58 protein-coding genes, 3 tRNA genes and 1 riboswitch (2 of these 62 cut by a window edge) are annotated in these 54,621 nt (G+C 59.7%); of the genes, 28 read left to right on the forward strand and 33 right to left on the reverse strand.

Annotated elements, in window-relative coordinates; all coding sequences use genetic code 11:
• Positions 1-217 carry the 3' end of a calcium-binding protein gene (locus INR99_RS17725; RefSeq protein ID WP_194116314.1) on the forward strand. Its footprint begins 557 nt before the window's first position, so only the last 217 of its 774 coding nucleotides appear in the window; its start codon lies off the left edge, out of view; its stop codon occupies positions 215-217.
• 54 nt (positions 218-271) lie between these two features.
• Here INR99_RS17725 and thiE read toward each other — a convergent pair whose 3' ends face one another.
• Positions 272-934 (reverse strand): thiamine phosphate synthase, encoded by a 663-nt coding sequence (thiE, locus tag INR99_RS10595; protein ID WP_194116315.1) that lies wholly within the window; start codon positions 932-934, stop codon positions 272-274.
• The gene (gene thiM, locus INR99_RS10600) at positions 934-1,746 is read right to left on the reverse strand and encodes a hydroxyethylthiazole kinase (RefSeq protein WP_194116316.1); all 813 of its coding nucleotides are present in this window, start codon (positions 1,744-1,746) and stop codon (positions 934-936) included. The genes thiE and thiM overlap by 1 nt, the downstream gene beginning before the upstream one ends.
• A 31-nt stretch (positions 1,747-1,777) precedes the next feature.
• Positions 1,778-1,882: riboswitch (TPP riboswitch) on the reverse strand.
• 185 nt (positions 1,883-2,067) lie between these two features.
• On the opposite strand from thiM, the gene INR99_RS10605 reads away from it, so the two are divergent.
• Positions 2,068-2,280, forward strand: coding sequence for a hypothetical protein (locus tag INR99_RS10605; RefSeq protein ID WP_194116317.1), 213 nt, complete (start codon positions 2,068-2,070; stop codon positions 2,278-2,280).
• 115 nt (positions 2,281-2,395) lie between these two features.
• Positions 2,396-2,599, forward strand: a complete 204-nt coding sequence (locus INR99_RS10610; RefSeq protein ID WP_194116318.1) for a hypothetical protein — start codon at positions 2,396-2,398, stop codon at positions 2,597-2,599.
• A 123-nt stretch (positions 2,600-2,722) separates the two neighbouring features.
• Here the strand turns inward: INR99_RS10610 and INR99_RS10615 are convergent, their stop codons facing one another.
• On the reverse strand, positions 2,723-3,880 hold the full coding sequence (locus INR99_RS10615; RefSeq protein ID WP_194116319.1) for an aminotransferase-like domain-containing protein: 1,158 nt from the start codon (positions 3,878-3,880) through the stop codon (positions 2,723-2,725).
• Positions 3,881-3,950: 70 nt separating this feature from the next.
• Here INR99_RS10615 and INR99_RS10620 point away from each other — a divergent pair, with 70 nt between their 5' ends.
• From INR99_RS10620 to INR99_RS10630, 3 genes are all read left to right on the forward strand, one after another.
• Complete coding sequence (locus INR99_RS10620; protein WP_194116320.1) at positions 3,951-4,418, forward strand: MarR family winged helix-turn-helix transcriptional regulator; 468 nt, start codon at positions 3,951-3,953, stop codon at positions 4,416-4,418.
• Between the two features lie 90 nt (positions 4,419-4,508).
• Positions 4,509-5,441: a dihydroorotate oxidase gene (locus INR99_RS10625; RefSeq protein ID WP_194116321.1), complete on the forward strand. Its 933-nt coding sequence runs from the start codon at positions 4,509-4,511 to the stop codon at positions 5,439-5,441.
• A 106-nt stretch (positions 5,442-5,547) separates the two neighbouring features.
• Complete coding sequence (locus tag INR99_RS10630; protein ID WP_194116322.1) at positions 5,548-6,285, forward strand: substrate-binding periplasmic protein; 738 nt, start codon at positions 5,548-5,550, stop codon at positions 6,283-6,285.
• A gap of 5 nt (positions 6,286-6,290) precedes the next feature.
• Here INR99_RS10630 and INR99_RS10635 read toward each other — a convergent pair whose 3' ends face one another.
• Both INR99_RS10635 and pmbA read right to left on the reverse strand, forming a co-directional pair.
• Positions 6,291-6,920: a DNA-3-methyladenine glycosylase family protein gene (locus INR99_RS10635; protein ID WP_194116323.1), complete on the reverse strand. Its 630-nt coding sequence runs from the start codon at positions 6,918-6,920 to the stop codon at positions 6,291-6,293.
• Between the two features lie 58 nt (positions 6,921-6,978).
• On the reverse strand, positions 6,979-8,310 hold the full coding sequence (gene pmbA, locus INR99_RS10640) for a metalloprotease PmbA (RefSeq protein WP_194116324.1): 1,332 nt from the start codon (positions 8,308-8,310) through the stop codon (positions 6,979-6,981).
• An 84-nt stretch (positions 8,311-8,394) separates the two neighbouring features.
• On the opposite strand from pmbA, the gene yjgA reads away from it, so the two are divergent.
• The 3 genes from yjgA to INR99_RS10655 are packed head-to-tail and all read left to right on the forward strand — an operon-like array spanning position 8,395 to position 10,296.
• Entirely contained in the window at positions 8,395-8,970 is a 576-nt protein-coding gene (gene yjgA, locus INR99_RS10645) for a ribosome biogenesis factor YjgA (protein WP_194116325.1), read from the forward strand.
• Positions 8,957-9,619, forward strand: a complete 663-nt coding sequence (locus INR99_RS10650) for an HAD-IA family hydrolase (protein WP_194116326.1) — start codon at positions 8,957-8,959, stop codon at positions 9,617-9,619. The genes yjgA and INR99_RS10650 overlap by 14 nt, the downstream gene beginning before the upstream one ends.
• Complete coding sequence (locus INR99_RS10655) at positions 9,616-10,296, forward strand: alpha/beta hydrolase (RefSeq protein WP_194116327.1); 681 nt, start codon at positions 9,616-9,618, stop codon at positions 10,294-10,296. The genes INR99_RS10650 and INR99_RS10655 overlap by 4 nt, the downstream gene beginning before the upstream one ends.
• A gap of 57 nt (positions 10,297-10,353) precedes the next feature.
• Here INR99_RS10655 and INR99_RS10660 read toward each other — a convergent pair whose 3' ends face one another.
• The 14 genes from INR99_RS10660 to rpoE all read right to left on the reverse strand — a co-directional run bounded on the left by INR99_RS10660 (position 10,354) and on the right by rpoE (position 22,471).
• Positions 10,354-12,081 (reverse strand): cyclic-di-GMP receptor FimW-related protein, encoded by a 1,728-nt coding sequence (locus INR99_RS10660; RefSeq protein WP_194116328.1) that lies wholly within the window; start codon positions 12,079-12,081, stop codon positions 10,354-10,356.
• 35 nt (positions 12,082-12,116) lie between these two features.
• Complete coding sequence (locus INR99_RS10665; RefSeq protein ID WP_194116329.1) at positions 12,117-12,461, reverse strand: SpoIIAA family protein; 345 nt, start codon at positions 12,459-12,461, stop codon at positions 12,117-12,119.
• Between the two features lie 51 nt (positions 12,462-12,512).
• Positions 12,513-13,292, reverse strand: coding sequence for a DNA repair protein RecO (recO, locus tag INR99_RS10670; RefSeq protein ID WP_194116330.1), 780 nt, complete (start codon positions 13,290-13,292; stop codon positions 12,513-12,515).
• Positions 13,293-13,298: 6 nt separating this feature from the next.
• On the reverse strand, positions 13,299-14,219 hold the full coding sequence (era, locus tag INR99_RS10675) for a GTPase Era (protein ID WP_194116331.1): 921 nt from the start codon (positions 14,217-14,219) through the stop codon (positions 13,299-13,301).
• Complete coding sequence (gene rnc / locus INR99_RS10680) at positions 14,216-14,926, reverse strand: ribonuclease III (RefSeq protein ID WP_194116332.1); 711 nt, start codon at positions 14,924-14,926, stop codon at positions 14,216-14,218. Before rnc ends, era begins: the two co-directional genes overlap by 4 nt.
• 24 nt (positions 14,927-14,950) lie before the next feature.
• Complete coding sequence (locus INR99_RS10685) at positions 14,951-15,313, reverse strand: DUF4845 domain-containing protein (protein ID WP_194116333.1); 363 nt, start codon at positions 15,311-15,313, stop codon at positions 14,951-14,953.
• Positions 15,314-15,323: 10 nt separating this feature from the next.
• Positions 15,324-16,283 carry a signal peptidase I gene (gene lepB / locus INR99_RS10690; RefSeq protein ID WP_194116334.1) on the reverse strand — a complete coding sequence of 320 codons (960 nt, stop codon included), beginning with the start codon at positions 16,281-16,283 and terminating at the stop codon, positions 15,324-15,326.
• A gap of 17 nt (positions 16,284-16,300) precedes the next feature.
• Positions 16,301-18,094 carry a translation elongation factor 4 gene (gene lepA, locus INR99_RS10695; RefSeq protein ID WP_194116335.1) on the reverse strand — a complete coding sequence of 598 codons (1,794 nt, stop codon included), beginning with the start codon at positions 18,092-18,094 and terminating at the stop codon, positions 16,301-16,303.
• 69 nt (positions 18,095-18,163) lie between these two features.
• Positions 18,164-18,412, reverse strand: coding sequence for a glutaredoxin family protein (locus tag INR99_RS10700; protein WP_228098201.1), 249 nt, complete (start codon positions 18,410-18,412; stop codon positions 18,164-18,166).
• Complete coding sequence (locus INR99_RS10705) at positions 18,412-19,812, reverse strand: DegQ family serine endoprotease (RefSeq protein ID WP_228098206.1); 1,401 nt, start codon at positions 19,810-19,812, stop codon at positions 18,412-18,414. The genes INR99_RS10700 and INR99_RS10705 overlap by 1 nt, the downstream gene beginning before the upstream one ends.
• 10 nt (positions 19,813-19,822) lie before the next feature.
• Positions 19,823-20,308, reverse strand: coding sequence for a SoxR reducing system RseC family protein (locus INR99_RS10710; RefSeq protein WP_194116338.1), 486 nt, complete (start codon positions 20,306-20,308; stop codon positions 19,823-19,825).
• A gap of 43 nt (positions 20,309-20,351) precedes the next feature.
• The gene (locus INR99_RS10715) at positions 20,352-21,317 is read right to left on the reverse strand and encodes a MucB/RseB C-terminal domain-containing protein (RefSeq protein ID WP_228098207.1); all 966 of its coding nucleotides are present in this window, start codon (positions 21,315-21,317) and stop codon (positions 20,352-20,354) included.
• A gap of 12 nt (positions 21,318-21,329) precedes the next feature.
• Positions 21,330-21,851 (reverse strand): sigma-E factor negative regulatory protein, encoded by a 522-nt coding sequence (locus INR99_RS10720; protein ID WP_194116340.1) that lies wholly within the window; start codon positions 21,849-21,851, stop codon positions 21,330-21,332.
• 5 nt (positions 21,852-21,856) lie between these two features.
• Positions 21,857-22,471, reverse strand: a complete 615-nt coding sequence (gene rpoE / locus INR99_RS10725) for an RNA polymerase sigma factor RpoE (protein WP_194116341.1) — start codon at positions 22,469-22,471, stop codon at positions 21,857-21,859.
• Between the two features lie 153 nt (positions 22,472-22,624).
• Between rpoE and nadB the strand changes: the two genes are divergently transcribed.
• Complete coding sequence (nadB, locus tag INR99_RS10730) at positions 22,625-24,217, forward strand: L-aspartate oxidase (RefSeq protein ID WP_194116342.1); 1,593 nt, start codon at positions 22,625-22,627, stop codon at positions 24,215-24,217.
• A 29-nt stretch (positions 24,218-24,246) separates the two neighbouring features.
• Here the strand turns inward: nadB and INR99_RS10735 are convergent, their stop codons facing one another.
• From INR99_RS10735 to INR99_RS10745, 3 genes are read right to left on the reverse strand one after another with little or no spacing between them, the layout of a single operon-like run.
• Positions 24,247-24,678 carry a protein YgfX gene (locus INR99_RS10735; RefSeq protein ID WP_194116343.1) on the reverse strand — a complete coding sequence of 144 codons (432 nt, stop codon included), beginning with the start codon at positions 24,676-24,678 and terminating at the stop codon, positions 24,247-24,249.
• A gap of 14 nt (positions 24,679-24,692) precedes the next feature.
• Entirely contained in the window at positions 24,693-25,409 is a 717-nt protein-coding gene (locus INR99_RS10740; protein WP_194116344.1) for an SIMPL domain-containing protein, read from the reverse strand.
• A gap of 12 nt (positions 25,410-25,421) precedes the next feature.
• Positions 25,422-25,781: a hypothetical protein gene (locus INR99_RS10745; RefSeq protein ID WP_194116345.1), complete on the reverse strand. Its 360-nt coding sequence runs from the start codon at positions 25,779-25,781 to the stop codon at positions 25,422-25,424.
• An 87-nt stretch (positions 25,782-25,868) separates the two neighbouring features.
• On the opposite strand from INR99_RS10745, the gene INR99_RS10750 reads away from it, so the two are divergent.
• Positions 25,869-26,201: a hypothetical protein gene (locus tag INR99_RS10750; protein ID WP_194116346.1), complete on the forward strand. Its 333-nt coding sequence runs from the start codon at positions 25,869-25,871 to the stop codon at positions 26,199-26,201.
• 64 nt (positions 26,202-26,265) lie between these two features.
• Here the strand turns inward: INR99_RS10750 and rnr are convergent, their stop codons facing one another.
• The gene (gene rnr / locus INR99_RS10755; protein ID WP_194116347.1) at positions 26,266-28,632 is read right to left on the reverse strand and encodes a ribonuclease R; all 2,367 of its coding nucleotides are present in this window, start codon (positions 28,630-28,632) and stop codon (positions 26,266-26,268) included.
• A gap of 92 nt (positions 28,633-28,724) precedes the next feature.
• On the opposite strand from rnr, the gene INR99_RS10760 reads away from it, so the two are divergent.
• The 4 genes from INR99_RS10760 (at position 28,725) to INR99_RS10775 (ending at position 31,029) form a co-directional block, all read left to right on the forward strand.
• Positions 28,725-28,811 (forward strand) — tRNA-Leu (locus INR99_RS10760).
• 33 nt (positions 28,812-28,844) lie between these two features.
• Positions 28,845-28,931: transfer RNA gene (locus INR99_RS10765), tRNA-Leu, on the forward strand.
• A gap of 206 nt (positions 28,932-29,137) precedes the next feature.
• A tRNA-Leu gene (locus INR99_RS10770) sits at positions 29,138-29,224 on the forward strand.
• 137 nt (positions 29,225-29,361) lie between these two features.
• On the forward strand, positions 29,362-31,029 hold the full coding sequence (locus tag INR99_RS10775) for a response regulator (protein WP_194116348.1): 1,668 nt from the start codon (positions 29,362-29,364) through the stop codon (positions 31,027-31,029).
• A 51-nt stretch (positions 31,030-31,080) separates the two neighbouring features.
• Here INR99_RS10775 and INR99_RS10780 read toward each other — a convergent pair whose 3' ends face one another.
• Positions 31,081-31,569, reverse strand: coding sequence for an aminoacyl-tRNA deacylase (locus tag INR99_RS10780; protein WP_194116349.1), 489 nt, complete (start codon positions 31,567-31,569; stop codon positions 31,081-31,083).
• A gap of 89 nt (positions 31,570-31,658) precedes the next feature.
• Between INR99_RS10780 and INR99_RS10785 the strand changes: the two genes are divergently transcribed.
• Positions 31,659-33,134, forward strand: a complete 1,476-nt coding sequence (locus tag INR99_RS10785; protein ID WP_194116350.1) for a protein adenylyltransferase SelO — start codon at positions 31,659-31,661, stop codon at positions 33,132-33,134.
• 92 nt (positions 33,135-33,226) lie between these two features.
• Complete coding sequence (locus INR99_RS10790) at positions 33,227-34,702, forward strand: inorganic phosphate transporter (RefSeq protein WP_194116351.1); 1,476 nt, start codon at positions 33,227-33,229, stop codon at positions 34,700-34,702.
• A 173-nt stretch (positions 34,703-34,875) separates the two neighbouring features.
• Here INR99_RS10790 and INR99_RS10795 read toward each other — a convergent pair whose 3' ends face one another.
• The 4 genes from INR99_RS10795 to INR99_RS10810 form a co-directional block, all read right to left on the reverse strand.
• Positions 34,876-36,201, reverse strand: a complete 1,326-nt coding sequence (locus INR99_RS10795) for an ATP-binding protein (protein WP_194116352.1) — start codon at positions 36,199-36,201, stop codon at positions 34,876-34,878.
• Complete coding sequence (locus INR99_RS10800; protein ID WP_194116353.1) at positions 36,201-36,878, reverse strand: response regulator transcription factor; 678 nt, start codon at positions 36,876-36,878, stop codon at positions 36,201-36,203. The genes INR99_RS10795 and INR99_RS10800 overlap by 1 nt, the downstream gene beginning before the upstream one ends.
• A 6-nt stretch (positions 36,879-36,884) precedes the next feature.
• On the reverse strand, positions 36,885-37,124 hold the full coding sequence (locus tag INR99_RS10805) for a PepSY domain-containing protein (protein ID WP_194116354.1): 240 nt from the start codon (positions 37,122-37,124) through the stop codon (positions 36,885-36,887).
• 202 nt (positions 37,125-37,326) lie between these two features.
• Positions 37,327-38,100: a ferritin-like domain-containing protein gene (locus INR99_RS10810; RefSeq protein WP_194116355.1), complete on the reverse strand. Its 774-nt coding sequence runs from the start codon at positions 38,098-38,100 to the stop codon at positions 37,327-37,329.
• A 236-nt stretch (positions 38,101-38,336) separates the two neighbouring features.
• On the opposite strand from INR99_RS10810, the gene INR99_RS10815 reads away from it, so the two are divergent.
• Entirely contained in the window at positions 38,337-38,621 is a 285-nt protein-coding gene (locus tag INR99_RS10815) for a helix-turn-helix domain-containing protein (RefSeq protein WP_194116356.1), read from the forward strand.
• 63 nt (positions 38,622-38,684) lie between these two features.
• Here INR99_RS10815 and INR99_RS10820 read toward each other — a convergent pair whose 3' ends face one another.
• Positions 38,685-39,551: a radical SAM protein gene (locus tag INR99_RS10820; protein ID WP_194116357.1), complete on the reverse strand. Its 867-nt coding sequence runs from the start codon at positions 39,549-39,551 to the stop codon at positions 38,685-38,687.
• Positions 39,548-39,994: a universal stress protein gene (locus INR99_RS10825; protein WP_194116358.1), complete on the reverse strand. Its 447-nt coding sequence runs from the start codon at positions 39,992-39,994 to the stop codon at positions 39,548-39,550. The genes INR99_RS10820 and INR99_RS10825 overlap by 4 nt, the downstream gene beginning before the upstream one ends.
• Positions 39,995-40,085: 91 nt before the next feature.
• Between INR99_RS10825 and INR99_RS10830 the strand changes: the two genes are divergently transcribed.
• The 6 genes from INR99_RS10830 to mltA all read left to right on the forward strand — a co-directional run bounded on the left by INR99_RS10830 (position 40,086) and on the right by mltA (position 46,689).
• Positions 40,086-40,532, forward strand: coding sequence for an acyl-CoA thioesterase (locus tag INR99_RS10830; protein ID WP_194116359.1), 447 nt, complete (start codon positions 40,086-40,088; stop codon positions 40,530-40,532).
• A complete protein-coding gene (locus INR99_RS10835) occupies positions 40,529-40,939 on the forward strand; it encodes a tellurite resistance TerB family protein (protein ID WP_194116360.1) in 411 nt (136 codons plus the stop codon). The genes INR99_RS10830 and INR99_RS10835 overlap by 4 nt, the downstream gene beginning before the upstream one ends.
• 101 nt (positions 40,940-41,040) lie before the next feature.
• A complete protein-coding gene (locus INR99_RS10840) occupies positions 41,041-42,834 on the forward strand; it encodes a methyl-accepting chemotaxis protein (RefSeq protein ID WP_194116361.1) in 1,794 nt (597 codons plus the stop codon).
• 116 nt (positions 42,835-42,950) lie between these two features.
• Positions 42,951-45,227, forward strand: a complete 2,277-nt coding sequence (locus INR99_RS10845) for an NADP-dependent malic enzyme (RefSeq protein WP_194116362.1) — start codon at positions 42,951-42,953, stop codon at positions 45,225-45,227.
• Entirely contained in the window at positions 45,224-45,490 is a 267-nt protein-coding gene (locus tag INR99_RS10850) for a PhaM family polyhydroxyalkanoate granule multifunctional regulatory protein (RefSeq protein WP_194116363.1), read from the forward strand. Before INR99_RS10845 ends, INR99_RS10850 begins: the two co-directional genes overlap by 4 nt.
• A gap of 8 nt (positions 45,491-45,498) precedes the next feature.
• Positions 45,499-46,689, forward strand: coding sequence for a murein transglycosylase A (gene mltA, locus INR99_RS10855; protein ID WP_228098208.1), 1,191 nt, complete (start codon positions 45,499-45,501; stop codon positions 46,687-46,689).
• Positions 46,690-46,702: 13 nt separating this feature from the next.
• Here mltA and INR99_RS10860 read toward each other — a convergent pair whose 3' ends face one another.
• Both INR99_RS10860 and INR99_RS10865 read right to left on the reverse strand, forming a co-directional pair.
• Positions 46,703-47,005, reverse strand: coding sequence for a hypothetical protein (locus tag INR99_RS10860; RefSeq protein ID WP_194116364.1), 303 nt, complete (start codon positions 47,003-47,005; stop codon positions 46,703-46,705).
• 78 nt (positions 47,006-47,083) lie between these two features.
• Positions 47,084-48,769 carry an ABC1 kinase family protein gene (locus tag INR99_RS10865; protein WP_194116365.1) on the reverse strand — a complete coding sequence of 562 codons (1,686 nt, stop codon included), beginning with the start codon at positions 48,767-48,769 and terminating at the stop codon, positions 47,084-47,086.
• Between the two features lie 201 nt (positions 48,770-48,970).
• Between INR99_RS10865 and INR99_RS10870 the strand changes: the two genes are divergently transcribed.
• The 3 genes from INR99_RS10870 (at position 48,971) to INR99_RS10880 (ending at position 52,759) form a co-directional block, all read left to right on the forward strand.
• Positions 48,971-49,909, forward strand: a complete 939-nt coding sequence (locus tag INR99_RS10870; RefSeq protein WP_194116366.1) for a C40 family peptidase — start codon at positions 48,971-48,973, stop codon at positions 49,907-49,909.
• A complete protein-coding gene (locus INR99_RS10875) occupies positions 49,906-50,949 on the forward strand; it encodes a CapA family protein (protein WP_194116367.1) in 1,044 nt (347 codons plus the stop codon). Before INR99_RS10870 ends, INR99_RS10875 begins: the two co-directional genes overlap by 4 nt.
• Positions 50,950-51,106: 157 nt before the next feature.
• A complete protein-coding gene (locus INR99_RS10880; protein WP_194116368.1) occupies positions 51,107-52,759 on the forward strand; it encodes a phosphoethanolamine transferase in 1,653 nt (550 codons plus the stop codon).
• 64 nt (positions 52,760-52,823) lie between these two features.
• Here INR99_RS10880 and INR99_RS10885 read toward each other — a convergent pair whose 3' ends face one another.
• Complete coding sequence (locus INR99_RS10885; protein WP_194116369.1) at positions 52,824-54,164, reverse strand: YdgA family protein; 1,341 nt, start codon at positions 54,162-54,164, stop codon at positions 52,824-52,826.
• A gap of 197 nt (positions 54,165-54,361) precedes the next feature.
• Between INR99_RS10885 and INR99_RS10890 the strand changes: the two genes are divergently transcribed.
• A protein-coding gene (locus tag INR99_RS10890; RefSeq protein ID WP_194116370.1) for an ArsR/SmtB family transcription factor crosses the window boundary here: on the forward strand, positions 54,362-54,621 show its 5' portion. It continues 55 nt past the right edge of the window; only the first 260 of its 315 coding nucleotides appear in the window; its start codon is at positions 54,362-54,364; its stop codon lies off the right edge, out of view.

Below are 54,621 nucleotides of genomic sequence, written 5' to 3' on the forward strand. Positions count from 1 at the left end.
GATCGATCTCCGCACAATTGATGCCAATACCGCAACAACCTCGGTAAACGATACATTTACCGGTCTTATCAGCAGTTCAGCGGCCTTTTCCAAGGCAGGTCAGTTAAAAATAACTGCGGGGGTACTCTATCTCAACACCGACAGCGATAGCGCAGCTGAAATGTCGATTCAACTGACCGGCATCAGCAGCCTTGCCAACAGTGATTTCTATCTGTAACCAAGGCAAGGAAATGGACGTGGTTGCAAGACATCCACGTCCAGCAACAAACGATCAAGCAACACAACTGCCCGCCACAATCTCCGCCAGCAATCCCGTTGCCGCGCCCCGCACATCACCCTGCCCGCAAATTGCCGACACCACCGCCACACCATCGGCGCCAGCCGCGATCACTGGTGCGCACAGGCCGGCCTTAATGCCGCCAATCGCCACCGCCGGCAGTGGCTTGCTCTGCATCAGGCGCGCGAACTCATCCAGCCCCAGCGAAGGCGCTGCGTCTTTCTTGGTGCCCGTCGGGTATACCGGCCCGACGCCGATATAGTCTACGATAGCAGCCGATACCCCCTGCTGGTGTGCCAGATTATTGGTCGAGAGCCCCAGAATCTTGTCCGGGCCGATCAAAGCGCGCACCACGTCGGCGGGAATATCGCTCTGGCCGACGTGCACGCCGTCGGCATCCACCGCCAGCGCGATGTCGACGTGATCGTTGATGATCAGCGGCACGCCGCTGCCCGCCAAGACCGCTTTCAGTTCGCGCGCGCACAGCAGCCAGTCGCGCTTTTTCCACTGCGGCGCACGCAGCTGCACCACCGTCACGCCGCCGGCGACGGCTTGCTCGGTGGTGCTGACCATGCCGGCCAGACCGCCGCACAGCTCGGGGTCGAGCACCAGATACAACGACAGATCAATCGGATTCAGTTCACGTTGTGAAGGCATCAGGCATTGTCCTCGGCGGTGCGCAACTGTGCCGGCGCAATCACCGTCAGCGCATCGAGGAAGGACATCTTGAACGAGCCAGTGCCTTCCGAACAATCGAAGGCCCGCTCGCCACATACGCCCAAGATGCCGCAGGCGGCAGCCACCGCCAGCAGGCGATCCGGCGCGTCGGCCAGGAAGGCGGCCACCACTGCCGACAGCGCACAACCAGTGCCGACCACCCGGGTCATCCGCACATGCCCCCAGAGGGTGGCCAGCACGCGCTCACCATCCGTGATGTAATCGGTTTCGCCGGTTACCGCGACAATCGCACCGGTATCCCGCGCCAGCTGTTTGGCGGCCTTCACGGCGCTTTGCGATGACGCCGTGCTGTCGACGCCACGTCCACCGGCAGCCAGCCCGGCCAGCGCCAGAATTTCCGAGGCATTGCCGCGAATGGCGGCTGGCTTGAATGCCAGCAGCTCGCGCGCGGCATCCGAGCGGTAGGAGAGCACGCCAACCGCCACCGGGTCGAGCACCCAGGGCGTGCCAGCCTTCTGCGCAGCAGCAGCCGCAATCTTCATCGCGGCCAAGCGCGCCGGATAGAGGGTGCCGACGTTGATCAGGAGGGCGGAGGCGATGGCGGCGAATTCGCCGGCTTCTTCCTCGGCGACGATCATGGCGGGGGCCGCGCCGATGGCGAGCAGCACATTGGCAGTGAATTCCTGTACCACCTCGTTGGTCATCACATGCACGAGGGGGGTATTGTCACGCAAGCGCTGCAATTCGCCTGCCAGCTGCTGATAGGTAACGGGAGTATGTGTAATTGTCATGGCGCGCCTCTGCGTGGCCGGCAGCAAAGTCCGGCTAGCGCCATGACTTCCCTCCGCCGGTATGATCCGGATCAGGTATGCGGGTGTCATCTCAGCCACCAGTGATTTCCGACCGGCGGCACCCCGAGTCTTGCCGCAGATTGTCCGGCGCGGCAGCAGGCGGGGTCAAGGGTGGTCGCAGGCAAACTGCAGCGGGCTTGATCCAGATCGGGAGAAACAGACGGATGGCAATTTCGCACCGTGGCAGGACGGAAAGGGCCGGTCTAGGCTCAAACCTGCTGCACCTACCCGCAGCGCCATCCCGATGCAAGGAGCCCGAAGATGAGCGGTTTGAATATCGATGTGAATATCGATAAGCACCTCAATGCCACACTGGTGGTCGAATGCCCGGAATGCGGGCATGAAATCACCCACCACCTGAAAACGCTGACGCCGGACAGCATCCTGCCCTGCACCTGCGGCACGCGCATCGGGCTGAGTGACCAGCACCTCAGGCGGGCCCAGTCGCTGCACACGCAAAGCATTGCGCGTTAAGCCCTTATATCCATGGGGTTTTACCTTTTGTCTGTCTTACGGCCAGCCTTCTTTAGGATGCAGTATCGTGCAGTAACGCAGGCACCCAACCTGGCTTCAGACCAAGGAGAACCCCATGCACGCCCCACTGTTCGGCAGTACCCCGCACGACTGGCTTCATGAGATGTCCACCCCGGACCTGATGCGGCTGGCACACGGGCTTTCGCGGCTACAGATCAGCCAGCCCAGCGCCTTTATCGTCTTCAAGGCCAAAAGCATGCAGGATGCCATCCAGTGCATCCTGATGGAGCGGGCTGCGCAGGAGAGCACCGCCGCCTGAATATGCGCTGGCGCAGCCGCTCCTCCCCGGTGTGTGCAAGGCCTGCTGGCACAGCTAGCCTTGCACGCGCCTAGGGTCGCCTTCACCGACTGACCACAACAGCACCGGGCGACCTGCCGGCAATCAGCCGGCCTGGTGCAACCGCTTTGCGAGCAGAGCCAAGCCGGTATCGATGCGGCCGGCATCCGCGTGACTGAAATTCAGCCGCAGATAGCTGCTTCCTGCCGGCGCGGCAAAGAAGGCAGAGCCGGGCATGACGGCCACGCGATCGCATTCGAGCAAATCGCGCATCAGCGCCAGCGTGTCACACGGACGCTGCAATTCCAGCCAGAAAAACAGGCCACCTTGCGGTAGCATCCAGCTGGCGAGCCCCGCTAGATGCCGCGACAGGCTTGCCGCCATGGCATCCCGGCGTGCACGGTACAACGGCAGGATGCGTGCCAGATGCCGCTGCAGCCTGCCCTGCTGCAGCGCCTCAAGCACCAGCAATTGCGACAGGCGGTTGCTATGCAGATCGGCAGCCTGCTTCAGGCGCAGCAGATGCGGAAACAGCTCCCGGTGCGCCACCAGATAGCCCAGCCGCAAACCGGGTGCCAGTATCTTGGAAAACGAGCCCTGATATACCCAAGGCGTCTGCTTCAGATGCGCAACCAGCGGAGCGGGCGCGGGGGCGTCGTACGCCAGATCGCGATAGGGATCATCTTCGAACACCACCGTCCCGCTGCGGTCCAGCTTTGCGGCCCAACGCTGCCGTTCTGCGGCAGACAGGCAGTGTCCGGTTGGATTCTGAAAGGTCGGATTCAGATATACCATGCAGGGATTATGGCCCAAGGCCTTATCCATTGCCGAATCAGCATCAATACCCATCCCCTGCTCCAAGCCATGCAGCTCGGCACCAAACAAGCGAAAGGCCTGCAGCGCCGCCAGATAGGTCGGGGACTCGAGCAGCACGGAACGGCCAGGTTCGATCAGCAGCTTGGCCAGCAGGTCGATGCCTTGCTGCGAGCCATTCAGAATCAGGACCTGCTCAGCGCTGCAGGGCAGTCCTTGCGCACGCAGCTGGCCGGCAACCTGCTCGCGCAGCGCCGGCTCGCCTTCCGATGGCCCGTATTGCAAGGCCTGCGCCACCATCGCCGGATCCAGTGCCGCAAGCTCCGGCTGATACAGTGCCTCCGTGGCCGGCAGGCCACCGGCAAAGGAGATCACGTCGGGGCTCGCAGCAGCGGCGAGAATGTCGCGCACCAGCGAAGAGGTCAATCGGTCGATGCGGGTTGCCAGCATACTTGCTACCTCGGATTAATTGGTCAACAATATTGACCAATATAACACCACAACGCCCAATTAAGTCAACATGATTGACCAAAACCCATCACAGACCGAGCTTGACCAGGCATTGGAGCTGATTTTCTATGCCCAGCGCGCCATCACCGCCGAGCCGGATGCCATGCTCGCGCAGTACGAATGGGGGCGCGTGCATCATCGTATCCTCTATTTCGTGGCCCGCTATCCCGGCATCACCCAGCAGGCACTGCTCGGTATCCTCGGCGTGAGCAAGCAGGCGCTGCACGGTCCAATGAAACAACTGAGCCAGGCGGGCCTGATCGTCAGCAAACCAGCCGGGCATGACCGGCGCGCCCGCTGCCTGACCCTCACCCCAACCGGAATTGATCTTGAACAAAGCCTGAGCAATCCGCAGCGGCAACTGCTTGCGCGGGTCTTTCAAAGCCTGGGCAATTCAGTTACGGTGAATTGGGTAACCACCATGCAGGCGCTGAGTGCCCATCTGCGTCAACCACCCCGGACCGAAGCAGGCGATTAAGGCGGGGTTTCTTGACGGGGCTCACGGCAGCTGTGACACCAATTTCATAAGATGGCCAACACACCAATCACGGCCGAGAGGGAGCTTGCCATGCCCGATTTACGCACCGAATTTCTAGACCTGCCGCTTGCCAATCCGCTGATGAATGCGTCCGGAGTCTGGTGTAGCGTTGCTTCGCAGCTGGAAGCACTGGCGGAATGCGCAGCCGGTGCCATGGTGACCAAAAGCTGCACGCTTGCACAGCGTGACGGGAATCCCGAGCCGCGCTACCGTGCCACGCCTTGGGGCAGCATCAACTCGATGGGTTTGCCCAACGAAGGCTTTCCGTACTATCTGAATTACGCCCGCTGCCACGACTATGAGCGCAAGCCGCTGTTCATGTCCCTGGCCGGCCTCACACTCGATGACAATCTCACCATGGTTGCCGAGCTGCGCGAGGCGGTCACACCGGTCATCATGGAGCTGAATCTCTCCTGCCCGAATGTTCCCGGCAAGGCGCAGGTGGGTTACGACTTCGAAGCGATGGATACCTTCATCCACGAAATTGCCGATGCCTATGATCGTCCGTTTGGCGTAAAGCTCCCGCCCTACTTCGATATCGCGCATTTCGACGAAGCCGCCGCGATTCTGAATGCCTATCCGCAGATTGCCTTTGTCACCTGCATCAATTCGATCGGCAACGGGCTGGTAATCGATCCCGTCAGCGAAACCGTGGTCATCCGCCCCAAGGATGGGTTTGGCGGTATTGGCGGGGATTTTGTACTTCCGACAGCGCTGGCCAATGTGAATGCCTTCTTCCGGCGCTGCCCGGACAAAAAGATCATCGGCTGCGGCGGCGTGCGCAGCGGCGAACAGGTCTTCCTGCACCTGCTGGCCGGCGCGGCACTGGTACAAGTCGGCACGCAACTGTTCGAAGAAGGTCCGCTGATCTTCCCGCGCCTGCTGGAGGAACTGCAAGCCATCATGACGGCCAAGGGCTATGACCGCATCACAGACTTCCAGGGCAAACTGAAGACCCTGTAACGGCTTTGTGAGTCAAGGCCCGTACAGCAGGCTCCCCACAAGGAGCCTGCTTGCTTTTCCGGTCCAAAGTAGCGAAGCTGCAAGCAATCGTTTACGGAAAAACGGCATGCGCCACTGGCTTGCACCTCTCGTCCTCTGCTCGGCGCTGGCTGCGGCTGCGGATCTGCAGGGCTATACGGAAGAATTCCCGCCCTTCAATTATCTCGACAAGGGGGCGCCGGCAGGGCTGGCCAATGACATTCTGGATCGCGTCATGGCACGCAGCGGGCTGAGCATCGAACGCAGCAGCCTGCCCTGGCCCCGCGCGGTGCAAATGACAGCCAGCAGCCCCAACAGCCTGCTGTATACCACCGTTCGCACACCGGCACGCGAGGCGCAATATCGCTGGGTTGGCCCCTACGACGATTGCGACGTGGTACTGATCAAGCTGCGCAGCCGCAAAGACCTGCAAATCGGCAAACTTGAGGATGCGCGCAATTATCTGGTCGGTGCCGTTCGAGGTGCCGCCGCCAGCCAGCTACTGCAGGAAAAGCAGTTTCCAGCACGCAATCTCACCTTGGTCAGTGATGAGGAAGCGGTGCTGCGCATGCTGTTTGCCGGGCGCACTGATCTGAACGCCGGCATGTTTCTGCCGCATGGTCATCTCGCTCGCCAGCTGGGCCTGCCGGCACAGGAGATGGAAGTGGCGCACATACTCCAGAAAGGCGGTGGGTGCTATTTCGCCTTTAACAGCAAAGTCGATCCCGCATTATTTGCGCGCTTTGAAAAAGCTTTCGAGGCACTTCGCAGCAGCGGTGAGCTCCAGCAATTGCAACTGCGTCACGGCGGGCGCAAAGGCTCCTGATCCGCTCAGTACTCGACCGGTACGGGATCAAGGCTGCGCCACAGATACCAGGTGGCTACCGTGCGCCATGGCGCCCAGCGCATGGCCAGTTCTCGCACGGTTTTGCGCGCCAGGCGTTCACCGTCGTGATAATGCAGTGCGACAGCACGCAACAGGCCGATGTCATCCAGCGGCAGTACATCCGGGCGGAGCAGGTAGAAGATCAGGAACATCTCTGCACTCCAGCGCCCGATGCCGCGGATGCTGGTCAGCTCAACGATGACCGCCTCGTCATCCCAGTCAGCCCAGTCGTCCGGATTCAGCCGCCCAGCCTGATGATGGCTGGCCAGATCGCGCAGGTATTCAACCTTGCGGGCGGACAACCCGCAGCCACGCAATGCTTCGGGGCTTTGCGCCAGAATCCGCCCGCTATCGATGCCCCCAAGCAGGCCGTAGAAACGCCCCCAGACGGCATCGGCAGCCTTCACCGATATCTGCTGGCCAACAATCGAGCGCGCCAGTGTCTGCAGTGCATCGTCCCGACTTTGCAGGGTAAAGCCCGGATAGGCTGCGATCAGCGTCGCCAGCACCGGATCGGCAGCAGCCAGCTCGTCACAGGCGCGCTCCCAATAGTGCGGCTGCGTCAGCAAATTCATACCCACCACCCTAGCAAGCCAGAAAACCGAACAAACATAGCCTGCAGGGCTATACCCATCAAGCGCCTGCCACCGTCATGCTCTCGATCAAGACCGAACCCACCCGGCGCGAACTGCCGGGCAGTACATCATCACCAATGGCGACGATCTGGCGGAACATGTCGCGCAAATTGCCGGCAATGGTGATCTCCTCGACCGGATACTGGATCTGGCCATTCTCCACCCAGAACCCGGCCGCACCTCGCGAATAATCGCCGGTAACCAGATTGATGCCATGCCCCAGCAGTTCGGTCACATACAGGCCTGTGCCAAGCTCGCGCAGCAGCGCATCGGCCTTGTGCGTGGCCGGAACAATCAGGTTGTGGGCACCACCGGCGTTGCCCGTGGTCTGCATTCCGAGCTTGCGGGCAGAATAGCTACCCAGGAAATACCCTTTCAGGATACCTGCTTCGACCACATTGCGCCGGCGCGTGGCCACCCCTTCGCTGTCAAAGGCGCCGCTTGCCATGCCGCGCGGCAGGAACGGGTCTTCGATGATGGAAACACAGGGTGCAAAAACCTGTGTTTCCAGACTGTCGAGCAGGAAGCTTGCCTTGCGGTACAGACTGCTGCCACTGACCGCGCTGACCCACTGGCCAATCAGCGAGCCGGCCAGGGGCGCCTCGAACAATACCGGATACTGGCCGGTTTTCACCCGTCGTGCGCCCAGTCGGCGCACCGTGCGTTCACCGGCACGCCGGCCCACCCACTCGGGCGAGCCGAGATCGGCCCGGGCGCGAGCCACGTCATACCAGTAATCCCGCTGCATCCCGACGCCATCCCCGGCGATCACGGCGGCGGACAGGCTGTAGCGCGTATTCATGCCGCCGCCGGCAAAGCCCAGCGAATTGGCGTAGACCCAGTTGGCGGCATTGGCACTGACGCTGCCGCCTTCCGAATTGCAGATGCGCGGATCAACCGCCCGTGCGGCGGCTTCACACGCCTGCGCGGCGGCAATGGCGGCCTCAACCGGCAGTGTTTCCGGATGGTACAGGTCATAGTCGGCAAAATTGCGGGCAAACAGTGCGGGATCCGCCAGCCCGGCAAACGGGTCAGCCGCCGTATGACGGGCAATCGCCAGTGCTGCTGCCACTGTATCGCGCAAGGCTATCGCGGAAAAATCCGAGGTACTGGCGTGGCCGCGCTGCTGCCCCAGATAAACCGATACGCCAACCCCCTTGTCACGGTTGTATTCCAGCGTTTCCACTTCACCCATGCGCACGGACACGTTGAGCCCGCAACCTTCGGAGATTTCGACATCACAGGCACTGGCGCCCTGCTGGTGCGCTTCGGCCAGCACGAGTTGGGCGAGATCATGCAATTGCTGCTGGGTATAACTGAATTCGGACACGCTGCGGATTTCCCTTGTGAGGCGATGGGCAAAGTAGCCCGGAGCAAATTTGCTATCATAACTCTTTTGTCAGCCCATTCCGCCATGAATCAGCAATTTGAACACGACGACGACATCGAACCGGCGAGCAAGAGCCAGCTCAAACGCGAGAGCGAGGAGCTGCAGGCGCTGGGCGAAAAACTGATCCCGCTGGATCGCAAACAGCTGGAATCACTCAACCTGCCCGACAAACTGTTCGAAGCACTGCTGGAAGCCAAACGCCTCAAGGCGCATGGCGCCATCGCGCGTCACAAGCAATTCATCGGCAAACTGATGCGTCAGGTGGACCCGGCCCCCATCCATGCACTGCTGGACAAGCTCGCGGGCGTGTCCGACACCCACAACGCGTGGTTGCACGGGCTGGAGCGCCAGCGTGATCGCTTGCTGAACGATCCGAAGGCGCTGGAAGCCCTGATCGGCGAACATCCGGATCTGGATGTCCAGCAATTGCGCCAGCTGATCCGCAATGCCCAGAAAGAAAAAGCCAGCCTTGGCACACCCAAGCCCCTGCCGATGAAGGCGTATCGCGAGCTGTTCAAGCTGCTCAAGCAGTTCAACCCCGAGCCGCCAATCCCCGGGGTTCTGCGCAGCGATGATGATGACTTCGATGCTGACGAATAAGCACAGCTGGCAGATCCGTGCGCTGCTGTTCGATATGGATGGCACGCTGGTCGACTCCACGCCCTGCATCGAAGGACTCTGGACGCACTGGGCCTTGCGGCATCAGCTTGACCCGGCGGCAGTACTGCGTGAAGTCCACGGCCGGCGGGGTGTCGAGACCATCCGCATCGTCGCGCCGCATCTGGATGCCGAACAGGAAGTCCGGCAACTGCTCGCCGAGGAGGCCAGAACACTCGATGGCACCATGGCTATGCCCGGCGCAGCCGACTTTCTGGCGCAACTTGCCGGACTGAACTGGGCCGTAGTCACCTCGGCTCCAGCAGACCTTGCCCGGGCCAAGCTGCAATACGCCGGCCTGCCACTGCCTGCACGTCTGATCGGTGCGGATGAAGTGAGCGCCGGCAAGCCCGATCCTGCCCCCTATCTGGCCGGCGCAGCTAGCTGCGGCGTTGCCGCTTCCGAGTGTCTGGCCTTCGAGGATGCCGCCAGCGGCATTGCTTCTGCTTGCGCAGCCGGCATGCCGGTGATTGTAATGCAGCACCACCATACACCAGCCGGCCTCCCTCACCCCTGTATTGCTTCCTTCGCGCAGCTTGCGCTGACGCACCAGGATGGCTGGTTCACCATTAATCTGAAGGACGCTCCATGAGTACCCCCGAATTATTGCCCTGCGTGGAAATCGAGACCGGTAGCAATCCCCGGCATACGGTGATCTGGTTGCACGGACTGGGCGCCGACGGCAACGATTTCGCGCCGGTCGTTCCCGAACTGGGTTTGCCGGAGAATCTGCCTGTCCGCTTTCTCTTCCCCCATGCCCCCTACCAGCCAGTGAGCTGCAATAACGGCTATGTGATGCGCGCTTGGTATGACATCCTGTATTTCGAGGACATCAAGCGTCACGCCGATGTCACGGGGGTCAAGGCCACACTGGATGCCATTGCGGCACTGATTGCCGCAGAAAATGCCCGCGGCATTCCCAGCAGCCAGATCGTGCTGGCAGGTTTCTCACAAGGGGGGGCCATTGCCTATACCGCCGGCCTGCTACATAGCGAAAAGCTGGCCGGGATCGTGGCACTGTCGACCTATCTGCCTGCGCCAGAACTGCTGGACAATGCCGGTACTCGCGAGGCCAACGCCACTACCCCCGTCATGGCCTGCCATGGCAGCCACGATCCGGTCGTCCCGGTGCAACTGGGTCTGCAGGCCTACGAAACGGTAAAAGGCTTCGGCAATCCGGCGAGCTGGCACACCTGGCCGATCCAGCATTCGGTATGCCTGCCGGAAATCCAGCTAATCGGACAATTCCTGACCAGGGTATTGGCATAAAGACCAGCAAAATCAAAAAGCCGGGGCAGATACCCCGGCTTTTTTGTCAAATCCTGCTCAACTTTCCTGGCGCAGAACGTTGACGGAGACCCAGATCCAGTCGGTGCCCTTTTCCAGCAGGGATCCCAAACTGACCGAAAAGACCTTGTCACGCGCCTGCACCTTGTAGATACGCTCGGCGGCGTAATCTGCCGAATGCATCAACAGGGTATTCACATTGGCACCATCGATCTGGTGCGGGATATACATCGCGGTACGGACATTCTTCAGATCGATGTGGCCGGTGTAGCCGATCTCATCAACGGTAATGTGTTCAAGCCGATCCAGGGTATCGGAATACAGGCTGACCGCTACCGGGGTACTGCTCAAGCGCTGAACCCCTGCATAGACTTCATCATCGCTGGTGCGTTGCAGGCGCCGCACAATGCCGATCTGCCAGTTGGCATCGGTATCGAAGCGGACCCCCAGCAGCAGACCCGGCCGGATCCACTCGCATTCCGACAAGCGCAGATGGGCGCCAAACCCGCCATCGCTTTCATTTTCGACCAGCCACGTCGACCACTCCGGCAGCTTGCTCTGCAAGGTCTGCGGCGCAGCGGCAGCCGCCATGCCGCTGGCAGGGCGGTTGCGGGTTCGCGTCGACACAAAGCCATAAAGACGCATGTCCATGATCTCGTCGTAATCGACCTGGCTCTTGGTCTCTGCCGGCTGGCGACTGTATTTCTCATTGTCAGCGCGGACATGCCGGCAAACCTTGTCAAGTCCGTATAGCACATCCGCCGATTTGGACACCTTGACCCGCTCACTGCGCTGGATCTGGCTATTGCGCATATGCATGGTCCAGAATACTTCCAGGTGCTTGAGCAATTCCAGAGTGCCGGGCCCGCGGGCATCAGGACCAAGCCCCAGCGAAGCCGGCGAGGTGCCCGCCTCCAGCTTCTGGATAATTTCCGCCACACCATGTGTCAGTTCATGCAGGCTGAGATAGCGCAGGGTTTCCACGCCCTCGGTCGCGGATATCTTCTGCAGGCCACTTGGATCTTGCAGATTGACACACAGATGATGCACATCAGCCTGGTACTTACGGGCCAGCTGCAACAACTTCGACCATTGCTCCAGCCACAGATCCACGGTGTGCAGTTGCCGGACCGTCAGATTGTTATTGGCAACGGAATTGAGCAGCAGAAGTTGCAGATATTCGTCAGCACACGATGTGACATGCACACTGGTCGTCTGGTACAGCTTGAACGGATTGCTATCAGCACCTGAAATTTCCGATAGCCGATACAGCTGATGCGCCAGGGTCCAGAGCTTGGTCGGCGCCTTTTCAAAGCGGAAGTAATGCCATTTGGCTTCAATGCCCAGATAGTGAAGACTGCGAGCCCAGATCACCGGCATTACCGGTTCAAGCTGTGCACTGAGTGCCTCGCCGAAATCTGCCTGGATGAAGCGCTGATAAATCTCCGCCATGTCCCGTGCGTAATGAACAATCTCTTTCCAGAGTTTCTGTTCGAGCTCCTTGGGCATGCGGGGATTGCTGATGTACTGATAACAAAGCGCCTCGTAGGCTTCCTGCGCAAAATCATCCAGCTCCATCAGGGCATCAAGGGCATCCTTGCTGGTAGCCCCCGATGTAACCAGAAAGTCGCTGACCACATCGTGGACTTTGCCACACCGGGAGGACGGATCCAGCAGTTCGATTTTCTTTAACCATGGATGCAGCGCTTTCAAGGAAGCAAGCGGTGTTTTCTCCTTGGCAAACAGGGAGGACAGTCGATCAAGCATGGTTCAGAACCTTAATGCAGCAATGTTGGATCATTCTATTCGGCCAGCCAGTCCATCGCGGGCTGCAATTCCTCGAAGACTTCGATCTCTGATTCCGCAATCATCCGGTTTAGCCATACCGACCAGGTCACCCACTGGTCGGACGATACAATCGCGACCTTCTCGAATTGCTGGCGGTGGGCCTGCAGGAATCGCACTTCTTCCAGAGCCATATCGATCGTGTATGTAACCATATCCGAGAGATCAAGCAGCAGCTTTGCTCGCCCCTGCTGTCGAATGTCATACAGAACTTCCTCTTCAAACTGACGAAAATCCTGTACCGTAAATTCACCCAGCACGGTCGCAAGCACAGAGCCTTGTTCATGCGTAACAGTAATCATGCGACACCTCCTCTGGCTGAGACAAGTCCTTCAACTTGATTCAGGATAGCGTCAAGGAGTCCCTTTTACCAGCCTGCCGGCTCCGAAACCCGAGGCATCATCGGCGATGGCAAGCAGATCTCGCATCATCAGTCGTGTTTGCAAGGGCGAGTCATCCAGCAAAACCGCAGCCAGCACGTCGCGCATAAAGCCCTTCAGTTCATGCATCTGCCTTTCGTCCAGCGCCTGCTCCCGAGAAAAGCCCAGCAAAACTGCCCCGCCCGCGCCGTCAGCGAGTGTCTCATGAACACCACGCTCAAGACTGAAGGCATAGCGCTTGTGAACAAGCACCGGCTCGCCCGCCGAAGTCTGCCCCCACTCGATACCGAAACCGCAGGACTCGAGCAACGCGCGCTCGAAACGACGCAGGGCTGCTTCCAGCATCAGCGGTTTGTCATGCGGAATTCTGGACAGCTCCAGCAGCAAACGATAATAGGCAGCAAAAACCTCGGGGTGTGCCACCTCCCGGGTCATGCTCCGCTGGATCAATTCGGTCGCATACAGGCCGCATAGCAGTCCACGTCCCGCCAGTTGCGCCATACCCGGCTGCCACGCCGCGGCATGCAGGGTCTTGACCTCGCCCGCGCCAAACCAATCGAGTAGCAAAGGCTGTTGTGCGAGCAGCACGCTGCGCAATTGGGACCCTGGTCGCTGTACGCCACGCGCAACCAGCATGACACGACCATGGTCGCGGGAAAATACATCGAGCAGCCGGCTGGTTTCGCGATAGGGGTATTGATGAAGGATAAAGGCCGGCTGCTGGTTGATCCGGGGCGCGCCGCGGGCTTTCATTTCAGATCATTCAAATCCGAACTGACGCAATAACCGGGTATCGTCAGCCCAGCCAGTCTTCACCTTGACCCATACCTCAAGGTAGACCTTGGCATCGAACAACTGCTCCATGTCCTTGCGCGCCTCAGTGGCAATACGCTTGAGCTTTTCGCCATTTTTGCCGATCAGGATGGCCTTCTGGCTATCGCGGTCAACCCACACTGCAGCAAAGATCCGCCGCAATTCCTGGCCCCTGGCGGTTTGCTCTTCGTCGAATTTTTCAATTTCGACCGTCATGGCATAGGGCAATTCATCACCCAGAGTACGGAAAATTTTCTCCCGTACGATTTCTGCGGCAAGGAAGCGCTCGTTGCGATCAGTCACCTGATCTTCGGCATAGAATGGCTCTGACTGAGGCAGCAAAGGCTCGACCGCCTGCTGCAAAATATCCAGCTTCAACCCACGCAGTGCCGATAGAGGCACGATTGCGGAAAAATCACGCAGCGCGGCAAGCCGCTCGATAAATGGCAACAATGCGGCTTTGTCGGCCAGGGTATCGATCTTGTTGATCACCAGAACAACCGGAATGCCCTGGGGCAACAATTGCAGTACCGCTTCATCCTCGGCACTGAAACGCCCTGCCTCCACGACAAAGAGAATTGCATCCACATCTGCAAGTGTGGAGGTAACATTGCGGTTCATTGCCTGATTGAGTGCATTGCGGTAGCGGCGCTGAAAACCGGGGGTATCCACAAAGACAAACTGCGCGGAGTCTGTGGTCAGCACGCCGGTAATGCGGTGCCGCGTCGTCTGGGCCTTGCGCGAGGTGATACTCAGCTTCATGCCGATCAGGTGATTCAGCAGCGTTGATTTGCCAACATTCGGTCGTCCCACAATCGCGACAAAACCACAGCGATAGTCGGGGGGTACAACTACATTCTCAGTCATTTCATCACCAGCTTTTTGCCTGGAAAAGTTTCGCGCAACTGCTGCAGGGCATTGCCTGCCGCCTGCTGCTCGGCAGCGCGTTTACTCGTCGATTTGCCTATCGTGATCACCCTGAGCTTCGGAATCGAACAACTGACTTCGAACAGTTGCTCGGGTGACTCGCCCGTCATGGCAAGCAAGACATACTGTGGCAGATCCTGCTTGCGGGCTTGCAGCCACTCCTGCAGCGCTGTCTTGGGATCTTTACCCGCCGTTGCCGGATCAATCGCCGCGATTCTGGGCATGAAGAGCTTTGCTATCACAGGCTCCAGCGCCTGCAAGCCGCCATCAAGCCAGATCGCCCCGAGCACGGCTTCGAGCGCATCCGCCAGGATGGATGGTCGGCGAAATCCGCCACTTTTTAGCTCGCCCTCACCAAGGCGGATAAATTCGCCAAGTTTCAAAGCAAACGCAATTTCCGCCAAACCCTCCTGACAGACCAGCCGGGCACGGATCCGCGAAAGATCTCCTTCTGGGAGGTCAGGGAAAAACGAAAATAACGCTCTGGCAACCAGTGCATTGAGTATGCCGTCCCCCACAAACTCCAGCCGCTCGTTATGCACCGCCGAATGACTGCGATGCGTCAGCGCCTGCTTGAGTAATGCCGGCTCAGAAAAAACATAACCGAGCGCCTTTTCCAGACGCTCGGCAGGTAAAAAAACAGCCAATCTATTTATCCAGACAGTGAAAAATCATTCGCCCTTGGCTTTGGAACTCGCTTCGAAGCTGAACAGCAAACTTACATTGGCAACAACCGGAACAACCTGCTCGTAACTGACCGATACCACCAGAGCACCACCGGAATTGTTGATCACCAGATCCTGCGGGTTCACCGCCTTGATGTATTCGATTTCGGCATGGCGCGCAAATGAACCACGAATTTCGTCAGGCGCTTTGCCGACCCCATCACGTGCCACCGAATTGATGGCTTTCTTGATGGTGAAAAATTCGAGGTAGGCAGGAACAACCTTGAATGCCAGTACCGCTGCCAAGGCAACGAAAATCGCGATGATGATGAAGCCCACAAAGGAAATGCCGGATTGTTTTTTCAGCATGAAAGTCACCCTAGTCTATCGATTTGCCGATTCGCGCCAGCTCTTTGAGATTGAGCCAGATCAACGAAGCCTTGCCGACGATATTAGCCTCCGGAACGAAACCCCAGTAACGACTATCGGCGCTATTGTCGCGATTATCACCCATCATGAAGTAATGCCCGTCCGGAACACGACACGCAAAGCCCGCTTCATCATAGCGGCAATTCTCTTCACGCCCCGGAAAATCAGCAACTCGCGCTAGACGCAGTACCGACTCGCGCGGATCGCGCAAGGTGCTGTAGCTGTGCTCGCCCAGTTTTTCCTTGAATACATCGACAGAGCGGATGGCTTCATCAATATAGGTATAGCTGCCAGCCGCCTCGACCGGAACCGCCTTGCCGTTGATACTGAGTTGCTTGTCACGGTATTCGACCAAGTCACCGGGCAGACCGATGACCCGCTTGATGTAGTTTTCCTTGGGGTTCTGCGGATACAGAAACACCATGACGTCGCCATGCTCGGGTTTGCCAACCGGAATAAAGACATTGTTCAGAACCGGCACGCGTAGACCGTAGGCAAACTTGTTAACCAGAATGAAGTCGCCGACAACCAGCCCAGAGCGCATCGACGAAGAAGGAATCTGGTAGGGCTCGGCCACAAATGCCCGCAACAGGAAAACCACCAGAAACACCGGGAAGAAGCCTCTGCCGATTTCCGCCCAAGCGGGGGCAAACTCGTCCTTGCCGCGTTTTCTGGCCAGTACAAATTTGTCCAGCACCCAGATGACGCCAAACAGAATCACAAACAGCAAGAATGCGGCCGCAATCGTCGTGTACTGCACGGCCAATACGAACAAGCCGGCCAGCCCCGACATGTAGCCGTATTGCACCATCTGCGGAGGCTCATCCTTGATGCGCTCCTGCTTCTGCCCGATTACCACCAGTACGGGTGCCAGCACCAGCAGTACAGCACCGATCAACAACCAGTTCATCCTCGTCCCCTGCGCGTTTACTTATCCGAAACCTGCAGAATCGCCAGGAAGGCTTCCTGCGGAATTTCCACATTGCCGACCTGCTTCATGCGTTTCTTGCCGGCCTTCTGCTTTTCCAGCAGCTTTTTCTTCCGGGTAATATCGCCACCATAACACTTGGCCAGTACGTCTTTGCGCATGGCCTTGACCGTTTCACGGGCAATGATCTGGCTACCGATCGCGGCCTGCACGGCAATGTCGAACATCTGGCGCGGAATCAGTTCCCGCATTTTCGAAATCAGCTCGCGGCCACGATAAACGCTGGTTGCGCGGTGCACGATCAGGCTCAGCGCATCCACACGCTCGCCATTGACCAGCACATCCAGCTTAACCAGGTCACCGGTACGGAATTCCTTGAATTCGTAATCCAGCGAGGCATAACCACGGCTGACGGACTTCAGCTTGTCAAAGAAATCCATGACCACCTCGGCCATCGGCAGATCGTAGGTCAGCAGCACCTGCCGGCCCATGTACTGCATGTTTACCTGCGCTCCGCGCTTCTGGTTACACAGGGTCATCACCGGGCCAACATAATCCTGCGGCACCAGAATCGTCGCAGTGATGATGGGCTCGCGCACCTCCTCATACTTGCTCGGGTCCGGCAACTTGGATGGATTTTCGATTTGGGTGATTGAACCATCTTTCATCACCAGCTCATACACCACGGTCGGCGCCGTGGTGATGAGATCCATATCGAACTCGCGCTCCAGGCGCTCCTGAACGATCTCCAGGTGCAGAAGACCAAGAAAACCACAGCGGAACCCGAACCCCAGCGCCTGAGAAACTTCCGGCTCGTATTGCAGCGCTGCATCATTGAGCTTCAGTTTTTCCAGACTATCGCGCAGTGATTCGTAATCGTGGCTTTCTACCGGATAGAGGCCGGCAAAAACCTGCGATTTGACATCCTTGAAGCCAGGCAGCGGCTCGGCAGCCGGATTCTTGACCGTGGTAATGGTATCGCCAACCTTGGCACTGGCCAGCTCCTTAACCCCTGCAATCACGAACCCCACTTCACCGGCTTTCAGTGAATCGCGCTGGACCGACTTCGGGGTGAAGACCCCGACCTGCTCGCACAGGAATTCGGCCTTGGTGGCCATGAACTTGATCTTGTCCTTTACGCGCAATTCGCCATCCACCACGCGAACCAGCATCACCACGCCCACATAGTTGTCAAACCATGAGTCGACGATCAGCGCTTTCAGCGGGCCGTCCGGATTGCCTTTGGGAGGGGGTATCTTGCTGACCACCTCTTCCAGAATGTCTTCGATACCGATGCCGCTCTTGGCCGACGCGCGCACAGCTTCAATGGCCTCAATACCGATAATGTCTTCGATTTCCTGGGCCACTCGCTCGGGCTCGGCGGCTGGCAGATCAATTTTGTTGAGAACCGGACGCACTTCCACGCCCTGCTCGATTGCGGTGTAGCAGTTGGCAACGGTCTGGGCCTCGACCCCCTGTGAAGCATCCACGACCAGCAGGGCGCCTTCGCAGGCAGCCAAGGAGCGGCTGACTTCGTAGCTGAAATCGACGTGCCCCGGGGTATCAATCAGGTTGAGATTGTAAATCTTGCCATCGCGAGCCTTGTACTGCAGCGCAGCCGTCTGCGCCTTGATGGTAATGCCGCGCTCTTTTTCGATATCCATCGAATCGAGCACCTGCTCGCTCATCTCGCGCAGTTCAAGACCACCGCAAAACTGGATGAAACGGTCGGCCAAGGTGGATTTCCCGTGGTCGATGTGGGCAATGATGGAGAAATTGCGAATGTGGTCCATTGATACGTTCAGGCTCGTAATGAAAAGGGCACGCCAAGCGTGCCCCGGGCAAAATCGGTCGCCGCGATTCTAGCGGAAATCGGCAAGATAGGCATCCAGCGCTTGTGTATCAAGATGATAGTGACAGATCTGCCGCCCATTTTCGCCGCAGAGCACGGGCACCAGCTCGCCGAACTGCTCCTCCAGTCCGGCCTCTCCTTCGATATCGACCCACTCCACCATCAGCGGCTGCGACCAAGCCTGCAGGGCTTCGCGCATAACATGACAGAGACTGCAGTACTCATGGCCGTACAGCCACAGACGGGGGGTCACCTGCATCATTTTGCCGCCGGTGCAGTAATCGAGGTAAAGAACGGTCGCCCTTCACGCAGCACACGCAGCGGCATCATCTCGCCGCCCTTCAGTGCGCTCAGGCTCTGGCGCAACTGGGCCGCACTTTGCAGCTCCTGCCCGCCCACACCAGTAAGCACATCACCCGGCTGCAGACCCGCCCGGGACGCGGCTCCGGTTGCGCTACGCACCAGCAAGCCGAATTTGATGCCGAGTTGTTGCAGCTGGCGCGCATTCAACTCTGCCAGTGCCAGACCGAAACGCTCGCTCTCGCCTTGCTGCTTGCCCCGGTATTCGCGAGGGCTGGATGCATCTGCCTCTTCCATCGCTGCCACCACCAGCGATACATCGCGTGCCGACTTGTCGCGCCAGATACCCAGCACCGCCTTGCTGCCCGGCTTGAGCGCGGTAATCACTCGCGGCAGATCCGCAGAACGGTTGACCGCCTGCCCGTTCACCTTGAGGATGATGTCGCCAACCTTGATGCCAGCCTTGTCGGCAGGTCCATCCTTTTCGACCATCGTCACCAGTGCACCGCCTTCCTTGCTCAGACCAAATCCCTTGGCGAGATCTTCACTCAGATCTTGAATTCCCACGCCGATACGGCCACGGGTGATCTTGCCGCTGGACTTCAGCTCATCCGCGATCTTGATGGCTACATCGATCGGAATGGCAAAACTCAAGCCCATGTATCCGCCAGAGCGGCTGAATATCTGGGAATTGATGCCGATGACTTCTCCGGCCATATTGAATAGCGGCCCGCCGGAATTACCCGGATTGATCGCCACATCGGTCTGGATGAAGGGCACGAAATTCTCATTCGGCAGATCCCGCCCCTTGGCCGAGATGATGCCCGCGGTAACGGTATTGTCCAGGCCGAAGGGCTGACCAATTGCGAGCACCCACTCACCGACCCGGGCCTTGGCCGGGTCGCCGATCGTCACCTTCGGCAAACCACTGGCCTCGACTTTGAGCAAAGCCACATCAGTACGCGAATCAGAACCGACCACCTTAGCCTTGAAACTGCGCTTGTCGGTCAGCTTGACCGTGATTTCGTCGGCATCGGCGATCACATGAGCGTTGGTCAGAATGTAGCCACTGCTGTCGATAATGAAGCCTGAGCCAATACCCTGGACAGTCCGTTCCTGCGGCTGGCTGCCACGTGGCACCGGCACCGGCAACCCGAAGCGCCGGAAAAGATCAAACATCTCATCGTTATCGCCGAACCCGGCATTGACTTTCTGTGTGCCACTGACGGCAATATTGACCACTGCACGCCCTTCCCGCTCGGCGAGCTGGGCAAAATCAGGCAGCGCCACCGCCGGTGCCGCGTGCGCAGCGCCCAGCAGACCAGTCAGCAACAGTCCGGAAAGAAAACTCTTCAGCATCGTCATCCTCTCAATGGGTTGCACAATCCGAACGCCCGCCACAGCGGGCCGCACAGCCGGCACCGCCACCCGTGGCCTGAGCAGCAACACCGACAATCGATGGCTCCAGACGCTCGGCAGCCGAGCGACGAAAGCGCAAAACCAGAAATCCCGCGATCAGGCCACATGCCGCGCCAAGCAACGCCCCCCAGCCGGCATGAATCAGCGAACCCAGCAAGGCTCCCGCCAGCAGCAGCAGCAGCGGTAAACCGTAGGCCCACAAGGCTGATTTCAGCAAGGCATCTTCCGGAACCGCGACAAACACCAGCTCACCGGGTTGCGCACCGGCGTCGTTGCGCACGCGAAACTCCTGCGCGGCATTGCCGAACATGCGGCTGATTGACACGGATTTGCAACCGGTCTCCGGATCACAATGTCCACAGGGCGAATGCGGGCGGATTTTAACCCACGCATAGGCGCCATCGGCTCGGCTTACCTGCGCTTCGGTCTCGATCATAGAAACAATCTCTTAAGGCAAGATGAATGCAACCGGCTGATGCCTAGCGCGGATTGAAGGCAGCAGCGAACTGTCGAACCGTATCACCGGGAACTTCCCCAAGCACGGTCACAGTCTGGCCCGGCATCTGCCGTACGTACAGATACAGCGCCCCTTGGCGCGCCAGGCCGGGAGCCAGCTTGACCTCGGACGGATCAAGAAATACCGAGACAGTAACCAGCCCGTCACTGTAGACCAGCTGCTGGACTTTCCGGCCTTTCTCGCCTTGCGGTGTGCGTACGACCTGCTTTTGCAACACGAACCCCGAGGGCAGGTCACGAATCTGCCACTGTGAATCCAGTCCGGCCTGCAGGGGGCGGCCTTCGCTGGTTTCAATCTGGACCGGATGCACCGGATTGACCGGCTTGAGCAGTTTGCGATCAAAACCGCTACCCAGCCGCAACTGCACAAAACTGAAGGTTTCGACCGGCTCGCGTCGCGCCCCAAGCATCATGCTTTTCAGCAAGAGACCACTGCCTTCGTGAATCCACAGCCGGTGTGGATAACGCAATGCATCCTTTGGATCAAGCTGGTATACATCCGCATCCAGCCCTGCTACACGCTCGCGACCCAGCTTGCGCAACTGGTAGCTGGCCAGCACATCGCCAACGCGATGCGTGAGCCGCGGAAAGAAACGGGATGTCGCAGCCCGATCCAGCACCAAGGCTAGCGAGGTATCCGCATGGAACATATGGTATTGCTGGCCTGTACGCACATACTCCCGAGCAGGACCATCCAGGGACTCGCAGCGCTCCATCTCCTGGCCTTGCTCGGCCAGTTGCACGATGCGGAAGTTTTCGACCAGATCCCCGTGCTGGTGCATGAACACCCCATCGAAGGAGGTCTGCTGCGCGGCCTTGTTGACGCGCTCGATCAGGCGGGTGGCCTCCGGCGCGGTGAGCAACTCGGCAGCAGCCAGTGAACTGGCCATCAGAAACAGCGAGAGCAGAACGAGAGGTTTGCGGATCATCATCAAAAGGTCTTAGTGCGCAGCTTCGGGCTGGAAGGCCAGCTGCATAGGTTCTGCGGCCGAAAGCGGACTGTTGGCGGCCTCGCGATGCGCGGACAGATAGGCACGCACTGCCTCCGGGTCAACCTGGGCAGTCACCACCGGCTCGGATACCACGGCCAGCGGTGCAGGTGCCGGGGTCAGCGGGCGATACAGCCCCTGCCACAGCGCAACCCCGATAAATGCGACCGACGCTGCCGCAGTGAGCGGCACCAGCAAGCGACGCACCGGACGGGCGCGCCGCAAGCGCTGTGGCGCAACCACCACCGGCTCAGCATGCAGCCGTGACGTGAATGCCGCCATGAAATCGGGGGAAAGCAGCGGGTGGCCATGCTGGCTATCCTGCTGCATATGCCATTCGTACCAGGCTGTCTGCATCTCGCCGGATTGCAACAGCTCGCTGATCACAGCCTGCGCCTGCGCGTTGTCGAGTTCGCCATCCATCAGCGCGGAGAGCCGTTCATTCGTAGTGGCCTGATTTGTCATCTTCGTCATCCTTCTTACCAGCGCTTGTCGCGCCCCACTGCCGACAGCAGCGGACGCAAGCGCGCTGCAATTGCCTCGCGCGCCCGGAAAATGCGCGAACGCACCGTCCCGATCGGGCAGTCCATCATCGAGGCAATCTCTTCATACGACAGCCCTTCCATCTCGCGCAGCGTGATCGCGGTGCGCAATTCTTCGGGCAAATCCGATACTGCCTCATTCACCGTAGAGACAATCTGCCGGTTGGCGAGTTCCGTTTCAGGCGTATGGTAATCCGGTACTAATGCCGCTGCATCCAAAGTTTCACCGTCTTCGTCGGCAACGTCACCCACCAGACTGGGCCGGCGCCCCTGCGCCTGCAGGTGATTCTTGGCGGTATTGAGCGCAATGCGGTATAGCCAGGTGTAGAAAGCGCTTTCGCCACGAAAATTAGCCAGCGCGCGATAGGCCTTGATAAAGGCCTCCTGGGTCACATCCTCGATTTCCGCCGGATCACGGATCAGGCGCGACAGCAGCCGGGCAATGCGGCGCTGGTATTTCACCACCAGCAACTCGAAAGCGCGCTGATCGCCGGACTGGGCCCGCTCGACCAGCAGGGCATCCGCATCACGGGCAGACGGGGGATTTTGCATCGGAGAGTCCATTGATCGGGCTCTAGACCATGTGTGGAGTGACAATATTCCACAGATAGGGCCGCCATCCTCATTTTGCAAGCCCCGCCCCGCACGGACAGCGCAACACCGCCTCTGCTAGAATCCGCCTTCCACGCAGCAAGGGAGCGCACGATGCACCGTTTTGACACCCTGATCATCGGCTCCGGCCTCGCCGGCATGACCATGGCCCTGCAACTGGCCGAAACACGCCAGGTTGCACTGGTGACCAAACGCGCCCTGCGCGACGGCGGCAGCGGCTGGGCACAGGGCGGCATTGCCGCCGTGCTCGACGATGCCGACAGCGTCGAAGCACACATCCGCGACACCCAGATTGCCGGCGCGGGCATCTGCGATGAAACAGCCACCCGCTTCATCGTCGAAAACTCCCGTGCAGCCATCGACTGGCTGATCGAAATGGGCGTTCCCTTCACCCGCGACAGCCACGGCGAAACCAGCTACCAGGGCTATCATCTGACGCGCGAAGGCGGCCACAGCCACCGGCGCATCATCCACGCTGCGGACGCGACCGGTGCCGCGGTAATCGACACGCTGGCCGGCAAGGTTGCCGCCCACCCGAACATTACCGTGCTCGAAAACCACATCGCGGTGGACCTGATTACCAGCCAGAAACTGGGCCGCGAGGAAAGCCAACGCTGCTACGGCGCCTACGTGTATGACAAGTCAGCCGACCGGGTCGAGACCATGCTGGCGCAACAGACCGTGCTGGCCACCGGCGGCGCCGGCAAGGTCTATCTCTATACCACCAACCCCGATGTGGCGACCGGCGACGGCATCGCCATGGGCTGGCGCGCGGGCTGCCGGGTCGCGAACATGGAATTCATCCAGTTCCATCCGACCTGCCTGTATCACCCGCACGCCAAATCCTTCCTGATTACCGAAGCGGTGCGTGGCGAAGGCGGCATCTTGCGCCTGCCCGACGGCACGCGCTTCATGCCGCAACATGACGAACGCGCCGAGCTGGCACCCCGCGACATCGTCGCGCGTGCCATCGACTTCGAAATGAAGAAAGGCGGCTACGACTGCGTGTATCTGGATATCTCCTACAAGCCTGCCGCCTTCGTGAAGGAGCACTTCCCGACCATCTACCAGCGCTGTCTGGAACTGGGGATCGACATCACCAAGCAGGGCATTCCGGTGGTCCCGGCCGCGCATTACACCTGCGGCGGACTGGTCACCGACATGGCTGGCCGTACCGATGTGGCCAGTCTGTATGGCATCGGCGAAGTCGCCTATACCGGCCTGCACGGTGCCAACCGCCTCGCCTCCAATTCGCTACTGGAATGCATGGTGCTGGCCAAGGCTGCCGCCGCCGACATCGGCGCACAAACCAGAATACCCCTGCCGGAGGTGGCCGAATGGGACGAAAGCCGCGTCAGTGATGCTGACGAAGAGGTCGTGATTTCGCACAATTGGGACGAACTGCGACGCTTCATGTGGGATTACGTCGGCATCGTGCGGACCACCAAACGCCTGGAGCGCGCACAGCACCGCATCGCACTGCTGCAAAGCGAAATCGACGAGTTCTACAGCCACTTCCGTGTGAGCAATGATCTGATCGAACTGCGCAATCTGGTCCAGACTGCCGAGCTGATCGTGCGCTGCGCCATGGCGCGCAAGGAAAGCCGCGGCCTGCATTTCAGCCGTGACTATCCGGCAACCATGACTCAGGCTCAGGCCACCGTACTCAAGCCGGCAAGCAACTAAATACGCTGGTGGGTATTCGATTCAGGCAATCATTTTCCCTGATCCACAGGCGGATACCCACCAGCACCGGCTACCGACCAGAGCAGCCACACCCGCCACTGGCGCAACACCTCAGCGCTGGCCGAATCCGGCCAAAGCACCAGACGCACGCGTTTTCCCCGCGCCGGCTGCAGCACCAGCACCAGCCAGGGTGGCTGCACCAGACTACTGCCAAGCACAGCGCAACACTCCTCACCCCGCCCCGGCGTGACCAGCAACACGCCATCCTGCGTAACCCGCAGCCGATAGGGCGGCAGGCGTTGCGGCGCAGTCAGCAAGCCGTGAACGGCAATCAGCGGCAACAAGGTCAGCGGCCATCCTGCCGGAACCGCCAACAAGCTGGCCAGCGCCAGCAGATGCGCCGCCAGCCACCAGTAGCGCGCCTGTCGCGACGGGCGAAGCACCAGCTCGGGTGGCAACATGGGCGAATCAGGTCTTACTCAACCTGGATCGCACCACTGATCTGTACCGCCAGGCGTGACTCTCCCGAATCGATCGGCGGCGGCGCAAACCCTTCGGCAGCTGGAGCCGCCATGGCCTTCATGCGCATCGGCACCGGCGGCATCGCGCCACCGGTATTAACGCTGACATTTACCAGTTTCCAGCGCTGCCCCAGCAGGCTTTGCTGCAGCAACTGCGCTCGCTGGCGGAACTGCTGCATACCCTCTTCGATCAGCTGGTCTTCGGTCTTGCGGCGCGTTTCGTCCGAAACTGCATAATTTACTGCTTCGATCTGCAAGGCCAATCCATTGGCCTGCGGCTTCTGCAGCTCGCCGATCAGCCTGGAGAGTGCCGTAAAGTCACTGGACGACACCCGCACTTCACCACGACTGCGCCAGCCATCCGGCTTGCCAGTCTTCGGGTTGTAATTCGGATAGCTACTGTAGGACGTCCCACGGGATTGCACCGGTGCCGTCTGTTTGATCTTGCCCAGCGCCACTGTCAGTGACTGGTTGATCCGCTCGGCCAGCCGGCTCGGATCGGCGTCACTGGCCTCGACGAACAAGGTGGCCATGGCCTGGTCATTGCTGACCTCGCGCGCCACGGTGGTTTCAAAATTCACGACATTGTAGAGCGGCGCCTCGGCGGCTACGGCCGCAGCCGCTAGCAGTGACGACGCCAGCAGCACAGCAGAAACAGGCAATCGGATCATGAGGAACCTCGCTCAGTGGTAGGAATGATCAGCCGGGGTGTTGTGGATTTCGTCGGAAACCGCATCCATTACCCCCAAATGGATTTCCACATCGAACCATTCCCAGAACAGCTTCAGGCTGCGCTTGGGAGGCCAGAGGGATTCATCCGAAACCCAGGAAGCCAGCTCCATTTCGAACAGGCGGTCAGCCACATCGTCAATAAACGCGATACCATCTTCCGGCTCCCGCGCTTCGGGAATCATCACGACAGTACAGTCGCTACGAACTTCATCGAGCGTAAGCACCACATCATTGCCGGGCAACTGGTTGAGCCAGTCCAGAAACGCTTGCTTGGGACGCAAAATGGCGGCGGAACGATCAACGATAAACACGGCAGCAAATCTCCACTAAAATCAGCCTGCAGATAGTAACCCAGTCGGACCGGACTTGTCCGGCCCGCCACCGCGACACAGCAAGCAATGACGACCAATACCCCTTCCAGCCGCCCGGTCAACTGGCGCGCGGCCATCATCCTTCCCGGCAACCCTCAGCCGATGCACGGCCGGATTGCCGAACTGAGCGACAAGCAGCTGATCGCCTTCTTTCCGCACAGCATCCATGCGAAAGAATGCCGCCTCTATATCGACATGCCCGACCCGGACCACAAAAGCGCGCACTGTTATCTGGACTGCAAGGTACGGATCACTGCCCAGACTCTGGCCGGAAAAATCAGCGAGTTCCGGGTCTTCATGCAGATCACCGAACTCAAGGACGAACAGCGCACCTTACTGAATCGTGCGCTGCGCCTCTAATACCCAAGCACGTATTAACCCCAAAGACAAATCAGAAAAACTCTTCGGGAACATACGCCAGCAATCAATGACGACGACCACCTGCCGCCTTTTTGGCCGCCTGCGCCGTTTTGGTGGCAGTACGGACTGAGCCCCCCGTCTTGCGACGCGCCGCCACAGCCTTGCCTGCCGGGGATGCTGGGCGCTCTTCCTCCAGCAGGGTGAAATCAATCTTGCTGGCTTCCAGATCAACCCGCACCACCTTCACCTTCAGGCGGTCGGTCATGCGGTAGACCCGGCCACTGCGCTCGCCACGCAACTCCCGCCGCGCCTCGTCGAAGTGGAAGTAATCGCTCCCCAGTTCAGAAACGTGCACCAACCCTTCGACATACACCTGATCGAGCAGCACGAACATGCCAAAGCTGGTGACCGCAGAAATAACGCCCTCAAAGACCTCGCCAACCTTGTCCTGCATGTAGTAGCACTTCAGCCAGGCAGATACATCACGGCTGGCATCGTCAGCGCGGCGCTCGGTCATCGAGCACTGGATCCCCAAGGCCTCCCACTTCATTGCCGGCTTGTACTTCTTGCCGGCCAACACCGCCTTGATTGCCCGATGCACCAGCAAATCGGGATAACGCCGGATCGGCGAAGTGAAATGCGCATACGCCTCGTAACTCAGCCCGAAGTGTCCGGCATTGGCCGGTGTATAGACCGCCTGCTGCAGGCTGCGCAACAGCATGGTCTGCAGCAAGTCGGCATCCGGGCGCTCGCGGATCTTGCCCAGCAGCTCGGCGTAATCGCTGGCCTGCGGATCGTCATCACCACCCAGCGTCAGCCCGCAGGTCTTCAGGTATTCGCGCAGGTATGCAAGCTTTTCCGGAGTGGGACCTTCATGCACGCGGAACAGCACCGGATGCTCGTTCTTGATGAGGTAGTCCGCCGCCGACACATTGGCCGCCAGCATGCACTCCTCGATCAGTTTGTGTGCGTCATTGCGCACCACCGGAACGATCTCGCGGATCTTGCCGTGCTCATCAAAGCGCATTTCGGTTTCGGTGGTTTCGAAATCGATGGCGCCGCGTACGCCGCGCGCCTTGGCAAAGGCCTGGAAGAGCGCGTACAGATCCTGCAGGTGCGGCAGCAGCTTTTTTTCGGCCTTGCTCGCCCTTTCTTCGTCCTGCAGCAATTCCCAGACGCGGGTGTAGGTAAAGCGCATCTTCGAGCGCATCACCGCCGGATAGAAACGGTATTTTTTGATCTTGCCCTTCGCGCTGATCTTCATGTCGCAGACCATACACAGGCGCTCGACATCCGGATTCAGCGAGCAAATGCCGTTGGACAGCGCCTCGGGCAGCATCGGAATCACCCGGCGAGGAAAATACACCGAGTTACCCCGCTCGATGGAGGTCACATCCAGCGCATCACCGGGCTGTACATAATGGCTGACGTCGGCGATCGCCACCACCAGCCGCCAGCCCTTGCCGTCCTTTTCGGCATACACCGCATCATCGAAGTCCCGCGCCGTCTCACCATCAATGGTCACCAGCGGGAGCTCGCGCAGATCTTCGCGCTCTACCGTGCCGTGAATGGCCTTCCAGTCCTTTTTCAGAACCTTGGCCGGTGTTTTTGCCGCCTGCTCTTCGGCCGCGTCGCTGAAGACATGCGGGAGATTGTGCTTTCTGAGCGCAATCTCGATTTCCATTCCCGGATCGGCATAATTGCCCAGAATCTCGATCACCTTGCCAACAGGCTGCGTGTAGCGCGCCGGCTGAGTCAGCAACTCGACCATAACCACCTGCCCGACCGTCGCCCCAAGCGTTCCCTTGGGCTCGATCAGGATCTCCTGGCTGATGCGCTTGTCCTCTGCGGTAACATAAAACACACCGCGCTCGGCACGGAAACGCCCGACCAGTCTGCTGTTGACGTGCTCGAGCACTTCGACAATGGTACCTTCGCGACGGCCGCGCCGGTCAACGCCCATCTGGCGCACCAGCACGCGGTCACCGTGCAGCACCTTGTCCATTTCCTTCGGACCGAGGAACAGATCCTCGCTGCCATCATCGGGCTGCAGAAAACCGAAACCATCGGCATGCCCGAGCACCTTGCCGGCGATCAGGTCAATCTTCGCCGGCAGGCACAAGGCCCCTTTGCGGTTGATCATCAGCTGCCCCTCGCGCTCCATGGCGCGCAGGCGGCGCTCGAACGGCAGGCCTTCTTCTTCGGTAATGCCCAACTGGCGGGCCAGATCTTCGACGTACAGCGGCGCTCCGGCGTCGTTCAGCAACTGGAGCACATATTCCCGCGAGGGCAGCGGGCTTTCATAACGCTCGCGCTCGCGCTCAAGGAAAGGATCCTGCGCGCGCAAGGCATTGATTTTACGGGAGCGGCGCTTCGGGGCACGCTCGACCGAGGATGATTCGGAAAAATTCTTTGTTTTTCTGGTTGACATTGTCTCTGCTTTTCTCAATAATTCGCGTCCTCTAAGCGATGCACTGCAAAACGCAACGCCGCAAGGCAGAGCGATTGTAGCTTAGTTGAAGAGCCCAGGTGGCGGAATTGGTAGACGCACTAGGTTCAGGTCCTAGCGCTCGCAAGGGCGTGGAAGTTCGAGTCTTCTCTTGGGCACCAAATTCTTCAACATAGTCTGCATTGCCTGGATATGCCCAGGTGGCGGAATTGGTAGACGCACTAGGTTCAGGTCCTAGCGCTCGCAAGGGCGTGGAAGTTCGAGTCTTCTCTTGGGCACCATATTCCGGAAAACCCCGATCTCAGGATCGGGGTTTTTTCATTTTAAGATACCCCAAACCGTACCCCTACCAAACCAAGTACCTGCATCCATCTTGGCGCTATACGTCAAGGAGTTAGGCAATTTCCACCAACAGGGCACTTGACGCCGCCCACCCGCGACAGTATAGTTCGGCTTCTTCGCTGCAGTGCGCAAGCAAAACAGCAAGGCCCAGGTGGCGGAATTGGTAGACGCACTAGGTTCAGGTCCTAGCGCTCGCAAGGGCGTGGAAGTTCGAGTCTTCTCTTGGGCACCAAATTTAAAAACCCCGATCGCATGATCGGGGTTTTTGCTTTTCAGCCTCCTCAAACCCCATCATCAGCCGATAAAAAGCTTGAGCTTTCGTCCAGATTGCCGATATTGCAAATACTGGTTTTTAGAATTGGCAGACGAATGGCAGATGATCTGACCCAGGCACGCGTACTGGTCGCCGATGACGCGCCGACGGTACGGCAATCGGTGCGCATGACGCTCGCGGGCTGTGGCATCAACCGCGTCGATGCGGCCAGCAGCATCGGTGAAACCCGCCGCCGCCTGCGCAATGGTCAATACGACGTCGTACTCTGCGATTACCACTTCGATGAAGGCATGAACGGCCAGGAGCTGCTCGAAGAACTCCGGCATTCTGGCGAGCTACCGCTGTACACCATCTGGATCATGATCACCGCCGAGGCAGCCTATGAGAAAGTGGTCGCCGTCGCGGAAATCGGTCCGGACGATTACCTGATCAAGCCCTTCACCAGCCAGCTGCTGAGCACTCGCCTGACCATCGCCTGGGCTCGCAAGCGCTTTCTGAAACCGATCTACGATCGGATCAATGAGGGCAATCTCAACGAAGCGATCAACGAATGCCTGCGCCTGCAAAAGGAAAGCAGCAGTTTTCGCAACGATCTGCTGCGCATCCTGACCAATCTGCTGCTCGAAGCCGGGCGACTGGATGAGGCCAAAAAACTGTTCGAAGACATCCTGACCCAGAAAGTCGTCCCCTGGGCCAAACTCGGGCTGGCAAAAACACTGAACCGCATGGGGCAGAAATCCAAGGCGGAATCAACCCTGCAAGCTGCCATCGTCGAGCACGCCCAGTATGTCGACGCCTATGAGGCGCTGGCCTCGATGTACATGGCGGAAGGTCGGCTCAATGAAGCCATGGCCATCTTTGACAAATGCCTCGCACTTACCCCGAATAATGTCAGCCGACTGCAGAAAGCCGGCAATCTCGCCAATATGCTGGGGGATTCCGGCAAGGCCAAACTGCTGCTCGGCCGTGCCGTCACCGTAGGCGGCAATTCCTGTGCACTCTCCGCGGAAACGGTACTGCAACTGGCACTGGCGGCGCGTCGCGAGCAATCGGGGGGTGACGCCGAAAAATACCTGCGGATGGCCCAGGACATCGTCCGCAAGGACAATACCCCAGCCAATCGCGCCATCGGCCACATTGCCAGCGCGCTCTACACCGGTAAAACCGACGAACTTGCCGCCGTTGCCACGCAGTTCGGGCTCCCCGACTTCACCCTGGAAATCGGGGTGAGCTTCATCATGGCCGCCGATCTGCTCTGTCCAGCCACCATCGAAGGCGAGCAAGCCAATCCGGCCAATCCGCCCTACTCCTGGCTTGCCGCGCTGGCGCGCCGCTTTGTCACCACGAAACAGATCTCCGGCATGCTGGAAAGCGCCGCCAACCAGCGCCCGGCCTGGCATGACTTCATCCAGGGAATCGGGCAGGAAATCGGCGAATTGAACAACCAGGGTGTAAAGCTGATGCTGAACAACCAGCTCGGCGAAGCGCTCAACCTGCTGATGCCAGCCGCGGAAACCACCCACAACACCCGCCTGATGCTGTCAGCAACCCATGCATCGCTTAAGTACCTGAAGGCCGGCATGGGTGAAGCCCCGGAACGCAAGCACCTGATGCATCGCGCAGACGAATTCATCACCCGTCTACAGGACAGCATCGAGGAAGGGGTTCGCCACACCCTGCGTCAGGATCTGGATGAGCTACTTGGGGGCGGCAGCGCCAAGCCATTGCGCGATAGCGCAAACCTGCCCAGGGCATCAGCCTGAAACCATCACCAGCACGGACCTCCAGGGATATACCCAGGAAAAGCACTGCGTCTATTCATGCGCATTGGCCACGTTCACGGCCTGCGCCCCCAGCACCCGCACCAGCACATCCGGCCGCATACTCACCAGAAACCCCCGCTTGCCGCCATTGATGTAGATCTGCGGCAAATCCAGCACCGTGGACTCCACATACACCGGCATAGCCCGCCTGACTCCGAACGGCGAGGTTCCACCAACCATGTAGCCAGAATGGCGCCCTGCCACCTCCGGCGAGCAAGGCACAATGGTTTTGACCCCGAGCAAGCGGGCCAGATTTTTGGTGGACACCTCGCAATCACCATGCATCAACACCAGGAGCGGCTGGCGGCGTTCGTCCTCCATCACCAGGGTTTTGATGACGGCATGCTCGTCCACCCCCAGCTCTCGCGAAGACACCGCAGTGCCACCCTTCTCTTCGTACTCATACAGATGCTGGCCAAACTCGACACCCGCCGCACGCAACACACGGACTGCCGCCGTGACCGGAAATTTCGCACTCATGATCATCCTGGCTGCAGCAGGGCAGCAAACGCGATAAAATACCCGAGTAATTTGATCAACAATACCCGCACCACCCGCAGGGATACCGCATGCCGCATCTGTTTCACCAGCTTCCGCACACCCCGCGCCTGAGCACACTGGGAGCCCCCTTTTGCCAGCCAGTTGCGGCTACGCCGGTCAAGGCACCACGATTGGCGGCATGGAACCGGGGGCTTGCCGCCGAGCTAGGACTCGTCCCCGATCAGGATCGCCTCCTCCCCGATCTGGCCGAATGGCTGTCCGGCAACCGCCAACTCCCGGCGCACCCCACATTGGCCACGGTCTATTCGGGCCATCAGTTTGGCGTGAATGTACCGCAACTCGGCGATGGCCGGGCATTGCTGATTGCCGAAACCACTGCCGCAGACGGCTCCGCCGTCGAAATCCAGCTCAAGGGCGCCGGCCCCACCCCCTATTCCCGGCGAGCAGACGGACGCGCGGTTCTTCGCTCCTCCATTCGCGAATACCTCTGCAGTGAAGCCATGCACGGCCTTGGCATCCCGACCACACGGGCGCTGGCGCTGGTCCACGCCCCGGACAACCCAGTCTGGCGGGAGCAGCGCGAAACGGCGGCCATCGTCACCCGCGTTGCCCCTTCGTTTCTACGCTTCGGGCATTTCGAATACTTTTACTACCGTGGCGAGCACGACGCCCTGCGTGCGCTTGCCGACTGGACCATCCGCGAACATTTTCCGGCCTGCCGGGATGCGCCGCCCCCCTATCGGGCACTGTTCGATGCGGTCATCCAGCGGACCGCCGAACTGATTGCGGCCTGGCAGGCAGTTGGCTTCTGCCATGGCGTCATGAATACGGACAATATGTCCCTGCTTGGGCTGACGCTCGATTACGGCCCCTTCGGTTTTCTGGATGGCTTCAATGCCGGACACATCTGCAACCATTCCGACGAAACCGGACGCTACGCCTACAACCGCCAGCCTCAGATTGCGCTGTGGAACCTTTATTGTCTGGGACAGGCCTTCATGCCACTGCTGGACAAAGATGCCATTCTGGCAGCTCTCGACACATTCCAGCCGAGCTTTGAAGCTGCCTTCGCCCGCCAACTGCAGCGTAAATTCGGCTGGCAGGACTGGCAGGAGCAGGACTGGGAAACCTTCAGCAGCCTGCTTGAGCTGATGCAGGCCGGACAGACCGACTGGACGCTATTCTGGCGCACGCTGAGCCACGCCGCGGATCAGGACTCACCACCTGCCAAGTTGCGCGACATGTTTGTCGACCGTACGGCATTCGATAACTGGTTTATGCAATTTTCCCGGCGCAGCCGAAATGGGACATGGGCGGCCTGCGAGCAAAAACTGACCATGCTGTCAACGAATCCGGCGTATGTTCTGCGCAACCATCTGGCCGAGCAGGCGATCCGCCTGGCTGAAGATCAGCTGGACTACCGGGAAATCCAGCGCCTTGCCGATTGTCTTGCCAATCCATTTACAGAACGGAGCGAAAATAGTGTCTATTTTCAGTCGCCACCTGACTGGGCAAAGACACTATCCGTCAGCTGCTCGTCGTGAGTTTGCGCTTAAACAGTAATATTGATTTTGTCGAATGAGCATGCCGGGAATCTGGGATAATCCGCGTCGTCATCATCCTGTCATTTTCCATCATGCTTGATCTGTTTAGCGGCCTGGGCACCGGGGTCGCCATCAGCCTGGCGCTGGCGCTGTTCTTCGTCCTGGCTTTCGAATTCATCAACGGTTTTCACGACACGGCCAACGCTGTCGCAACCGTCATCTACACCAAGGCCATGCCACCGCACTTGGCGGTCATTGCCTCCGGCATCTTCAATTTCTTCGGTGTACTGCTCGGTGGGCTGGGTGTCGCCTATGCGATCGTGCATCTGCTTCCGGTAGACCTGCTGCTTGACGTCGGCTCCGGCAGCGGACTGATCATGGTATTCGCGCTGCTGGCATCGGCCATCGTCTGGAATCTGGGCACCTGGTACTTCGGCCTGCCCGCCTCCAGTTCGCATACACTGATCGGATCGATTCTGGGCGTCGGCATCGCCCATGCCCTCATGAACGGCATCGACATCAGCAAGGGCGTGAACGTCAAAAAAGCCACCGACATCATGCTCTCGCTGCTGATTTCGCCGACGCTGGGCTTCCTGATCGCCGCCGGCCTGCTGCTGCTGCTGAAAAAGCTCTGGAGCACGTCGCGGATGCACATGACTCCCGAGGAACGCAAGAATACGGATGGCAAAAAACACCCGCCCTTCTGGACTCGCGTAATGCTGATTGCCTCCGCCATGGGGGTAAGCTTCGCGCATGGCTCGAATGACGGGCAGAAAGGCATCGGCCTGCTGATGCTGGTCCTGATCGGGGTCGCACCGGCCAAATTCGTCGTCGACCTGAACAGCACCACCTACCAGATCGAACGCACCCGTGATGCTGCGCGTCACATGAGCGACTTCTACATCAGCAACGAAGCCCGCCTGACCCAGCACATCAAGCTTGGCCACAGCAATGGCACGATCACCCTGCCGCCAATCTTCAAATGCGATGTCGAGCAGACCCTGCCCACGATCGATGCACTGGTCGGCAAACTGGACGGCATCAAGACTTACGAACAACTGAGCATGGATGACCGCCGCCAAGTACGCCGGATGATTCTCTGCCTGGATGATGCAGCCAAAAAGGTCAGCAAACTGCCCGAGCTGTCAGGCCATGAGAAATCCGATCTCGAAAAGCTGCGCAAGGATCTGAATGCCACAACCGAATACGCCCCCCAATGGGCAATTGTCGCCGTTGCCCTGGCTCTGGGTCTTGGCACCATGGTCGGCTGGAAACGCATCGTGCTGACCGTGGGCGAGAAAATCGGCAACAAGGGCATGACGTATTCGCAAGGGCTTTCGGCACAGATCACGGCAACCGCCGCAATCAGCATCGCCAGCTTTACCGGCATGCCCGTATCGACCACGCACGTCTTGTCCTCCGCAGTCGCGGGCACCATGGTCGCCAACAAGAGCGGGCTGCAAGGCGGCACTGTGCGCAGCATTCTGCTGGCCTGGGTGCTGACACTTCCCATCACCATCCTGCTCTCGGGCGGACTGTTCTGGCTCGGAGCCCAGTTCATCCATTAAGCAACGCAGCATCAGACCCTGCAAATAGAAACGCCGCGATCCCGTCGCGGCGTTTGCATTTCATCCACCCGGAACTGAGAATACATACGTATACAGCCCTAAGTCTTCATCGATAATATCTAAAAACATATACCCAATAACCTATCTTCATAGCGCGCCGGCTTTCAGGGCCATCACTGGTCCGGAATCTGCAGACTTACAGTGGCACCACCGCCAGTGCGATTTGCGACCGACAGCACACCGCCATAACTGCGCACGATATCCGCCACCACCGCCAGCCCGATTCCCTGCCCATCGACCGCCTCGTCCAGACGCACGCCACGCTGCTGCGCGGCCAGCGGATCGGCAAAGCCCGGTCCATCATCATTCACGGCCAGCCTTAGCGCATGCTCCGTATGGCTGGCAGACACCGTGATCCGCGCTTGCGCCCATTTTCCGGCATTATCGAGCAGATTCCCGGCGATTTCGTAGAGATCCCCTTCATCCAGGCGGGTCACCAGCTCCTGCGGACACTCCAGCTCGAACGTCAGCCCGCGGGCACCATGGACCTTGCGCATGGCTGCCAGCAAGCGCTCGAGCACCGGCGCCAGCTGAATCGGCTCAGCCAGCGCCTGTCTACCACGAGTGGCAGCTCTGCCCAGTTGGTGCGCCACGATCCGTTCCATGCGCTCCAGCTGCTCCTGCAGGCGCAGCCCGTAATCTGCCTCGTCGCGACATTGCCGCAGGACCGCCAGCGGTGTCTTCAGACTGTGTGCGAGATCGCCGAGCGCATCGCGATAACGCTGCTGACGCTCGCGCTCCTGATCAAGCAGCAGATTGAGACGGTCGGTCAGCGGCAACAATTCGTCGGGGTAGGTCCCGCTGATCCGCGCCAGCTGTCCGGCTTCGATCTGTTGCAGCTCCCCTTCGACCCGGCGCAAGGGCTGCAAGCCCCAGCGCAGCAAGCGCGCCTGCACCAGCAGCAACAACACCCCTGCCGCCCCGAGCCAGCTCCACAGCAAGGTGCGGAACTGGGCAAGCTGGGCCTGAAAGGCCTGCTCGTCCTCCTGCACCACAAACAGCAGTGACCGGGATTGTCCGCCGATTTTCCACTGCACACGGTAAGCCAGCCCCTGATACTGCCGATCCGCAGCACCTGCGCGCCAGCTTGCCCATTCGCCGGCACGGGGTTGTTGTGGCTCCGGCAAGCGACGCCCCAACTGTGAGGGCGAATGCCACACTTCCTGCCCGGAAGGATTGAAGATGCTGGCGTACAACCCGGATGCCGGTAGCGAGAACAGCGGCTCGGCCAGCGTTGCAGGCAGCTGCAGGCGACCGGACGCGTCCAGCTCGGTCGCCGCCATCAACAGATAGATTTCACTCTTGAGCCGCTCGCCACGGCTGGCGCTGAGGTGTTCGGCATAGCGCCCGTAGAAGGCGAAGCCGGCCAGCATAAAAAAGACCAGTACAGCCAGTGCGGTCCCCCAGAACAATCGGCGACTGATCGAATGGGGCCGCATCAGCAAGAACCGGCCACCAGCCGATAGCCTCGCCCGCGCAGTGTTTCGATCACCGGGCATTCTCCCAGCGGATCAAGCTTGCGCCGCAAGCGGGCAATCAGAACCTCGATCACGTTACTGTCACGGTCTTCGTCGTGGGGGTAGAGATAATCGGAGAGCTCCTGCTTGCTGACAACCCGTTCGCGCTGCTGCACCAGCAACTCCAGCAGACGATACTCGAATGCGGTCAATTCGACAGGCTGGCCAGCGTAGCTGACACGCTGGCGCGAGAAATCGATGGTGATCTGCCCCAGCTGCAGTTCCGTCGATGTTGCTTTGAGCGCACGGCGCAACAACGCCATCACGCGAGCCGCCAGTTCAGGGTATTCGAAAGGCTTGGTCAGGTAATCGTCGGCACCGGCTTCCAGCCCGGCCACCTTGTCCTGCCAGCTGCCACGCGCCGTGAGCACCAGAATCGGCATCGACTGCCCTGCTTGCCGCAGCTGGCGGATCACGCCAAGCCCATTGAGCCTGGGCAATCCCAGATCGACGATCAGCAGATCACAAGGGTACTCGCTGGCCTGATACAGCCCATCCTCGCCATCAGCCGCGACATCGACACGATAGCCATCGGCTTCAAGCCGTCTGGCCAGACTGTCGCGCAGTGCAGCCTCATCCTCGATCAGCAAAATGCGCATGGTGTTTTAGCGGACGCTGCCGGTCGCCTCATCAACAAACAGGGCCCGGACATCGCCCTTGCCGGTCACCACCTTGACGCGCCATACCGGCTTGTTGCCCTCGAGCACCTTGTCGACCGACAGAACACGGCCGCCACCGGCCTTGTTCAGCGCAATACTGGCAGCATCATCGCGACTGACGGCGGCCATGGCCACTGCGCTCAGCAGCACAAGCAGACTGCACAGCAGAAATTTGATGATTTTCATGACTTACTCCTTGGCGGCACATACCCCGGCAGCCACTTTAACGGCTGGCAGGCAACAAGCCTATAACAGGGATTACAGTCGCAATACTACAGGAAGATAGCTGAATTCCGCCTGAATGATTCGAACCCTTCGCCTGTAATACCTAACACCCTATAGCCTCAAGCCCTTTTTAAAACAATAACCCTCTAGCCATACCCTAGAGTCATAGCGAAAGACGGGAGAGTTCGAGCTCGGAAAATCCTGCAGCACGGCGTGCCTCTATATTGTACGGGCCACGCTGGCGTGGTGCCGCATAGTGCTCAGCCAGTTCCGCGTGAGCGGTTAGCGGATCCATGCCGCGCTGCTCGCAGCAATAGTGATACCAGCGATTGCCGGCCGCGACATGACCAATTTCGTCGCGCAGGATGATATCCAGAATCGCAGCGGCGGCTTTGTCGCCGGCCTGATTGAGCTTGTGCCGGATCGCGGGATTCACATCCAGCCCGCGCGCCTCCAGTGTTCTGGGCACCAGCGCGAGCCGCGCGAGCACATCGTCACGGGTTTTTTCGGCCATATCCCAGAGACCGCCATGCGCGGGGAAGTCACCGTAGGCAAAGCCATAGCTGGCGAGGTGCTCCTTGAGGAGACTGAAATGGTAGGCCTCTTCCTGGGCAATCCTGACCCAATCCCGGTAGAAGTCTTCCGGCAGGCCGGAAAATCGCCACGCGATATCCAGCGCCAAATCAACCGCATTGAGTTCAATATGCGCCAGTGCATGGATCAGCGCCGCACGCCCTTCCGGATGATGGGTACCCCGACTGGCAAGCTGGGCTGCGGGCACCAGCTCCGGACGGGCTTCCCGCCCCGGGACGATACGTGTGGGCACGAGCTCAGCCTGCGGGTCCACAGGCAGAGCAAGATCGATGGCGAGCGTCTGGCGCAATTTTTCGGCCAGACAGGATTGCTGGATGGCGGCAAGCGCTGCTTGTCTCAGCATGACATCTCCGCAGAAGAGGAAAACAGGAACATTCCGCCCGCCAGCCGGCTGCGGCAGCCGCATTGTAAACGCTTCGGGCGCGCCCGACCGGCGGAACGGCACAGCCAGTGTGAATATTCCCGGCGTGCAGGCGGGAATAGTGCCGCGAACGCATGGTCATATCCATCTAACATGGCGCCTACATCAGTTAAATCGTGCCATCCGCTATCCCGGACAGGCCGATCAGGAGAACCTTCATGACTACCAGCAAGAAACCGTTCGACCCCCGTTCCATCCGCAAAGCCCTGGGACTTAACCAGCAGGACTTCTGGAGCCGTATCGGCGTCACCCAGAGCGGCGGCTCACGCTATGAAAGCGGCCGCAACATGCCCAAACCCGTGCAGGAACTGCTGCGCGTTGTGCATGTTGAAGGCATTGATCTGGCCCAGATCCAGCGCAATGATCTGCAGATCATCAACCACCTGCGACTGAACAAGCCGGAGCTGTATGATCGCCTGCTGGAAGAAGCTTTGAGCGAGTAAGACCTGCCCCACAGCGGGCGGCAAGGCCGAAAGGGCATGCTGCCGGCAGCGTGGCTCATCGGCCTACACGCTGAGCCGCACGGGCAGACCCAGGCTCTCGATACGCCCGGCCAGTGCCTGCATCCATGCAGCCGGGGCCGGAGACAGCCTTGCCGCCTCGGCCTGCAGTGACGGCCTGGCAAGCCCATACAGCAGAACGCCCCGCAGCCTTAATCCTGCCGCCTGTTGCCCGGCAAGAAACGCCAGATACGCATCAATCTCTGCGTCATCCGGGAGGCGGCCATCCATTGCAAACATGCAGGTCTGCAGCCAGGTTGGACATTTCTTTGCTGCTGCGGCCAGACGTCTGGCAACGCCATCACACTGCAAAGCCACCTGATTGACCGCGCTGAAACCATCGGCTGGCGCGCGGTCCAGCTTGAACCAGACTTCCCCACCCAACTCCGCCAGCTGACCTAGTGCCTGTGTGATCTCGGCTCGGTGCATCAGACTGCCATTGGTGATCAGCACCAGCTTGATGTTGCCCTGCAGGCCGAATTGCTGCAGCACCCGGGCCACCAACTCCACCACGGCGGGAAACTGATGGCTGCTGGTTGGCTCGCCATTGCCCGAAAACGCAATGTCGTTAAGCCGCCGCGCACCTTCCGGCACACGCGTCTGCATGAAATCACCGTGCAGAATGTCATCCAGCATGGCCACCAGTTCATCATGCAATTGCACCAGATCCAGCTCCGGCGCCGAGCCGCGCTGCAGATCAGGCACCTGGCAATACACGCAGCGCCAATTGCACGCGTTGTTGGGATTGAGATTGATGCCGACTGATACGCCACCGGCACGGCGCGACACTACCGGGTAAACATAGGTAAAACCGGCGCTATCGCGCCGGTGATCGGTCACACTCAACACCGCCTGTTTGTCCTGTTCGCTCATGCCGGATTGCGCACCAGCAACACCGGCACCGGCGCCTGCCGCACCACGCCCTCCGCGACACTCCCCAGCAGCATGTGCGTCAGCCCACCATAACCGTGGGTTCCCATCACGATCAGATCGGCCTGCCAATCGCGGGCATCCGCAATCAAGGCATGGGCAAGGTTGCCGCCCCAGATTTCCAGCAGGTGGGTCTCCACCTCGATACCCGCAGCACGCACCTCTTGCGCCAGATCGTCCAGCAGTTGCCTGCCGCTTTGCTGCAGACTTTCCTGCAGACGCGGCACATCCATGAATTCGTTGGCGCTCCAGGCGAATTGCGCCATATCGACCACATGCACCAGCCTCAGGCAGGAATGCTGCTCATGGGCCACCTTCAGGGCTTCAGCCAGCGCATGCCGGCAGGTGCTACTCAGATCAACCGGCATGAATAGACGCTGATACATCCCTGCTCTCCATGGTTTAGGTGCTTACAAGTCTAGCAAAGCCATGCTCTTTCAGGTATCAATCGCTTCGTGATTTTTCCATCTCGCCATCATGCCACGCCTGAAACTTGACCTGCCCGAGCCCCTGCTGTTTCGCACCACCCTCGAAATCCGGGTCACCGACCTGAATTACGGTAATCATCTGGCCAACCATGCACTGCTAGGCTTGCTGCATGAAGCACGACTGCGCTGGCTGAAATCCTGCGGCTTTGCCAGCGAACTTGCGGTGGCGGGGTGTGGGCTGATCCAGAATGATGCCGCCCTCATTTTCCTGCGCGAATGTCATATTGGCGAGGTGCTTGAAATCGAACTTCGTCGCGGCGAGTGCACGCGCACCAGTTTTGATCTTTACTATCTGGTTACGACAGGGCAGGATAGACAGCACGTCGCGCAGGCCAAGACGCTGATGAGCTGTTTCGACTACCAGTCACGCCGCATCAAAGCCATTCCTGCCGAGCTAAAACAAGCACTAGAGAACACACAAGCGAGCGCAGCATGAAAAAGTACCCCTTCAACAGCCCGGAAGCGATGGCCCGCCTGCTGGTCATGCAGATGATCTGTGACGGCAATTTCGACCCGGAAGAAATCGACCGGATTGAACACCTGCACGTCTACGAAATGCTGGGCATCAGCCGCAAGGGGTTTATCCAGGTCCTGCAGGATTACTGCAACGACCTCTCCGACGAGGCCGATGAGGATGGACAGATCCACCTGATCGACAAGAACCGCATCGACGATCTGCTGGATACCGTCGACGAACCCCGCAAGCGCCTGCTGATCGCGGCGCTGGCACTGGATATCAGCAAAGCCGACAAGGTCATCCGCGAAGCCGAACTGCTGGTTTTCCGCCGCATGCTGGAGCGCTGGCACCTGACGCTCGAAGATCTGCAAGCCGCATTCAATTAAGCCCAGCTTCGCACCAGGCAGCCTATAGTGTTTCATTGGCTGCCTTTTTTGCGTCCCGATCACAAACATAAGCATTTAATGAATTTCATCTGGAGCCGGGTATGGGATGGTTTCTGGAACTGCACGCGAAACTGGAACGCGTCTTCTTTCCGACGCTGGCGCGAAAATACGCCTTCATCTTGCTGCTGGCACTGTTTCCCGCAGCACTGTATGGCCTGCTGCAGGCAAGCAGCACGACCATCCGCCAGCTCATCGGGCAGCACCCAGCGTTGCCTGCCGTCATGGCGGAAATTGACCGCCTGTCCAGCTGGGCTCTTTGCCTGACGGCGCTGTGTCTTGCCTTCGCCCTGATCCAGGTGCTGTACCTGCATTTCTGGATTACCCGTCCCGTGCAGCGCATCACGCACGTCTATACCGAAGCCGCCAGCGACGAGGGAGATCTGTCGCGCAACCTGCCAGTACTGACCTGTGACGAAATCGGTCAGCTGGCGCAGGCCTGTAATCTGTTCATGAGCAAGCAGCGGGAAATCATTGCCGGAGTACAAAGCATGACCATCGGCATCGCTCTGGATGCGGCCCGCTCAATGAAAAATGTGAAAGACTCCTCCAGTGCAACCCGGCAGCAGGATGAACTGGCGCGCAAAGTTGTCACCGCCAGCGAGGCAACCACGCGCGGCATCAACGAGGTCAGCGAACGCACCGGCAATATCTCATCGAGCACCAGCACCAATCTGGGGGTTGCGCATGACTCCTACAATGAACTGCAGGACGTGATGCATCGCATCCACGCCATCACCGGCAAGATTGCCACGTTCAACCAGACCGTCGACGGGCTCAACCAGCGCTCGGCCAGCATCAAGCACATCGTCGACCTGATCAAGGAAATCTCCGGGCAAACCAATTTGCTGGCACTCAATGCTGCCATCGAGGCTGCTCGTGCCGGTGAGGCCGGACGCGGCTTTGCCGTGGTTGCCGACGAGGTGCGCAAGCTGGCCGAAAAGGTGCGCGTGGCCACCGACGACATTTCCAGCAATATCGACGACATGCTGGAGCAGGTTGCCGAAACCCAGCAGGAGACCGAGCTGATTACCCGCGATGCCAACCTGACTCGCGATGTGGTCGAGAAAGCCTCCGGGCAATTTGCCCGCATGATGACGGACTTTGAAACCACGTCTGATGCGCTCGCTGACATAGCCCGGACACTGGAAGAGTTCAGCGAAGCCAATCGACTGGTTCATTCCAATGTTGCGGAAATTCACCAGCTCTCGCTGGCCGTAAATGAGTTGATGGGGCGTTCGGCCACTTCGGCCGATGATCTGTCGCTGGCAGCCGAATCTGTACAGGGTATCGTCGGCAAATACAAGGTGGGACAAGGCGAACTGGATGCTACCCTCACCCGTATGTCGGCGCTTCGTGATCGGGTCGCCCGCAAGATCAGCGAGCTGCACGAACGCGGCGTAAACGTCTTTGACCAGCAATATCAGCCGATTGCCAATACCAAACCGCAGAAATATCTCGTCAGCTATGCCGAGCACTTTGTCCGCGAATTGCAGCCGATTTATGACGAAGTGGCCAAAACCTGCACCGGCGGCAAGTTCTCGCTGGCCGTTGACGTCAATGGCTACGGAGCGACCCACAACAGCTGGTATTCGAAACCTCTGACAGGCGATGCCGCACAGGATCTGGTCAACAGCCGAGATCGCCGCCTCTTCAACGACCCGGCAGGGCTGCGGGCGGCCCGGAACACCCAGCCCTTCCTGCTGCAGACCTATGCGCGCGACACCGGCGAAATCATGACCGAGATCGACATGCCCATCCATGTCGCCGGACGGCACTGGGGCAATCTGCGACTGGGCTTTGATGCCAGCGAATTCCTGCATAAATCGAAACCCTGAGACCAGACACGCCAGCATTGCTGGCGTTTTTTTGGCGCCGCCGTTGCTGCAGTGCAAAATAATCTACACTGACATACACGCCTTTGCTTCCCGCCCGACAAAAACAGGGAGATACCATGGACGAGAAACTGCGCGAAAAAGCGCTCGAATACCATCGCCTTCCCCGCCCCGGCAAAATCCAGGTTGTCCCGACCAAGGGTCTATCCAGCCAACGCGACCTGGCACTGGCCTACTCGCCCGGTGTAGCCGCAGCCTGCGACGCCATCGTGGCCGACCCCAACGAAGCCAGGAATCTGACCGCGCGCGGCAATCTGGTCGCAGTGGTCACCAACGGCACGGCAGTGCTTGGCCTGGGCGATATCGGCCCGCTGGCAGGCAAGCCGGTCATGGAAGGCAAAGGGGTTCTGTTCAAGAAATTTGCCGGAATTGACGTTTTCGACATTGAAATCGAAGAGAAAGACCCCGACAAACTGGTCGAGATCATCGCCTCGCTGGAACCCACCTTCGGCGGCATCAATCTGGAAGACATCAAGGCCCCGGAGTGCTTCTACGTCGAGCAGAAACTGCGCGAGCGCATGCAGATTCCGGTGTTCCACGATGACCAGCACGGCACGGCTATCATCGTCGGTGCCGCCGTCATCAATGCCCTGAAACTCATCGGCAAGAAAATCGAAGCAGTAAAGCTGGTAGCATCCGGCGCCGGCGCGGCAGCGATTGCCTGCCTCGACCTGCTGGTCTCGCTGGGCATCCGTCGCGAGAACGTGATGGTGTGCGATTCCAAGGGGGTCATCCATACCGGCCGCGAAAACCTGGATGTCACCAAACAGCGCTATGCCCGCGAAACCGAACTGCGCAGCCTGCGTGATGCCATCGCCGGCGCCGACATTTTCCTCGGGCTATCGGGCAAGGGACTCGTTGATGGCGACATGGTGAAAAGCATGGCCAACAGGCCACTGATCATGGCACTGGCCAACCCGGATCCCGAGATCACCCCGCCAGACGCCCGCGCGGCACGCAGTGATGCCATTGTCTGTACCGGCCGTTCGGATTATCCGAATCAGGTCAACAATGTGCTGTGTTTCCCGTATATGTTCCGTGGCGCACTCGACGTCGGTGCGACGACAATCACCGAATCAATGAAGCATGCCGCCGTGCATGCCATTGCCGAACTGGCACATGCCGAGCTCTCTGATGTGGTTGCTGACGCCTATTCGGGACAGAACCTCACCTTCGGCCCCGATTACCTGATTCCCAAGCCCTTCGATCCGCGCCTGATCCTGAAAATCGCTCCGGCGGTCGCCCGCGCCGCCATGGATGCTGGCGTTGCGACTCGCCCGATCGAAAATTTCCACATTTATGTCGAAGAACTGACTCAGTTTGTCTACAAGACCAATTTCTTCATGCGCCCGGTTTTCCAGGCCGCTCGTCGCGCCAACAAGCGTGTGGTGTTCTGCGAAGGCGAAGATGAGCGCGTACTGCATGCTGCACAGGAAATCGTCGATCTGGGTCTGTGCTTCCCCATTCTGATCGGCCGTCCCAGCGTCATGCAGCGCCGCATCGACAAGCTCGGTCTGCGCCTGCGGCTGGATGTCGATGTCGAGGTCTGCAACAACGAATCCGACCCGCGTTTTCGCGAATACTGGACGCTGTATCACGGCATCATGGCACGCCGTGGAGTCAGCGAAGATCTGGCTCGCGCCGAAGTCCGCCGCAAGACCACACTGATTGGTGCGCTGATGGTCAAACGCGGCGAAGCCGATGCCATGATTTGCGGCACCTATGGCCAGTACCAGCGCCATCACTGGTATGTACAGAATGTCGTCGGCCTGCGGGACGGGGTCAAAACCACGGCTGCCATGAACGCACTGGTGCTGCACACCGGCAATATCTTCATCACCGACACCTATGTGAATCAGGATCCGAATGCCGAGCAGCTCGCGGCAATCACGCGGCTGGCCGCCGAGACCATCCGCAAATTCGGCATCCAGCCCAAGATCGCACTGCTGTCGCATTCGAGTTTTGGCAGCGTCGACAGCCCGTCGGCACGCAAGATGCAGGAGACGCTAGCCATCCTGCGCGAGCAGGCGCCACAGCTCGAGGTCGACGGGGAAATGCACGGCGATGCGGCCCTGTCGGCGGCAATCCGGCAGCAGGTTTTCCCCGGTTCAACCCTGAAGGGCGAAGCCAATCTGCTGGTCATGCCGAATCTGGATGCTGCCAATATTTCCTTCAACCTGCTTAAAATGACGTGTGCCGACGGTGTCACCATCGGCCCCATCCTATTGGGGCTGGCGGCACCGGTGCACATCCTCACGCCCACCGCCTCGGTGCGGCGCATCGTCAACATGGCAGCACTGGCTGCCGTCGATGCTGTCAAGGAATCCCATCAATGAGCGAATTCAATCCCCAGGACCCTTTCGGCCTGCTCAACCAATTCAGCCAGTTCATGAAGCCCGGTAGCGGGAACCCCTTCATGCCGCCATTGTCGGAAGAGGAAATCGACCGCAAGATCCTCGAATGCCGTACCATCGAACAGTGGCTCACCATGCAGGTGGGCATGCTGCAGATGACGGTCAAGACGCTGGAACTGCAAAAAGCCGGTCTGGCCGCGTTCAAGCAGGGGCTGGAACCGAAGAACGACACCGACCCAGGCTAAACTCCGCAATGCGTTTTCTGATGTTACCTGCGGCCGCCCTTGCGGCCGCTCTGCTTTCCGCCTGCCAGAGCCCTGCCCCCTCCGCTGGCGCCCCCGGCACAACGGCCTCGCCCCCCGCCACGGAACCCGCAGCCAGCACCGCCAGCGAAGCGCCCCGCTACCGACCCGTTGCGCTGGAGAGCATCCCGGCCTGGACGAGCAGCGACCTGGCCAGCGGCTTTGCAGCCTGGCGCAAGGGTTGTCCGCGGCTGGTTCAGCGCCAGCCCGTCTGGCAGGAAAGCTGCAAGGCGGCGCAAAGCGTAGCCGATGATGCCGATAGCATCCGCCGTTTCCTGCTGCAATACCTGGCAGCCTATCAGCTCGAAAGCAGCACTGGTGAACGCTCAGGGCTGATTACGGGCTATTTCGAGCCAATCTACCCTGGCAGTCGCAGCAAGACGGCCAGAGCGGCCGTGCCCGTTTATGGCATTCCGGACGACCTGATCAGCGTCTCGCTCGATGGCCTCTATCCGGAGCTCAAGGGTAAACGCCTGCGCGGCCAGCTCAAGGGACGCCAGCTGCTGCCGTATGCCGACAGCGCCAGCATCCGCAAGCAGGGACTGGGGGCGCCAGTGCTGGCCTGGCTGGAAAATCCGCTGGATCTGCAATTCCTGCAGGTTCAGGGCTCGGGACGGGTCAGACTGGCCGACGGCAGTGAACTGCGGCTGGGCTACGCCGACCAGAACGGCCACCCCTATGCGCCGGTCGGGCGCTGGCTGATCCGCAATCAGGAAGTGCCGGCCAGCGAAATGAGCATGCAGCGCATCCGCCAATGGGCCAAGGCCAATCCGGCGCGCGTGGGCGAATTGCTCGACAGCAATCCGAGTTATGTATTCTTCCGCACGCTTCCCGCCAGCAACGACGGTCCGCCCGGCTCACTGGCCGTACCGCTGACCGCGGGGTACAGCATCGCCGTTGACCCGAACGCCATTGCTCTTGGCAGCCCGGTGTTTCTGGCAACGACTCGACCGGATAATGGCGCCCCCATCCAGCGGCTGGTTGCCGCACAGGATACGGGCGGTGCCATCCGCGGCGCGGTCCGTGCCGACTTTTTCTGGGGTAGCGGCGATCAGGCTGGCGAACTGGCAGGAGAGATGAAGCAAGCCGGCCAGCTGTGGCTGCTATGGCCCAAAACGGCAGCGCTGCCGAACGTCCGCTAAAGCACTTGGCTGGCTAAAACAGCGCCAGCCAGAACAGCACGGCACCGAGCGCCGGCAGGACCAGTCCGATGATCAAGGCCCAGATGACCAGACGGAACCAGGCCGGTCGCTCCTCGGTTGTGCTGTCCGCAAGCGGCTCGGCGAAATGCACGCCGCAATGCAGGCAACGCTCAGACGCCAGCGGTATTGCAGCGCCGCAGCGCGGACACGGTACAGTTCGTATCGGGATGGCAGCTGGCTGGCGCGACGCGCGCAGGGATCGCCACCAGCGCTGCAGGCGATTCGGCCGCCTGGGAAAGGGAATCACCTTGCCCATGCAGCCCCCCCATGGGTATGCAGCCAAAGCCATTGATTCACAGAGCGATCATGCGCATAGCTGCACATGTATATAAATCTAGCGCTCATTCTTGCTCGATGCCCAGATCGCCAGCACTAGCCAGACCGCATTGAAAAAGGCCAGGAGAAAGCCGATCAGACCCAGGAAGTGCATGCCGAACAGGGTCGGCCCGCCCTTGATGGTCAGCACAATCGACGAACCAATGATCAGCGCAGCGGTGACGATACCCATGGTGAGCCGGTTGGCACTGCGGTTGATCTGTGCGCCGAACTGATCCAGGCGCTTCAGATCCAGATCGACCCTGAACTGGCCCCGCCGTGCCTGCTTGATCAGCTTGCCCACATCACGCGGCAGCCCGGCAATGATGTGGAATGCCTCCAGCGCACCATCCCGCCCCTTTTTCAGCAGGTTTTTCGGGTTGTAGCGCTCCAGCAGCACCTGTTTCACAAACGGCGTAAGGTGCGGCACCATCTGGAATTGCGGGTCCAGTTGCCGACCCAGCCCCTCCAGGGTGATCAGCGCCTTGAACAGCAGCGTCAGATCCGGTGGCAGGCTCAGTTCATGCTCGCGGGAAATCTGCGTGACATCGGCCAGCATGGTGCCGAAATGGATGTCCTTGAGCGGCAGGTTTTCGTAGTTGAAGAGAAAATCGGCAATATCGGCGCCCAGCTTTTCTTCGTCGATCACCACATCACCAGCCCACTCCATCAGCACCTCGCGGATACCGTGCTCGTCGCGCTGGGCAAGCGCCGCCAGCAAATCGACAATCTGGTCGCGTCGCGGGTGCGGCAGGCGGCCGACCATGCCGAAATCCAGAAAGGCAATGCGGTTGTGTTCCAGATATTTCACATTGCCAGGATGCGGATCGGCATGGAAATACCCGTCGATCAGTACCATTTTCAGCACCGCATCGGCACCACGAGCAGCCAGCACCCTGCGATCGAGGCCTGCGGCGGTCGCGGTTTCCAGATCATTGCCGGCAAAACCGCCAATGAAAGTCTGGACATTGAGACGGTCAGAGGTGAAATCCCAGTGGATTTTCGGGATCTCGATTTCCTGGCTATCGGCAAAATTGCGGGCGAAGCGCTCCATATTGCGCGCCTCGCTGGAGAGATTCAGCTCCCGGCGCAGCGATTTGGCGAATTCGTCAGCGATCTTGGTCGGCTGATAGCGGCGCACATCCGGGAATTCGAATTCCATCAGCACGGCAATCTGGCGCAGGATGCGCAAGTCGGCTTCGATGCGCGGGACAATGCCAGGCCGACGTACCTTGAGCACCACTTCTTCGCCACTAAGCAGGCGAGCCCGGTGCACCTGGGCAATCGAGGCCGAGCCGATCGGCTCCGGATCAAGATCCGCAAACACCTCGTGCGGGTCGCGCCCGAGGATGGCCTGCAACTCCAGCAGTATTTCGGCAAATGGCGTTGCCGGTACATTGTTCTGCAGTTGCTCGAATTCGGCTATCCATTCCGGCGGAAACACATCGGCGCGCGTAGCCAGCACCTGGCCGAACTTGATGAAGGTCGGCCCCAGTTCCTCCAGCGCACGCCGCACGCGCACGGCCGGATCAAGCTGCTCGATCTCGTGGTTGCCTGGCAGATGCAGCAAATCTCCCGCGCGCTCGATGCCCTTGTTCAGCCCCAGCCGTTGAACCAGGTTGCCCAGCCCGTGTCTGACCAGCACGGCAATGATCTCCCGCACGCGCGGCAGATCGCGCATGACGGTAAAGGTTTCCTTCAGCATGACAACGGCTTCCCGAATTTCATTCTGTTTACGCAGACTTTGCGCCAGACATTCTAACAGCAGCAGAGCCGCGCAAAGCGGCTGGCGCATTCCGCAACACGGCAAGCGTCTGCTTCACGCTGCAAGCGACTGAGCGCAGCGGCTTTTTTACGCCGACAGCAGGCTTTACAGCAACCGGACACACCCGTACAGTTCCAGCCCATGAAATTGACCCATACTCTTCTGGCAAGCTGCCTGCTGCTGCTCGGTGCCGCAGCCCGGGCAGACAATACCAACACACAGGACAGTGCGGCGGCCGGCCGCGGCGACGCCTGGTTTGCCGAGCCCACCCCGGCAGCGGCCTCCGGAGAAGGCCGTAACCAGGATGGCGCGGCCAAATCCCGCAAGCCAAGCCCACGCAGCACCCCGGCCCCGCAAGCGGATTACGCTCCGGCGCAGGACCTGCTGCTCTCGGCGATGGGCCTGATCGGCGTGAAATACAAATGGGGCGGCAATTCGCCGGAAACCGGCCTGGATTGCAGCGGCTTTGTCCGCTACGTGTTTACCAAATCGATGAACATCACCCTGCCACGCACCGCCTTTGAAATGGCACAGCGCGGGCAATCCATCGACAAGAGCGAGCTCAAACCCGGCGATCTGGTGTTCTTCAATACGCTGGGACGCACCTTCTCGCACGTGGGCATTTATCTGGGTGACAACCGCTTCATCCATTCGCCCCGCGCCGGGCGCTCGGTCGAAATTGTCGACATGAACCAGCGCTACTGGCAGCAACGCTGGAACGGCGCCCGCCGGATTGCCGATGGTGCCGGTGACAGCGTGAATATCAATAGTCTGCTGGCCTCCAGCAAGAACGAGCGCAGTGCGGCTGCCACGACCGCGCCAGCCAGCGAACGCAGCGCCAGCAGTAGCCGTCAGTGCCGCAAGGTGACCACCGGCAAGGGCAGCCGCAAGAAAACCACCACGGTCTGCAGCCGAGCGAGCAGCGAGAGCAGCAAGCCTGCGGCGACGAAGGCCAAGGGCAAATCAAGCGGCAAGGCCAAGCCAACAAGTAGCAAGAAACCCGCCTCCAGCAAATCGACCAAGCCGGCACAGAAGAAAACCGCCACCAAGCCGAAATCTGCCAGCGACAAGAAAAAGTGATTCTTACCGACCTCACCGCTACGCTGCTGCTGGTCGCTACCCTGCTGGCCAGCAATGGCGCACAGGCCGATCAGCACAGCATCACGCTGACTGCCGCCGGCGACATCATGACCGGCTCCATCTACCCGACCCCGCTGCTGCCGGCACGCTGCAGCGAGCTGTTCGCCGGCATGCGTGCCAGCCTCGGGCGGGCGGATGTCACATTCGGCAATCTCGAAGGCGCGATCACGACCAATCTGAGCGACAGCAAGCCGTGCAACAGCAACTGCTTCTTTTTCGCCATGCCGCCGGAAACCCCGCAATGCCTGCTTGAGGCCGGCTTCAACGTGGTCTCGGTAGCCAACAATCATGCCGGCGATTTTGGCGTGGCTGGCCGGCGCGATACCGCCCGCTATCTGCGCGAAGCAAAGCTGGCCTACTCCGGCCAGGACGATTGCCAGCCAGCCATACTGGAACGCAAGGGGCTCAGAATCGGGGTGCTCGCCTTCTCGCCCAGTCCGGGCACCTGCCCGATGAATGATCATGCGCGCGCCGGGGAGCTGATCCACGCTCTGGCCGCACAAACCGACATTACCGTGGTCTCGATGCACGCCGGCGCGGAAGGCATGTCGGCCATGAAGCTGCCAGAAGGACGCGAGTTCTTTTTCGGCCAGGATCGGGGCGATGTGCGGGCTTTTGCCAAACTGGCCGTCGATGCCGGCGCCGATCTGGTGCTGGGCCACGGCCCGCATGTGCCGCGCGCACTGCAGCTCTACAAGGGCCGCCTGATCGCCTACAGCCTGGGCAACTTTGCCACCTGGCAGCGTTTCAACCTCAAGGAGGCCAACGGTGTATCACCGCTGCTGAATGTTGAACTCGACCGGCAGGGCCGGCTGCTTTCGGGCCAGATCATCAGTGCATTCCAGACCAAACAGAGCGGCCCGCAACCGGACCCCGAACAGCAGGCCGCCAAACTAGTCCAGCAACTTACCCAGCGCGACGTTCCCGGCCACGGTCTGCAGTTCGGCAACAACGGGCACTTCGCACCGGCACTGCAATAACAGCAAGATCGGTCGTACCTATATGGCAGGAGCCCATTAACATCAATGGGTGAGCGGCAATACATGCCAACGTATCTCTAACGTAAGGCTCACGGGTTAATTCCGGCTTAAGTCACCGGATTTACATTGCAATCTGTGTCCTTGCGAGTTCTGCTGCATGCCTGCTTTCATCACCTCCGTCCTGCGTCGCCCGCTGCCCAGCTGGCAGTTCAGCCTGCTGTTTGCACTGTTTGTTGCCACCCTGCTCAATACCGCTTTCTATCAGGCCACCTGGCAGGCAGTCCACGGCAGCACCGGCTTCAAAGTCCTTTTCGTCAGCCTCAGCGGCCTGCTGCTGCTGGGTTTTTTCAATTTGCTCGCCACCTTGCTGCTGTGGCCGCGTATCGGCAAACCCGTGCTGATTGCCCTGTTGCTGCTTGGCGCTGGCGTGGCCTATTTCATGAATACCTACGGGGTCATGATCGACCGCAACATGGTGCGCAATGTCTTTCAGACGGATGTCCGCGAAACCCGCGAGTTGCTGAGCCTGCGTCTGGGTCTGTATCTCTTGCTGCTGGGGGCACTGCCAGCCTGGCTGATTGCGCGCAGCGAGATCCACTTTCCACGCCTGCCCAGACTACTGGGCCAGAAACTGCTGGTGCTGCTCGTTACCGTTGCCGTTTCGGCCGCCATCATTCTGAGCAGCTATCAGGGCGTGGCATCCTTCGTGCGCAACCACAAGGAAATCCGCTACCTGATCAATCCGGCCAATGCGATCTACGCGACCAGTCGCTATCTCGCCGGTGAAAAAATCAAAAAAGATGTCGTCGCGGCGCCCTATGGACGCGATGTCAAACCCGGGCCGGCGCTGGCTGGCGCACATGCGAAAAAGGCCTTGCTGGTGCTGGTTGTCGGCGAAACGGCACGCGCCGAGAGTTTTAGCCTGAACGGTTACGCGCGAGACACCAACCCCGAATTGCGCGCGCTGAATGTCGTCAACTTCAGCAATGCCAGCTCCTGCGGCACCGAAACCGCAGTCTCGGTACCGTGCATGTTTTCAGGCTACCGGCGTGATGACTTTGATGTCAGCCGTGCCGACGAACGCGAAAACCTGATCGATATCCTGCATAACGCCGGCCTGCGGGTCATCTGGCTGGACAACAATGCCGGCAGCAAAGGGGTCGCCAAGCGGGTAGGCGAAGAAAGCCTGCCACCAGGCGACGCCAGTCGCGCCCATTGCCGTGCCGACGAATGCTATGACATGGCATTGCTGGATGGGCTGCCACAACGCCTGGCCAATAATCCGCAGAATACCGTCGTCGTGCTGCACCAGAAGGGCAATCATGGTCCGGCCTACTATCTGCGAGTCCCGCCCGAATTCGAAACCTTCAAGCCAGTCTGCCGATCCAATCAGCTGCAGGATTGCCCGCGCGAGCAGATCGTCAACGCCTACGACAACGCCATCCGCTACACCGACCATTTCCTGGCCAGCACCATCCGCATGCTGCAGGGGCTGGAAGGGCAGTACGACAGCGCCTTCTGGTACATGTCCGACCATGGCGAATCCACCGGCGAAAAGGGGCTCTACCTGCACGCCACGCCCTACCTGATTGCCCCGTCACAGCAGACGCACATTCCGATGGTAGCCTGGGTCTCTGCGGGCTTCGAGCAGCGCTTCGGCGTGAGCAGCAGCTGCCTGCGCCAGGGCAGCGCCGATGCGGCATCACACGACAACCTCTTTCACACGGCGCTGGGCATGCTGGATCTGCGCACCAGCGCCTATGACTCCGGACTGGATCGTTTCCGCAGCTGCACCCGCCGCGCCAACTGACAGGTGCACACTGGCAACCAAAAAGCCCGCTTGCGCGGGCTTTTTGGTTGCTGCAGCGCCGTGATTACAGGCCCATCAGCATGCTCGGATCAAACGGCTGACCGTTCAGCAGCATCTGGCCGTTCTTGAGCTCGAAGTCGGACTTGATCAGTTTGCTGTCCAGCACGACGAAGCCTTGTGCCGCAGCCTGGTTCAGCCCTTCGCTGACCATGGCCTGGGTCATTTCCACTTCCTCGGCCGGACGGACGTCGCGAATCAGACGGTTAACCAGTTCGCTGGGCACCTGCAGCTTCACGCTGGCATCCAGCTTCGGCAGCACCGAATCAATACCGTGCAGATCAGCTTCGGTCAGGCCCTTGCTGGCCACCTTCAGATTCAGGCTCGACTCGCCCTCCGGCGTTTTCAGCGCGATTTTCTGGGTGTAGCTCGGATCCTTCTTCAGGATGGCCATGACGGCTTCCTGCAGAACCTGCATGTCCTTCATCGGGTCATAGTGACACTGCAGCAGGTTATCGATGGAATTGTCATTGATCTTCTTCACGGCAGCGGCATCAATGCGAGCGAGCTCATAGTCGATACCGATATCACCGATGGCCTTGCCGTTATAGCTCAGTCCTGCCAGCGTACCCTTGGCCGAGCCCTTCATCAGCCCGCCTTCCACGCTGGAATCCGAGCTCAGCTCGAGCTTGCCGGTTTTCAGCACCATCGGCACGCCATCGTTCTGCCCCTTGAGTTCCATGCCCGCGAGCACCATGCTGCCCTTGCCGGCATACAGGCCTTCCGCGGATTTCTTGGTGGCGGCGGTATAAGTCACTTCGCCCAGGCTCAGCGCTTCACCCGAGCCGGCACTGAAACTCAGCCCGCTCATTTTCAGATTGAAATCGGCAAAGCTCAGTTGCTGATCGGATTTGACAGTAGCGCTAATCCCCTTCCAGTCCAGCTTGCCCTGGGCATCCTCATGCACAAAAGCCGGGCTGCTGATTTCAGTCTGGTAGCTGCCATCCAGCGACACACGGGTAACGATGCTCAGCGGCTCCTGGCCCTTGAACACCTTGGCCAGTTCGGCACGGGTTTTCTCGTCCAGAATGATCTCGGTCTTGACGGTCGGTGCAAAGGGATTGTGGCTGATGGTGTTTTTCAGTGTCAGCGTTCCCTCGGTTCCGGCAAACGGGCTGCCTTCCAGACCTTCAGCACAACCAATACGGTACGTAACCAGCTCAACCGAGCTGAACAGTCCTTTGTCGAACTGGCGCTTTTCCTGCTTGATGATCTTGTACTTGCCCAGTGCAGCTGCGTTGCTGTCCAGCGCCCCGTCAATTTTCTGGCCTACATACCAGGTTGCACCTACATAACCACCTGCAGCCAGCAGCGCCACTGCCACCCCACCTACCAGAACCTTGTTCATTAGCTTTCCTTGTTGAACATGAACCGAAATTTAAAGAAGCGGTTTTATATCAGATTCCTTAGTCAGCACGTAATTATTTGTATGAACGGTGTGAACTGGCTTACTCGATGCCCCGGCAACAGCAATCGTTCAGACTTTTTCACCGGGCGTCCTCAGGCGACTTGCATCGCCCCCTTTATTTCCATAATATTGGAAATATGGAAACCAAAGCTGCCACCACCCTGCTCGCCGCACTGGCGCAGGAAACCCGCCTGACCATCTACCGCCTGCTGGTTGCTGCCGGCCCGTCCGGCCTGCCCGCCGGGCAGATTGCCGAACAGCTGCAACTGGCCGCGGCAACTGCATCCTTCCACCTGAAGGAACTCAGCCAGGCCGGCCTGCTGGCTGCGCGCCAGGAAGGCCGCTTCATCTTCTACTCGGCCAACTATGCGCAGATGAATGCGCTACTGGCCTTTCT

The sequence above is a fragment of the Chitinilyticum piscinae genome (assembly GCF_015223195.1).
GTDB classification, from domain to species: Bacteria; Pseudomonadota; Gammaproteobacteria; order Burkholderiales; family Chitinibacteraceae; genus Chitinilyticum; species Chitinilyticum piscinae.

What these genes read in the sequence shown, in the direction of transcription:
- INR99_RS10850 (WP_194116363.1), top strand. Translation starts at nt 45,224, where the DNA reads ATGAGCGAATTCAATCCCCAGGACCCTTTCGGCCTGCTCAACCAATTC.
- INR99_RS10790 (WP_194116351.1), top strand. Translation starts at nt 33,227, where the DNA reads ATGCTTGATCTGTTTAGCGGCCTGGGCACCGGGGTCGCCATCAGCCTG.
- INR99_RS10800 (WP_194116353.1), bottom strand. Translation starts at nt 36,878, where the DNA reads ATGCGCATTTTGCTGATCGAGGATGAGGCTGCACTGCGCGACAGTCTG.
- INR99_RS10735 (WP_194116343.1), bottom strand. Translation starts at nt 24,678, where the DNA reads ATGTTGCCACCCGAGCTGGTGCTTCGCCCGTCGCGACAGGCGCGCTAC.
- INR99_RS10830 (WP_194116359.1), top strand. Translation starts at nt 40,086, where the DNA reads ATGCCACGCCTGAAACTTGACCTGCCCGAGCCCCTGCTGTTTCGCACC.
- lepB (WP_194116334.1), bottom strand. Translation starts at nt 16,283, where the DNA reads ATGAACTGGTTGTTGATCGGTGCTGTACTGCTGGTGCTGGCACCCGTA.
- INR99_RS10840 (WP_194116361.1), top strand. Translation starts at nt 41,041, where the DNA reads ATGGGATGGTTTCTGGAACTGCACGCGAAACTGGAACGCGTCTTCTTT.
- thiM (WP_194116316.1), bottom strand. Translation starts at nt 1,746, where the DNA reads ATGACAATTACACATACTCCCGTTACCTATCAGCAGCTGGCAGGCGAA.
- rpoE (WP_194116341.1), bottom strand. Translation starts at nt 22,471, where the DNA reads ATGCAAAATCCCCCGTCTGCCCGTGATGCGGATGCCCTGCTGGTCGAG.
- recO (WP_194116330.1), bottom strand. Translation starts at nt 13,292, where the DNA reads ATGAAAGCCCGCGGCGCGCCCCGGATCAACCAGCAGCCGGCCTTTATC.
- INR99_RS10805 (WP_194116354.1), bottom strand. Translation starts at nt 37,124, where the DNA reads ATGAAAATCATCAAATTTCTGCTGTGCAGTCTGCTTGTGCTGCTGAGC.
- INR99_RS10620 (WP_194116320.1), top strand. Translation starts at nt 3,951, where the DNA reads ATGATTGACCAAAACCCATCACAGACCGAGCTTGACCAGGCATTGGAG.
- INR99_RS10880 (WP_194116368.1), top strand. Translation starts at nt 51,107, where the DNA reads ATGCCTGCTTTCATCACCTCCGTCCTGCGTCGCCCGCTGCCCAGCTGG.
- INR99_RS10860 (WP_194116364.1), bottom strand. Translation starts at nt 47,005, where the DNA reads ATGGGCAAGGTGATTCCCTTTCCCAGGCGGCCGAATCGCCTGCAGCGC.
- INR99_RS10845 (WP_194116362.1), top strand. Translation starts at nt 42,951, where the DNA reads ATGGACGAGAAACTGCGCGAAAAAGCGCTCGAATACCATCGCCTTCCC.
- INR99_RS10815 (WP_194116356.1), top strand. Translation starts at nt 38,337, where the DNA reads ATGACTACCAGCAAGAAACCGTTCGACCCCCGTTCCATCCGCAAAGCC.
- INR99_RS10865 (WP_194116365.1), bottom strand. Translation starts at nt 48,769, where the DNA reads ATGCTGAAGGAAACCTTTACCGTCATGCGCGATCTGCCGCGCGTGCGG.
- INR99_RS10685 (WP_194116333.1), bottom strand. Translation starts at nt 15,313, where the DNA reads ATGCTGAAAAAACAATCCGGCATTTCCTTTGTGGGCTTCATCATCATC.
- yjgA (WP_194116325.1), top strand. Translation starts at nt 8,395, where the DNA reads ATGAATCAGCAATTTGAACACGACGACGACATCGAACCGGCGAGCAAG.
- INR99_RS10810 (WP_194116355.1), bottom strand. Translation starts at nt 38,100, where the DNA reads ATGCTGAGACAAGCAGCGCTTGCCGCCATCCAGCAATCCTGTCTGGCC.
- INR99_RS10720 (WP_194116340.1), bottom strand. Translation starts at nt 21,851, where the DNA reads ATGACGAAGATGACAAATCAGGCCACTACGAATGAACGGCTCTCCGCG.
- INR99_RS10705 (WP_228098206.1), bottom strand. Translation starts at nt 19,812, where the DNA reads ATGCTGAAGAGTTTTCTTTCCGGACTGTTGCTGACTGGTCTGCTGGGC.
- INR99_RS10775 (WP_194116348.1), top strand. Translation starts at nt 29,362, where the DNA reads ATGGCAGATGATCTGACCCAGGCACGCGTACTGGTCGCCGATGACGCG.
- INR99_RS10660 (WP_194116328.1), bottom strand. Translation starts at nt 12,081, where the DNA reads ATGCTTGATCGACTGTCCTCCCTGTTTGCCAAGGAGAAAACACCGCTT.
- INR99_RS10630 (WP_194116322.1), top strand. Translation starts at nt 5,548, where the DNA reads ATGCGCCACTGGCTTGCACCTCTCGTCCTCTGCTCGGCGCTGGCTGCG.
- lepA (WP_194116335.1), bottom strand. Translation starts at nt 18,094, where the DNA reads ATGGACCACATTCGCAATTTCTCCATCATTGCCCACATCGACCACGGG.
- INR99_RS10605 (WP_194116317.1), top strand. Translation starts at nt 2,068, where the DNA reads ATGAGCGGTTTGAATATCGATGTGAATATCGATAAGCACCTCAATGCC.
- INR99_RS10870 (WP_194116366.1), top strand. Translation starts at nt 48,971, where the DNA reads ATGAAATTGACCCATACTCTTCTGGCAAGCTGCCTGCTGCTGCTCGGT.
- INR99_RS10750 (WP_194116346.1), top strand. Translation starts at nt 25,869, where the DNA reads ATGACGACCAATACCCCTTCCAGCCGCCCGGTCAACTGGCGCGCGGCC.
- INR99_RS10665 (WP_194116329.1), bottom strand. Translation starts at nt 12,461, where the DNA reads ATGATTACTGTTACGCATGAACAAGGCTCTGTGCTTGCGACCGTGCTG.
- rnr (WP_194116347.1), bottom strand. Translation starts at nt 28,632, where the DNA reads ATGTCAACCAGAAAAACAAAGAATTTTTCCGAATCATCCTCGGTCGAG.
- INR99_RS10615 (WP_194116319.1), bottom strand. Translation starts at nt 3,880, where the DNA reads ATGCTGGCAACCCGCATCGACCGATTGACCTCTTCGCTGGTGCGCGAC.
- INR99_RS10780 (WP_194116349.1), bottom strand. Translation starts at nt 31,569, where the DNA reads ATGAGTGCGAAATTTCCGGTCACGGCGGCAGTCCGTGTGTTGCGTGCG.
- INR99_RS10635 (WP_194116323.1), bottom strand. Translation starts at nt 6,920, where the DNA reads ATGAATTTGCTGACGCAGCCGCACTATTGGGAGCGCGCCTGTGACGAG.
- INR99_RS10625 (WP_194116321.1), top strand. Translation starts at nt 4,509, where the DNA reads ATGCCCGATTTACGCACCGAATTTCTAGACCTGCCGCTTGCCAATCCG.
- INR99_RS10885 (WP_194116369.1), bottom strand. Translation starts at nt 54,164, where the DNA reads ATGAACAAGGTTCTGGTAGGTGGGGTGGCAGTGGCGCTGCTGGCTGCA.
- INR99_RS10795 (WP_194116352.1), bottom strand. Translation starts at nt 36,201, where the DNA reads ATGCGGCCCCATTCGATCAGTCGCCGATTGTTCTGGGGGACCGCACTG.
- INR99_RS10650 (WP_194116326.1), top strand. Translation starts at nt 8,957, where the DNA reads ATGCTGACGAATAAGCACAGCTGGCAGATCCGTGCGCTGCTGTTCGAT.
- INR99_RS10785 (WP_194116350.1), top strand. Translation starts at nt 31,659, where the DNA reads ATGCCGCATCTGTTTCACCAGCTTCCGCACACCCCGCGCCTGAGCACA.
- INR99_RS10740 (WP_194116344.1), bottom strand. Translation starts at nt 25,409, where the DNA reads ATGATCCGATTGCCTGTTTCTGCTGTGCTGCTGGCGTCGTCACTGCTA.
- nadB (WP_194116342.1), top strand. Translation starts at nt 22,625, where the DNA reads ATGCACCGTTTTGACACCCTGATCATCGGCTCCGGCCTCGCCGGCATG.
- INR99_RS10710 (WP_194116338.1), bottom strand. Translation starts at nt 20,308, where the DNA reads ATGATCGAGACCGAAGCGCAGGTAAGCCGAGCCGATGGCGCCTATGCG.
- INR99_RS10835 (WP_194116360.1), top strand. Translation starts at nt 40,529, where the DNA reads ATGAAAAAGTACCCCTTCAACAGCCCGGAAGCGATGGCCCGCCTGCTG.
- INR99_RS10715 (WP_228098207.1), bottom strand. Translation starts at nt 21,317, where the DNA reads ATGATCCGCAAACCTCTCGTTCTGCTCTCGCTGTTTCTGATGGCCAGT.
- INR99_RS10825 (WP_194116358.1), bottom strand. Translation starts at nt 39,994, where the DNA reads ATGTATCAGCGTCTATTCATGCCGGTTGATCTGAGTAGCACCTGCCGG.
- INR99_RS10820 (WP_194116357.1), bottom strand. Translation starts at nt 39,551, where the DNA reads ATGAGCGAACAGGACAAACAGGCGGTGTTGAGTGTGACCGATCACCGG.
- INR99_RS10610 (WP_194116318.1), top strand. Translation starts at nt 2,396, where the DNA reads ATGCACGCCCCACTGTTCGGCAGTACCCCGCACGACTGGCTTCATGAG.
- INR99_RS10700 (WP_228098201.1), bottom strand. Translation starts at nt 18,412, where the DNA reads ATGCAGGTGACCCCCCGTCTGTGGCTGTACGGCCATGAGTACTGCAGT.
- mltA (WP_228098208.1), top strand. Translation starts at nt 45,499, where the DNA reads ATGCGTTTTCTGATGTTACCTGCGGCCGCCCTTGCGGCCGCTCTGCTT.
- thiE (WP_194116315.1), bottom strand. Translation starts at nt 934, where the DNA reads ATGCCTTCACAACGTGAACTGAATCCGATTGATCTGTCGTTGTATCTG.
- INR99_RS10655 (WP_194116327.1), top strand. Translation starts at nt 9,616, where the DNA reads ATGAGTACCCCCGAATTATTGCCCTGCGTGGAAATCGAGACCGGTAGC.
- era (WP_194116331.1), bottom strand. Translation starts at nt 14,219, where the DNA reads ATGACTGAGAATGTAGTTGTACCCCCCGACTATCGCTGTGGTTTTGTC.